The sequence below is a fragment of the Ralstonia sp. VS2407 genome, assembly GCF_052950655.1.
The window spans coordinates 1-55128 of the sequence record NZ_JBRFVG010000014.1; the positions used below are offsets into that span (position 1 = coordinate 1).

Sequence of the window (55128 nt, forward strand, 5' to 3'; positions counted from 1 at the left end):
GTGGCCCAGTCGGTGCACATCTACAACTATGAGCGGCCTCACCAGGCCCTGAAATACAAAACGCCCGATGCAGTGCATCGGGCGTCTAGTAGCTGAACTGAGTGTCAACCTTTATCAGGACTTGACAGCGAGCGCTGAGGTCAAAGGCTCAGCAATTGCCCTTCTTCGCCTGTCCAGGCGGGCAGAAGCCATTGCCCGGGCCACCTTGCGGGCGTGCGACCGGACCATCGACCGGCACGTAGACGCAACCGCCCAGCAGCGACGCACCCAAAGACAGGATGAGGATGATGTTCTTCATTGTGTTGTGAGGGGCGGGCTCCGCCCCTTTTTTCCCTGGTTAGAAACTGAAGTTGACCCCGGTCTGGCTGCCGGCCGAAACATTGACCGGATTGCTCAGCGTGGCGCCCGTTGCACTGGTGGCCTGCACCGAATACTGGCCGGCAGATGCCGACACCGCCGACAGCGCGATCGGCAGCGTCGCGCTGTACGTGCCGACCAACGGCGCGGCTGCGGGCAATGCCAGCGAGTACGCGCCGGTATCGAGGTTGGCATTGGTCGAGGTGATCTCGTACGACACCGAGTTCACCGTTTGCAGCGCGCGCAATGTGGCCTGCGCCGATGCGGTGGCCGTGCCCGATGCGGTATTGGTGGTCGAGGCCGGCAGCGTAATCGGCGCGCCCGTGGTGGAGACCGTGGTCGTGGTGCTGGCCGTCACGGGCACGGTGCGGATGATGCCCGTGGCGTGGCCGGTCGGCAGCGTGTTGTCGACGATCACCACGTCATACGCACCATTGGTGCTGCTCTGCACCAGCGGCGACAGCACGAACTTGCCCGTGGCGTCTGCCACCGTGCCGCGGATGACCTGGCCGTTCTGTTCGGCATACACCGTGGCGCCGGCCTGTGCGGTGGGCACGTAGCCCGTGATCGAGCCGCTCACCACCGTGGGCGTTGCTGTGACGACCGGCTTGAGGCTGTAGCCGCCATTGCCCTGCTGCACGATCGATTTGCAGGCATTGAAATCCAGCACCAGATCGACCAGCGTGTTGGGCTGCACCGTGAAGGGATGGATGATCTTGTATCCGCTCTGCGTGCCGCTTGGAGTGGCCAACGCCTGCTCGGTCGACGAGCCCGTCACCACCACGGAATTGGCCAGCGTGTTGCCCTGATTGGGAGACAGCACCAGGCGCAACTGCTGATATTGCCCGGCGGGCAGCGGGGCCGTACCGAGGTCAGTCAGCACGCCGTTGGTGAGCGATAGCAGATCGACCTTCTGAGGCGTGGCCAGCGCGATGTCAGTCCAGCCAGCGTCGGCGTCGGCCGCAGACGCGCTGGCGTTCACGCGCACCTTGTTGACGGTGACGTAGACGTGATCAAAACCGCAGGACGGTGCGTCCGTCATCGAGACATGGAGGGTGCCCGTGCCGGCATCCGTACCGCCATCCCCGCCGCCGCATGCAGCGATGAGGAATGGCAGGGGCAATGCAAGGAGGATGTTCCGATAAGTTGTTTTCATGGTTGTCTCCTCGGTTTGGGGGTGCCCGAAGCATAGTCCCGGCCATGGCACGCACTTTGGTCGAATTGAAACCAATCGTAACGCCGCTTGGGCGGGTGTGGTCTCACCCATTTGGGTTGCAAACGCTTGCGGCCCGCCGAAGATATTGCGGCGCGCGACAGGGGGCGCCGATCGTGTATCAGCGATGCAGCAGCGGATACAGCGCCACGCCCAGCAAGGCTGCCCCCGCCACAATCACCGGTTCGGGAAGCTTCTTGAACTTCACCAGCAGCAACACGGTGGCCACGGCCAAGAGTGCCGTCGGCGCATCGACGATGGAGCGCTTGGCCAGCACGATCACCGCGCCGGCAATGGCGCCCACGGCCGCTGCCGTTACGCCATCGACAAAGGCCAGGATGGCGGGCAGCTTGCCGTATTTCTTGAAGTACGGCGCCGGCAGGATGGTGAACAGGTAGCACGGCAGAAACGTGCCCAGCGCGGCCACGCACGCGCCGGGCAGCCCCGCCACCAGATAGCCGATAAAGCCAACGGTGATGACCACCGGGCCGGGCGTGATCATCGCCACGGCCACCGCGTCGACGAATTGCTTATCGTTGAGCCAGTGGTGCTCCGTGACCACGCCGCCGTAAAGGAACGGCACGATGGCGAGCCCCGAGCCGAATACGAACGCACCGGCCTTGGCGAAGAACGCGCCAAGCTGCGCAAGCAGAGGTGAATCGACTGCGCTCAACAAACCACTGGCGGCCGCGACGGGTGCGACGGCAACCGCGTTCATGCGGCCCTGGCGCAGCCACTTGGGCGGCGCACGCCAGAACCACACCAGAACGCCAGCCGCCAGAAACAGCCACGCCACTTCGGATTCAGTCAACACGGTCACTGCCGCCAGCAACAGGTAGACGGCCCACAGCAGCTTGTCTTTGCCAATGCTCTTGGTGGTGAGTTTGTGTGCGCTCATCGCGATGATGCCGATCACCGCGGCGCCCACGCCGTAGAACACCGATTGCATCCACGTGAGCCCGCCGAAGTGCACATAGGCCCAGCCCAGCGCCACCACCATCAGGAATGAAGGCAGCACGAACGCAATGCCGACCAGCGTGGCGCCGACGATGCGGAAGTGCACGTAGCCGAGGTAGATGGCCAGTTGCGCGGCCAGCGGCCCCGGCGCGAGCTGGGCGAGCGCGAGGCCTTCCTTGTAGTCCGCCTCGGTGATCCACTGGCGCGTTTCCACCAGGTCGCGGCGCATGTAGCCGGCCAGTGCAACCGGGCCACCAAAGCCGAGTGCGCCAAGCCGCAGGAAATACAAGATGAGCTGCCGCAGCGAATACGCGGGACGATCAGGCGCAATGTTCATGGGGTACCTGCACGAGGCATGGCGGCGGTTACAACAGCAGCATAGGCGGATGCCCTGTGCGCAGCAATGTACTGCGCCGACACACCCGCCGCCGCACGCACTACGGACCCGACAGACCCATCGCCTTGATCAGGAACGGCTCGACGTCGGCCTCAGCTCGCTGGGCTTGCTCCAGGTTGGCGCCAGTGGAGACGCTTCGGACAGAGAAAGAGCCGCATCAAGCGGCTCTTCTTAGGTCGGCGGCAACGCGCATTTACGCCGCATTATCCCCACCTTCCTGCGCCTCACGCTCTTCGCGTTCCTCGCGCTCTTCACGGGGCAGGGTCAGCATGCCGGTGTTGTACACGTATTCATACACCTCGCCGTAGCGGCCCCATTCGATGCCGATCTTGAGCACGCGCTCGGCTTCTTCGGGCTTGAGGTACGCCTCCAGCTCGCGCAGCACGTGCTCTTCGCGGATCTCGCCGTCCTCATTGGCGTCCAGCTCGGCGCGGATGTGCGCGGCCAGGGCCACGCGCTCCAGCAGCTTCTGGCCGAACAGCACCTTGCGCTCGGGCGGTTCGGTTTCCATGTAGGTCTTGCCGAACGGCGTGACGATGATGTCGCCGCGCTCGATGGTGGCCAGTTGCAGCAGGGCAAGCGCTTCGCACGCGGGCAGCAGATCGTCGTCGGTCACACCGGCTTCTTCTGCCAGGTGCGGGAGGTCGGCACGGCCGTTGAACGGCGCCTCGACCAGCAGGTCGAGAATGGCCTCCATCTGGCCGATCTCGGCATCGGGCAGGCGGTAGGCAAGCTGCTCGGCCGCGGGCTCCACGCCCACATGCACGCCCACACGCTCCGGCGAGGTCATGAGGCCGTACACCTCGTCGATGAGGTTGCGCACGGCGGCGGAATCCCGGTTGCGCGGGCGCGGGAACGGCACGCGCACCTCGGCGCGGATACGCCCCGGATCGCTCGAGAGGATGACGATGCGGTCCGCCATCATCACCGCCTCTTCAATGTTGTGCGAGACGATGAGGATGCTCTTGATGTTGGTGCGGCGGTCTTCCCACAGGTCGAGCATTTCGTCGCGCAGGTTCTCGCCGGTCAGCACGTCGAGCGCGGAGAACGCTTCGTCCATCAGCAGCAGGTCAGGCTCGGTCACCAGCGCGCGCGCAATGCCCACACGCTGGCGCATGCCGCCCGAGAGTTCGCGCGGCAGGGCGCTGTTGAAGCCCGACAAGCCGATCAGGTCGATGGCCTGTTCGGCGCGTTCTTCCCGCTCGGCCTTGGCCACGCCTTGCGCTTCCAGGCCCAGCTCGACGTTCTGCTGCACCGTCAGCCACGGAAACAGCGCAAACGACTGGAACACCATCGCAATGCCCTGCACGGGGCCGGAGTATTCACGCCCTCGAAACAGCACCTGCCCGCGATCGGCGCGCACCAGGCCTGCCATGATGCGCAGCAACGTCGATTTGCCCGAGCCCGACTTGCCCAGCATGGCGACGATCTCGCCCTGGCGCAGGTTGAGGTCCACGCCTTCGAGCACGGCACGGTCTGTGTGGTCTGCGGTGCGGAAGATCTTCGAGACGCCGCGCAGCTCCATGACGCTTTCAGCGCTCTGGCTATGGGTGCTGGTGGTAACCATGTGTGTTCTCAGCTAAATAGGTCGTCTTGGAACGTGCCCAGGATCCGTAGCGCGCGCCCCGAGGTTGGCCCGAGACGCGCAGCCATACATGCGTACGGCGAGCATCGCAGGGTCAAGATCGGGGTGCGCAGCAGGATCATGAGCATGCTCTTACAGGCGGGTGCGCTCTTGCGCGATGTCGTACAGGCGGTTCCACAGCAGCCGGTTGAAGCCGACCACGAACAGGCTCATCACGGCAATCCCGAGTGCAATGCGCGGGAAGTCGCCCTTCGATGTCATCTCGGCGATGTAGCTGCCCAGGCCCGTGGCCACCAGCGTGCGGTCACCCCAGGACACGTATTCGGACACGATGCTGGCGTTCCATGACCCGCCAGCGGCTGTCACCAGACCCGTGAGCAGGTTGGGGAACACGGCGGGGATGAGGAAGCGCTTCCACAGCAGCCAGCCGCGCAGGCCGAAGTTGCGTGCGGCCAGCTTCAGTTCGGTCGGGATGGCCGACGCGCCGGCAATCACGTTGAAGAGGATGTACCACTGCGTGCCGAAAATCATCAGCGGGCTCAGCCAGATTTCCGGATTGAGCGCGAAGCGCGCGATGAGCATCACCGCCAGCGGGAACATCAGGTTGGCCGGGAACGCCGCCAGGAACTGCGCCACCGGCTGCGCGATGCGCGCCACGTTCGGGTTCAGGCCGATGCGGATGCCGATCGGCACCCACACCAGCGCGGCCAGCGCGATCAGCAGGATCACGCGCACCATGGTCAGGAAGCCGAGCCAGAAGACGTGGCCGACCTCGGCCCAGCCCACCTCGGAGCGCACGAACTGCAGCACGTGCGCCACCGCCACCAGTGCGGCCAGGATGATGACGACATCGGCAATCCGGTGCGACCACGGGAAGCGCGGCAGAAAGCCATTGCCGCCAGCGGCCGTGGGCCGCGTGCGTTCGGCACCCCAGGACAGCGTGCGCTCGGCCATCGCGGCGGTACGCTCAAGCAGGGCCTTGACCCATTCAGAGCGGCGCAGCAGGTCAAGCAGCCACGATTGCGGCTCGCGCTCTGACGACATCGTGTCGAAGCGGAAGCGGTCTGCCCAGGCAATCAGCGGGCGGAACAGCAGCTGGTCGTACAGGATGATGCCGATCAGCATGGCCAGGATGGCCCAGCCGATGGCCGGCAGGTTCTGCTGCTGGATCGCCAGCGAGATGTACGAGCCGATGCCCGGCAGCTTGATGTCGTGGCCCGACACCGAGATGGCTTCCGACGCCACCACGAAGAACCAGCCGCCCGACATCGACATCATCATGTTCCACAGCAGGCCCGGCATGGCGAACGGCACTTCCAGGCGCCAGAAGCGCTGCCACTTGGACAGGCGGAACACCGTGGCGGCTTCTTCCAGGTCGGTCGGGATGGTGCGAAACGATTGGTACAACGAGAACGCCATGTTCCACGCCTGCGACGTGAAGATGGCGAAGATGGCCGCGCATTCCACGCCGACGAGGTTGCCCGGAAACAGCGCGATGAACCCCGTGACCGTGATCGACAGAAAACCCAGCACCGGAATCGATTGCAGGATGTCCAGCGCCGGCACCATCACCTTCTCAGCCGTGCGGTTTTTGGAAGCGATGGCGGCAAATGCAAACGAGAACGCCAGCGACGCGCCCAGCGCCAGCAGCATCCGGATGCTGGTGCGCAGCAGGTAATAGGGCAGCTCAATGATGTCCAGACTCACGTCCAGGTGCTCGCCGGGCGTGTAGGGCACGTTCATCTGCTTGGCGGCATAGGCCACGAGCACGATGGCGGCCAGGATGATTGGCAGCAGCGCCAGGTCAAACCGGTTGGGCGGCGCCGTCAGCAAGTGGCCGAAGTTGACGCCAAAGTTGGTACCGAAGGTGGTACCCAAACGGCCCCGGATGGTGGTTTCGTTGTCGTTCTGCTGCATCTTGGATAACCGGGACGGAAACCGCGGACGAAATTCGGGCGCCTCAAGGCCAAAGGCCCAGGCGCAATACATGGCATGGCGTACTACGGGGCTGGGCGCAGTGCTTTTGCGCAAGCGCTGCTTGGCACCCGGCGGCAAGCCGCCTAGTTTACCTTGCGTAACGTCAGAGCCCGCCGCGCGGTTGTCAGTCTGACGACGTCACATTCCAGAAATGTGACAGAGATGCGACAGCGTCGGTTTGTCATGTTTTACCCAACACATCTCCTGCCGTGTTGCACCGGAGGCCCGCCATGTCCGTTATTGCGCAAGTGATCGTTACCGTACAGGGCCGCGTGCAGGGTGTCGGCTACCGCGCAGCCTGTGCGGACCGCGCGCGCCTGCTGGGGTTGCGCGGCTGGGTACGCAACCGCCGCGACGGCGCCGTCGAGGCATTCCTCGCCGGACCCGAGGCCCATGTGCTGAGCATGCGGGAATGGATGTGGGAGGGACCGGACAGTGCGCTGGTCACGCAGCTGGAGGTGGTCACGGGCGAGCATGAAGCGCCGGTCCCCGGTTTCGAGATCCGCCCGACGGTGTAGTTTTCGCCCCGCCGGATCAGTACACGTTCGGCACGATCATCTCTTCCGGCACCGGGTGGCGGATGTACTCGGCGTGGTGCACGCGCTCGGGCAGCAATACCGGCGGATGCGGCACCGGGTGATAAGGCACTTGGCCCAGCAGATGGTGGATGCAGTTCAGGCGCGCGCGCTTCTTGTCGTCGGCCAGCACCACCCACCACGGCGATTCGGGGATGTGCGAGCGCTCGAGCATCGCCTCCTTGGCCTGCGTATAGGCTTCCCAGCGGCGGCGGCTCTCCAGATCCATCGGGCTCAGCTTCCACTGCTTGAGCGGATCATCGATGCGGCTCTGGAACCGCACTTCCTGCTCTTCGTCCGTCACCGAGAACCAGTACTTGACGATCTGGATGCCCGAGCGCACGAGCATCTTTTCGAACTCGGGCACCGAGCGGAAGAACTCGTCGTATTCCTCGTCGGTGCAGAAACCCATCACACGCTCGACGCCGGCGCGGTTGTACCAGCTGCGATCGAACAGGACGATCTCGCCGGCGGCGGGCAGGTGCGCCACATAGCGCTGGAAGTACCACTGCGTACGTTCGCGGTTGGTGGGAGCGGGCAGTGCAGCCACGCGGCACACGCGCGGGTTCAGCCGTTGCGTGATGCGCTTGATGGCGCCGCCCTTGCCAGCGGCATCGCGCCCTTCGAAGATCACCACCAGCCGGTGGCCAGTCTCGATCACCCAGTCCTGCAGCTTGACCAGCTCGCCCTGCAGGCGGAACAGCTCGCGAAAGTACATGCGCCGCGTTTCGCGCGCTTCTTCGCTGATGCCTTCGCCGCCACCGAGCAGGTGGTCGTCGATTTCCATCTCCAGCTCTTCGTCAAGCGTGTCGAGGAGGTCTTCCTGCAGGCGCGCCTGGCGGGCTGCGTCGCGTTCGCTCATGGTGTGTTGCTCCTGCCGATCTTGCGGATATTGCCGATGTTGCCGAGGGGGGCGCTGCGCACGGACAACGCAGTGCAAGTCTAAGCCCGACTAGGTAGCACGGGCATGTGGCAGGGGAGTGACATGGCAGCTTCGCCCATCGCGCCAGGTTTTCGGCTCCCGCCGCTATTGCCCGGCAGCACGCCCGTAATCTGCCTGCGCCGCCGCGTATCCGGCGGACCACAGGAGCTGGAGCTGCCCATGCCGTCCCCATTGCGATCGATCCTAAGCTGCCTCCGTCCGACGCCGCCGGCCGAAGAACACGCCTCCACATCAACCAGCCGCCCGGCCGATCCGGCCGCCCACGCGCCACGCCGTGCGCCAGTGACGTTGCAGGGCTTGGCCAGCTTTGCTGCCCAACGCATGCGTGAGCGGCAGGTCGAGATCAAGGCCTTGGAGCCCGATACGCGCAGGGCGCTGTCCGATGGCGAATGCCAACTGGGCGGTTATGTACACGCCCGGCAGACCGACGGCCGCCCGGTTGAAGGCCGACAACTGGACCGGCTCGTGCGCGCGAACGAAACCGTCATGGAGACCCGCCAAGCCCTGTCGCATGGCCGCGGCAATGTCGTCGACGATATCCATGACAGCAACGGCCAGAGCACGATCCGGGCGGTGGCCGGCCGTGTCGTGAGGACACAGCTTCCATCCAACTACGGTCCAGGGGTCAGCATCGCGGCGAGCGCCATGGCGGCGCAGGCCGGCAACTGCGGCGAACATGCCAACGTGGCGGCGTTTCTGCATGCCGCCAAGCTGGGCAGCGGCGAATACGCGTATGCCGTGGGCAGCACGACAATCGACCACCGCTGGGCGCAGTGGCACGCCGCCAGGGGGCGCGACCCCGACCACGACCTCGTCATGGACCCGTGGGGCAAAGGCCCCGCCATTTTCGCGGTGGATGGTGAGTTTGCTGGCGGCGAGCGCGACGTCGGGATCGAGCGCGAATACGACCAGAGTACGGGTGCCAAGGCCCATGCGGACATGAGCGAACTGCAGCGCGATCACCACCAGCAGATGCAAACGAATCTGCATGTGGCGATGGAGCATCTGGGCCCTGATTTCCGGCTTCGGGACGGTGCAGTCTTTGCCGTCACGCCGGTCATCTCCAGCGAATTCGCAGCACGCGTCAGCCAGAAGATGTCTGCAGCACCGGACGCTGCCAAGTTGGCACCGAAGAACCGACGCCTCGTGCGGCAGGCGAAGGAACGGATACGCACCGGTGAACCCCGGATGGCACCGTTGCGTCAGGAAATCCATGCCACGCAAACGGCGCGGACCTTGGGCGCAAGCGGCGTACGGGAAGTCACGCAGGCGGCTGCTCGCATCGCCCAGGTTGCGGCGGATCTGGAGAACTATCCGCTGGCATCGCATCCAGCGCAGACCGCGCCCGAGAATCTCTAGGCGTACGGCCCGGCCGAGGCGGCCGCGTCAGCTCGACTCGCCTTCCAGCATGAACTTGGCGCCGTCGTCCTGGCCGAGCAGGCGCACCAGCGTGGGCATGGCTTCCTGCAATTGCGCCTTCAGCGTCCACGGCGGGTTGACGATGAACATGCCGCTGCCGTGCAAGCCCAGGCCACCCTCGACCGGGTGCCTGACGGTGAGGGTGACGTGCAGCCAATCCTTGGGGCGCAACTGCTTCAGGCGCGAGGGAAACTGCGCGGCTTCGCGCCGCTGCACAAGCGGATACCAGACCGCATACATGCCGGTGGCAAAACGCTGCAGGCTGTCCTGCAGCGCGTGCACGGTGCGGGCGTAATCCTGCTTGTCTTCAAACGAAGGATCGATCAGCACCAGCGCGCGGCGCGGCGGCGGCGGCAGGATCGCCTTGATGCCGGCAAAGCCGTCGCCGTCGTACAGCATGACCTTGCGGCCTGCACCACGGAAGTTGTTGGACAGCACTTTGATTTCTGAGCTGTGCAGCTCGAACAGGCGCAGGCGATCGGCGTCGCGCAGCATCTGCCACGCCAGCCACGGCGAGCCGGGGTAGTGCCTGAGTTCGCCGTTGGGATTCAGCTCGCGCACCTGGTCGAGGTACGCGTCGAGCAGGGGCGGCAGCGTTTCGCCGGCTTCTGCGGCGCGCCACAGCGGCCCAATGCCGGTATCGAATTCGGCCTTCTTCTGCGCCCATTCGTGGTCCAGCGCGTAGAGGCCGGCACCGGCGTGCGTGTCGATGTACCAGAACGGCTTGTCCTTCTGCGTGAGGTAATCGAGCATCTGCACAAGCACGGCGTGCTTGAGGACATCGGCGTGATTGCCGGCGTGGAAGGCGTGACGGTAACTGAGCATCGGCGGGCCATGTGCGCCCGGAGTATCAGGCGCGGGCAGAGAAAACGGTAGGCGCGAATCCTACCACCGCGCGGGATGCGTCCCCAGGGGCACGCTCGGCAGCGTCCAGTGCGGCGGCGTGTCGGAGAGCTGCCCCGCGTGGCGCAGCGCCGTGAGCGCGCCAAAACCAGACGGCGACGTTTCCAGATACGCGCCGATATCTTCATAGCGCGGGTCGGCCGCATCGAACCCGTTGGCCATGCGGCCGAAGCTGCGCAGCCAGTGCGCCGTCTGGGCGAGCGACACACGCACGTGCCAGCTGCCGCCTTCTGTCATGCGGCGTGCGAGCGCGGTCATTGCGCCGGCGGCCATCAGGTAGCCGGCGCCGTGATCCAGCGCCTGCGCGGGCAGCGGGCGCGGCTTGGCATCGCTGGCCGCTTGCGCTTCGGCCCAGTTGAAACCGCTGGCGGTCTGCACGAGCGAATCGAAGCCTCGGCGATTGGCCCAGGGGCCGTCATAGCCGTATGCGCACAGGCTAACGTAGACGATGCCGGGGCGCAGCGCGGCAACCTGCTCCGGACCAAACTCCAACGCAGCCAGGCCACCGGGCCGATAGCCCTGCACGAAGATATCGGCGTCGCGCAGCAGCGTGCGGAGTTGGTCGGCACCGGCCGCATCGCGCAAGTCGAGCTGCGCAGAGCGCTTGCCACGGCCGGTGTCGATCACCAGCGGTGGGATGGCCGGCAGATGCGGCGCCGTAACGAGCAGCACATCCGCCCCATGCGCTGCGAGCGTCCGGCCGCAGACGGGCCCCGCAATCACGCGCGTGAGATCCAGCACGCGCACGCCCGAGAGCGGACGCCCGTCGGCATGCGCAGGAAGCTGCCGCGATGGCGCATCGCCAATGCGTTCGATCGTCATCAGCGGCTGGCTTGCGACGGCAATGCCTTGCGGGTGCGCGTCCCACTCTTCAAACGTGCGCGCAGCGGTGACGACCATCCCCGCCTGCGCGGCCGCCTCTTCAAACGCTTCGGCCTGCCATTGGTTCAACGCGGCGGCTACAGCGGCCCGGTCATACGCGCGGCCGAGCAGCTTCAGCACACCGTCACGGTGATGCGCAAAGTTGGTGTGCAGGCGCACCCAGCGGCCATCGCCGCAGCGATAGAGCCCAGCGATCTTGTCCCACGGTTCGGGCGGTAACTGCCCGTCGACACGGAAGTAGCGCTCGGAGCGAAATTCCAGCGCGGCGTGGTGCATGTCGACCGATACGATTTGCTGCCGCCCGCTGCGCAACGTGTCGACCTGTGCGGCCGCCAGTGCAGCGGCGGCAATGGTGCTCTGCGCCAGTGTGCCCACGGCAAACGACGACGGCAGCGCCGGCTCGGCGCCCGTGAGCGTGGCGCGCGACAGCACATCGGCCGGCTGACCGAGCACGGTCCATAACTGGCCGAGTGCGCTTGTGGCGCTGACAGTCTGCATGGAAGGATCAACCACATCAGCAACGGGTGACGGCATGGCGGGGCTCCGCGAGCGAGGTGCGCCCATTACAGTCCTGTGCGGCCGATAGCGTCAACATTGACTAGACTGATCAACCTCGATTGCCGCCCACCGCATCCGGCCTGATGACCACTTACCTCAATGCCGCCGAAGCCGCCGAGCGCCTGCGCGTCTCGCGTCCAACGCTGTACGCCTATGTAAGCCGCGGGCTGCTCGCGGCCTACCCGTCGCCCGACGGACGCGGCAGCCGCTACCGCGAAGCCGATGTGGCACGGCTCGCAGATCAGCGTTCCGGCGGACGGCGCCCGCGCCAGGTGGTGCGCCATGCGCTGGACTGGGGCCTGCCCGTGATGGAGTCGGCCATCACGCTCATCGATCACGGGCAGTTGTTCTACCGCGGCATGCCGGCTCTGGAACTGGCCAAACACGCCACGCTGGAAACCGTGGCGGCGCGGCTGTGGCAGTGCGAAGAGGCGGCCGCCTTCAACACGTCTGCCCCGTTGTTGCCGAAAAGTTGGTACGCGGCGCTCACGTCGCTGGCAGACGCGGACATCCGCCAACGCTGCATGGCGCTGTGCGCGCTTGCCCTGCCGGCGCTGGACGAAGCCGCGTGGCGGCAGGACGCTGCACGCACGGCGCGCGATGCCGGTGCGCTGCTGCGCGTCGTGTTTGCCGCCATGCTGGGCCGCAAGCCGGATGCCACGCCCGTACACCTGCAATGCCAGCAGGCATGGAATGTTGACGCGCACGCCGCCGAGGCCATCCGCGTCGCCTTGGTGCTGTGTGCCGATCACGAACTCAATGCCTCGAGCTTTGCGGCGCGCGTGGTGGCATCGACCGGCGCCAGCCTGGGCGCCGTGGTCAGCGCCGGGCTGGCCGCGCTCTCCGGTGGCCGGCATGGCGGCACCACGGCGCGCGTGGAGGCGTTACTGGACGAGCTGGAAGGGGAGCGCTCCGTGACAACGGCATTGCGCCGACGGCTGGATCGCGGCGATACGCTGCCGGGCTTTGGCCACCCGCTGTATCGCAAGGCCGACCCGCGCGCGGATGCGATCCTGGCGCAGTTGCCGAAGACGGGCGCGGTGCGCAAGCGGCTGCAAACCGTGATGGACGCCGTGGCCGGGCTAACGGGCGATGGGCCATCGGTGGATTTCGCACTGGTGGCCACCCGGCGTGTGCTGGCGCTGCCGGAAGGTGCCGGCTTTGGCCTGTTTGCAGCGGGGCGTACGGCAGGGTGGATTGCACACGCGCTTGAGCAGCGCGCGGCAGGGCAGTTGATCCGCCCGAGAGCCGCCTATGTGGGGCCGATGCCAGCCGCGCCGGACGCACCGGCGGGCCGCATCATTCGCGTGAGGTGACGACGCAGGCCGAGGGTCAGGCCTGCGGAATCTCGATCTTCACCTCCAGCACTTCCAGGTTGTCCTGGCGCTCGAGGTTGACCTTGATGTCGTCGTTGCCGATCTTCACGTATTTGGAGATCACCGCCACCAGCTCGCGTTGCAATGCGGGCAGGTAGTCGGCCGGAGCACCGCCGCCGGTGCGTTCATGGGCGAGGATGATCTGCAGGCGTTCCTTGGCAACGCTTGCAGTCTTCTTCTTCTCGCCCAGCAGGAAAGACAGAATCGACATTGAGGCGTCTCCTTACTTGCCGCCGCCGAACAGGCGCTGCAGAAAACCGGGCTTGTTGTATTCGACGTAACGGAGTTCCTTCTCCTTGCCCAGGAAACGGTCGATCACGTCGTGGTAGGCGTTGGCCACGTCCGAGCCCTCCAGGTGGATGGCGGGCAGGCCCTGGTTGGATGCCTGCAGCACGGCTTCCGATTCCGGAATCACGCCGATCAGCTTGATGCGCAGGATTTCCTGGATGTCGCTCAGCGACAGCATCTCGCCTTCGGACACGCGCTTCGGGTTGTAGCGGGTGAGCAGCAGGTGTTCCTTGATCGGCTCCTTGCCTTCCACCGCGCGGCGCGACTTGGACGACAGGATGCCCAGGATGCGATCGGAGTCACGCACCGAAGACACTTCCGGGTTCGTCACCACGATGGCCTCGTCGGCAAAGTACATCGCCATCAGCGCGCCCGATTCGATACCGGCCGGCGAATCGCAGACGATGTATTCGAAGCCCATTTCCTTCAGGCCTTCGATCACCTTCTCGACGCCTTCACGCGTGAGCGCATCTTTGTCGCGCGTTTGCGAGGCGGGGAGGATGAAGAGGTTTTCGCACTTCTTGTCCTTGATGAGGGCCTGGTTCAGGTTGGCCTCACCGTGGATCACGTTGATCAGGTCATACACGACGCGGCGCTCGCAGCCCATGATGAGGTCGAGGTTGCGCAGGCCGACGTCGAAGTCGATGACGGCGGTCTTGTGGCCGCGCAGCGCAAGGCCGGCAGAGAACGCCGCACTGGTGGTCGTCTTGCCGACGCCGCCCTTGCCGGAGGTGACTACGATGATCTTGGTCATGGCTCGTATATCGAAAAGTTAAATCGCTCGGCGCACGGGGTGCGTCACTTCATCCGCAACGGTTCGAAAACCAGCGTGTTGTCCGCGAGCCGGACCTGCGCAGGCTTGCTGGCGTAGGCGTCGGGCCACGGGGTTTCGCCGGTGCGGTAGATGCCGGCGATGGAAATCAGTTGAGGCTCCAGGCACGTGCAGAAGATGCGCGCGTCCAGGTTGCCCTTCACGCCCGCCAGCGCGCGGCCGCGCAGCGAGGCATACACATAGATGTTGCCCTCGGCGATCACCTCGGCGCCGTCGCTCACCAGGTCGAGCACGACGAGGTCGCCGCGCGCATAGATGCGCTGGCCGGAACGCAGGGGGCGATCGACGATCATCGTGCCGGGCTGCATGGCTACGGCGTCGACGGCGGGAACGGCGGGGGTAGGGGCAGGTGCTTCTGCGGCTTGGGCGTGCTCGGGCGCATCCTGTGCGTCCTTGCCGTCCTTCTCACCGCGCGGGCGGCGGCCGTGGCTGTCTAGCAGTGGCAGACCAAAGGCCTGGGCCCACTCGGCCTGCTCGGGGCTGGCCACCACGCCGATCGCATGGGCACGCAGCGCGGTCAGGGTCTCCACCAAACGGTCGATGGGCAGGCGCTCGTCTTCAGCCAGGCGGCGCACATCGATGGCGATCACGTCGTTGGAGAAAAACTCCGGCGTGTCGGCAAAGCGTCGCGTGAGTTCGGCGGCCAAGGCGTCCATGTCGGCGGTGCGCGGCGACAGCAGCAGGGCATCGACGGTGCCGCTGCGGATCTCGAACAGCGGCGCTTTCTTCTGGGACATAGAACGGCTACGCGGAAAAATGGGCTCATTCTAACGTTGTTGACGAAACGCCTTGGATTTTTTGGCCCCGCCGCTCCGCCATCCGGCTGAGACCCGCAACCGGCGCTGTTCTCCACGCTGCCGAGGCCACGCGTAAATGTCATGCGACGGTCACAGCATCGTCATGCACGCTTTTGATACTTCTCCGCTTCTGTGCCCCCCGGCCCAGTCTGTTGTCCTCTCGCGTTGCGCAAACGGTTCCCCCGATTCTGCGTGCGCGTCTGCGTGTCATTCGCTTCATCAGCAATTCGCATTCAGCAGTTCGTAGTTCGCAGACCAAAAAATAAACTTCAGGGAGAAGTTCATGCGAGTCCGACCGTTGTGTTCGGCGGCGTTGCCGCTTGCTGTTGTGTTGTCGATGTCGTTGGCTGCCTGCGGCGGCAGCGGCGATAGCCCATCCACCGGCAGCGCCACGCCTGCCGCCAGCGCCGCCCCTGCAGGCACCAAGGCCACGCTGGCCGTGCTGGAAACGACCGACCTGCACACCAACGTGCTGTCGTACGACTACTTCAAGCTCGCGGCCGACAACTCGCTCGGCTTCGAGCGCGTAGCGACGCTCATCAACCAAGCGCGCGCGCAGTTCCCGAACACGCTGCTGCTGGATAACGGCGACACCATCCAGGGCACCGCGCTGTCGGACTACCAGGCCATGGTCAGCCCCATCACGTGCGACCAGACGCTGGCGATCTACAAGGTGATGAACGCCGCCAAGTACGACGGTGGCGGCATCGGCAACCACGAGTTCAACTACGGCCTGCCGTATCTGTCGCAAGTTACGGGCAATACGTTCAACGTTGATGGCCTGCCCGATCCGGCCACGCAGAAGAAATGCGCGGGCCCGAACTTCCCGCAGGTGCTGGCCAACGTAATCAGCGCCAAGACGAATGCGCCGCTGTTCCAGCCGTACACGATTATCACCAAGACGGTGACGGCCACGGCGCCGGACGGCAGCACGATCAGCGCGCCGGTCAAGGTCGGCATCATCAGCTTTACGCCGCCCACCATCACGAGCTGGGACAAGCGCTGGCTCGACGGCAAGGTCTATACCGTCGGCATCAAGGAGACCGCCGCCAAGTACATCCCGGAAATGCGCGCGAAAGGTGCCGACCTGGTGGTGGCGATTTCGCACGGCGGGCTGGATAACTCGACGTATTCGCCGACGATGGAAAACGGCAGCTGGTGGCTGTCCACCGTGCCGGGCATCGATGCCATGTTGATCGGCCACTCGCACCAGCTCTTCCCGGATGCGAAGAGCACCGTGAGCCAGTTCAACCTGCCGGGGGTGGATAAGGTGGCCGGCACCGTGAATGGCGTGCCGACCGTGATGGCGAACTACTGGGGCAAGCATCTGGGCGTCATCAAGCTCGGCCTGACGTTCAACGGTACGAACTGGGCTGTCGACAAGACGCAGACCACGGTGGAAGCGCGCTCGATCCAGAACGCTGACAAGACCTACGTAGCCGCTGATCCGACGGTCTCGGCCGCCATCGCCACCGAACACCAGGCGACGATCAACTACGTGAAGACGCCGGTGGGCAGCACCGACTTCAACATGAGCACGTACTTCGCCGACGTGGGCGACCCCGGCGCGATCGAAATCGTCAACCAGGCGCAGGCCGATTACGTATCGGCGTACATCCAGGCGAACCTGCCGCAGTACGCATCGCTGCCGGTGCTGTCGGTGAGCGCACCGTTCAAGAGCGGTTTTGGTGGCGGGACCGATTTCACCGACGTGGCGGCGGGCCCGCTGGCAATCAACAACGCGGCCGACCTGTACCTGTATCCGAACACGGTCTACGCGGTGAAGGTGGCAGGCTCCGACATCAAGAACTGGCTGGAAACGGCGGCCAAGCGCTTCAACACCATCGACCCGACGCAAGCGACGGTGCAGAAGCTGGTGAGCACGTTCCCGGGCTACAACTTCGACATGTTCACCACGCCGGACCTGACGTATGAGATTGACGTCACGCAGCCGGTCGGCAGCCGCATCAAGAACCTGATGTACAAGGGCGTGGCGCTCGACCCGGCAGGCCAGTTCATCGTGGCGACCAACAACTACCGTGCAAGCGGCGGCGGCAACTTCCCCGGCCTGGACGGCAGCAAGACGATCTATGCATCGCCGGACGCCAACCGCGACGTGCTGATCAGCTACATCAAGAAGATCGGCAGCGTGAAGCGTGCCACCACCGGATCGCAGCGCAGCTGGCGCTTCACGAAGCTGGCCAGCTCGGTGGCGCAGGTGCAGTTCACGTCGGCGCCCAACAAGCTGGCCAGTGCCACGGCCGCCGGCATCACCAACGTCACGCAGGTCGCCGCGGATGACGGTTCGGGCAAGGGCCTGGCTGTGTACCAGATCGACCTGACGCAGTAAGAGGACCACGCCATGCCTTCTCTTCGTTCCGCATGGGTGGGTGCACCGGCGATGGAGTCTGCGCGCCAGTCGGTGCCGATGCTGACCGTGGCTGCGGCGCTGGCGATTGTCGTGATGGCAGGCGGTTGGCTCTCGCATGCGCGCCAGACGCCCGCCGTGGACGCCACGCAGCTGGAATCGTGGCGCGCCATGGTCGTGCAAGCGATGGAGCCGGAAGCGCTGCAGCGGTTGCGTCAGCTCGCGCGCAGCGGTTCAGTGCCGGCGCAATCCGCGTTAGGCGAAGCCTTGCTCGGTGCGCACGACCGCGCTTTGCGTAGCGAGGGGATGCGCTGGCTGGAAACCGCTGCACCGAGCGACGCGGGTGCGCAGTTGTCGCTGGGCAAGGCGCTGCTGCTGGGTACCGGTGGTGTAGAGCGCGACTACCCGCGTGCACTGCGCTTGCTACGTCAATCTGCCGACAAGGGCGACGCTGCAGCTGCGTACTACTTGGGTGTGATGTATCGCAGCGGCTACGGAACAGCCATCGACACGACGCAGGCCGCGCACTGGTTTGATCGTGCCGCGCGCCATGAGATTCCGGCCGCGATGTTCATGCTGGCCAATGCGTATCGTGACGGTGATGGCGTGCCGCGCGATGAAGCCCGCGCGCTGGCGCTGTACCAGGACGCCGCCGAACACGAATTGCCCGAAGCCGTGCAGGCCTTGGCGATGGCGTATCAGAACGGCGAACTCGGCCTCAAACGCGACGATGCGGCGTACCACCAGCAGTGGATCGAAACGGCGCATGCGCTGAAGCATCCTGCGCTCGCGCCGTAAGCATCAGCCTCACTTCTTCTCGGCTGTTCTGATCAACGCGATCCTCGCTGCCATGGCGATGGATCGCGTGGGTCTTTCTAACCAGCAGACCGCTTCACCTTGCCCTGCCGCCGTTGATATGCGCACGCCATGTCTGCAACAGCTGAGTTTGCAGAATGGGACAAATCCTATCCACAGACATTGGACCATGTGTTTTTATGTTGCCCGACGATAACGAACCGGAGCAACACATGCGCGTATGGTGCGCAAGGCTGGCAGCGGGCCTCATGCTAACCGCTGCAAAGGGCGCTTTTGCCTACACCTGCACCACGGTCACGACGAGCACGGCAATCCAACCGCAAAAGCTCTCGGTGCAGCGCGACCTTCCGGTCGGCGGCCTCATTGCGCAGGTGGTTTCCGATGTGGTGACTTCCTTCAAGTGCACCAACGAAGCGCCTGGGTTGACGTACCAGGAAGTCGGCATCAAGGGATATGGCACCTACGTTGGCGACTTCGACGGCAAGCGCGTGTGGAAAACCAACATTGACGGTATTGGCTATGCCATTGGCGTTGGGATTGTGAATGGATGCGGTGTCGGCCTGGAACGATGGGTGAATGGAACCAACCCCGACAACCCGAATCACCGCCTCTATTGTGCGGTCAATGGGATATTCAGCACCCAACCCATGCAGCACAAGGCGTTGATCAATTTTTACAAGACAGAATCGAGCACGGGAACGGGCACGGTATCGGGCAAAGTGATCGGCGCCTTCATCTTGAGGAACAACCAGAGCACCTGGCAGACGGAATCCCAGTTCAGCATTGGCTCCGTTGCAGTGGAAAAGCTGTCGTGCACGCTGGGCAGTGCGGCAATCAATGTTCCGATGGGAGGTGTTCCTGTCAGCGCGTTCAAGGGACCGGGCACGTCGCCGCCAGATGGCCGCACGAAGAGCTTCGGTATTCCGTTGACGTGCCCGAAAGGCGCCAGCATCAACCTGCAACTTGACGGCACGGCACATGACGCCACGCAAGGCATGCTGAAGTTGGACAACGACGCCTCAAGCGCCACGGGCGTGGCCATCCAGATGCTCTATGACGATAAGCCCGTGGAGCTTGCCAAGCGCTTCAAGTGGCAGACAACCGACGCCGAAGGTACGTATTCGATCCCCCTCAAGGCGCGTTACGTACAAACGGAAAACAGCGTCGTCCCCGGTATTGCCAACGGCAGCGCGACCTTTACGCTGACGTATCAATAAGTCGGCGCGGCAGGCTCACTCAAGTTGCGATTAGCGTGCGTACGCCACGCACGCTGATTTCCCTCCTACCCAGGTTTTGATACTGCGCTGATCTGCGCCTCGCGTTAACGCCAAAACAAGAAGGTTCCTACATACACGCCAGGGCTCACGTGCTTCCATTCACTGTTCTCAATCATGACGGGAGTAGGACGTGCGCATTGGATACCGGAGCTTTTTGACTGCGTTGATGTGCCTCGCTGCGGGCAGTGCCCTTGCGTACACCTGCGAAACCGTTACGAGCAGCACCACGATTCAGCCGAAGGACCTTGCGATCCAGAGAGACATTCCCGTGGGGAGCGTCATTGCAGAGGTGGCATCGGACATCGTGAGCACCTTCAAGTGTTCCAACACCGAGCCAAAGCTTCCTTGGCAGGAGGTCGGGATTAAGGCGTATGGGACATACGTTGCCGACTTCGACGGCAAACGCGTCTACAAGACAAATGTTGATGGAATTGGCTATGCGGTCGGCATAACGGCAGGCTCCGCGGATACATGGGAGGCATGCGCTAATCAGACGCGCTGGGTCACCGGGTCGAACACTGATAACCCAGATCACTACGTCTACTGCGCTGTGAACGGGATGTTCAGCGCGCTGCCAAGGCAAGGCAAAGCGTTGGTCCGCTTCTACAAGACGGCGCAAAGCATCAGCGCAGGGTCGGTTTCAGGAAAGCAGGTCGGCTCTTTCATCCTGCGAAACAACAAAACCTCTTGGCACACGCCTGAGTCCACCATCAATATCGGCACGTTCAAGGTCGATGTCATGTCGTGCACGGTAAGCCGCAAGTTGATTCCGGTGAAACTTGGCGACGTGCCCGTGAGTGCGTTCAAAGGGTTGGGCACTTCGCCGCCTTCCAGGACACAGGCCTTCAGCATTCCGTTGAACTGCGCAAAAGGTACAAGCATCAACGTGCAACTCGACGGGGAGGCACATGACGCCGCGCAGGGCATGCTGAAATTGGACGCAGGCGCCACCAGCGCCACGGGCGTAGCGATCCAGCTTCTCTACGATGACAAGCCGTTGGAACTCGCCAAGCTATTCAAATGGCAAGTGGCAGATGCGGATGGGGACTACGCGATTCCCCTCAAGGCGCGCTACGTGCAAACCGACAACAGCATCGTGCCCGGTGTTGCTAACGGCAGCGCCACCTTTACGCTCACGTATCAGTAACCCGGCCCGGTGGTTCAATAAAGCCCGCGGGTCTGGGCGTGCAGACGCACCAGACCCAGCAGCGCATCAATCTGCGGGGTCGACACACCTACGTGCTGGCCGATTTCCCGTACCGACGCCACCAGCGCATCGATCTCCAGCGGCCCGCGACCGGCTTCCGCATCCTGCAACATCGACGTCTTGAACGCGCCAAGTTGCCGCGTGACGGCACTGCGTTCTTCACCGCTCTGTTCGATCGGGCAGCCGATGCGCGCACCGATCGCCTTCGCTTCTTCCATGATGGCCAGGCAGAATGCACTCACCTGCGGGTCGTCGAGCATGCGGTCACATGTTGCTCCGGTCAGCACCGACACCGGGTTCATGGTCATGTTGCCCCATAGCTTGAACCAGATGTCGCGCTGAATGGCCTCGCTGCGTTCGATCTGCAGACCGGCGCGTTCAAAGAGTGAGCCAACTGCATCGAGGCGCGGTGAAGTGCCACCCGCAGGTTCGCCGAGAATCAATCGCTTGCCGAACCCGTGGCGCACGTGCGCGGGTGCAGCCGTCGAGCACGTCAGATGCACCACGCAACCGAGCACGTTCCTGGTTGGTATGGCCTGCGCGATACGGCCGTGCGGATCGACCGATTGCAGGCGCAGACCTTCCAGCGGGCCATGTCGATCAAAGAACCACCATGGGACGCCGTTCATCGCTACCACCACGCAGGTTTCAGGGCCGATGAGCGGGGCGATGGTTTGCGCCACGCTTTCCATGGCGGGCGCCTTGACAGCAACGACCACGACATCCTGCTCACCGAGCGCACGCGCATCGTCACTCGCGTGCACCGGCACGGTTCGCGTATTGCCGTCTTCGGTCAAGCGCAGCCCCTCGGCTTGCAGCGCTTGAAGCGTCGCGCCGCGGGCCAGCACGTTGATAGGTTGATCGGACAGCGCGAGCTTCGCGCCAAGATAACCGCCGACCGCGCCGGCGCCGACAATGCAAATACGCGTCATGTGATCAGGTTCGGTAGGAAGGATCGATGCGGTCGATGGTGCGGGTGAGCGCCGCGAACACATCTTCGCCCGCGCCAAAGTTCGGGTTGAACTGCAGTGAATCGCGCGTGCAGTTGCGCGCTACCGCCTCGGGTATCTCCAGCACCGGTCCCATTGATGTGGAAGCGAGCTGGATCTCGCACGCGCGGTTAAGCAGCCACAGCACTGCCAACGCCCGCGCAATCGAATCGCCCCAGGCCAGCAGTCCGTGGTTGCGCAGGATCACGGCGGGCTTGTCCCCGATGTTCTTCACCAGGCGTGGCCCCTCGTCTGCATGCACGGTGATGCCTTCGAAGTCGTGATACGCCACCTTGCCGTGCAGTTGCGCCGCGTAAAAGTTGCTCATCGACAGACCATCGCGCGCGCAGGCCACGGCCATGCCGGCAGTCGTGTGCGTGTGCATAACACAATGCGCACCGGCAATGCCCGCGTGAATGGCGGCATGCACGGTAAAGCCGGCCGGGTTGACGGGCCAGTCCGGCTGTCCCGCCGCGCGCAGCACATTGCCCTGCAGGTCGATCTTCACGAGGTTCGACGCGCAAACCTCGGCATAGGTCAGGCCAAACGGGTTGATGAGGAAATGCGGGCCGCCATCGTCGGCGCTGCCATCTTCGGCTGGGAGGCGCAGCGTGATGTGGTTGTAGACCAGTTCGGTCCAGCCGAGCTGCGCAAAGATGCGGTAGCACGCCGCCAGCTTTACGCGTGCGGCCCATTCGCGTGGGCCACACCAGGCTGGGCGATGCGCCTGGATGTCCGATCCGGCGTCGGGTGAAAGCGAAAGCACCTTCATGACCTGTCTCCTGATCGCAGGGGCCATGCGCCGGTCGGGTTGCCGGCGCTCAAGTGATTCACATGTTAATGAATTTGCGTCCGGCGTCAAACAACGTTACATCCGTTGGCTCGCTCTCTGCTAGGGCAACTGGTTACGCAAAATCACCAACCACTGCATGACCGAGTTCGTGTACGGATCGAGCTGGTTGGCGTCATTCAACTCGGTGATGCTCATCGACGCGGATTGCTGCACGTTGCCGCCAATCGATTTCACTTCATGGCGCACGGGGTCCACCTCAACGACGAGGTCGCAGTGCATCGGCGTTCTGCCGGCCTGGATCTCGGCCGGGTCCGTCATGAAGCGATCTGCGCCGCGTGCGGTGCAGATTAGGTCGCCGGGGCGCGGGACGGCTGGCGTGCGTTCGAGTACGAAGGCGGGATGCTTGAGCAGATGGTCGCGCGCGTCGGTCACGTATTCCGCATGCGTGGCGCCGGTCAGGAACTGATCGTTCTGCAAGCCGGCCTTGCGCATGATCCACGAGATGAACACCGCAGACCACGCCCAGCCACCGGTGGTCAACTGCTGGCAGGTCGGTGTCTTGCCGACGATGCCCCAGTAGCGCTTCGCCAGCATACAACCACGTGCGGTGGCTTCACCGCCTGTGCCATCCGGATAGCGCAGGCAAGGTGCTGGAGGCGGTACCGCTGGCGTGGCAACGGCATTGGGCAGCGGCATGTCGGTGCCGCTTTCTTCATCCGACGGGGCAGGCGTGGGGTCGTCGGCTGTCAGCCAACGGCCTTGCGGCTGGTCGGGAAAACCACCGCCGGCCACGCAATACGTATCGTCACGCCCGACGCGCACCACCTGGCGCCCCCACCGATCCCATTCGGTCATGGCAATCTCGATCATCTTTTCACGCGGCGTGGCACCGGGGCGCGTCTGCACGACTTCGTTGTCGGGCAGCGGTTCGGCTTGCGGGCGCGCAGGCGGCGTCGCGCAACCGGCAAACCATAGGACCGGTGCGATCAGGACGATCGGCAGGGCAATACGCAGAGCGAGCGAATTGCGCAGGAAAGGGCGGGACATGGAAGAGGGAGAAGGGATGGCCTGACGGGGAGACAGGCCTTCCGACGTGGTACGCCAATGCTGCGGTCGATTCACGCATGCAGCGGCATGCCACGTCGTTGGCGCTCACCAGACCGGCTGGCTGCGCCGAGGGCTGTCATTGCATCAGGCGTTGACAGCGTCCTTGAACTTCTGGCCGGCCTTGAACTTGACCGTCTTGGCCGCCTCGACCTTGATTTCTTCGCCGGTGCGCGGGTTGCGAGCCATACGCTCGGCACGCTCACCTTGGCTGAAGGTACCAAAGCCGATGAGGCTGACCGCATCGCCCTTGCCAACGGATTCCATGATGGCTTGCAGCGTCACGTTCAGTGCCTGCTCGGCCTTGGCCTTGGTCAGACCGTCTACGCCGCTGGCGATGGCGTCGATCAGTTCGGTTTTCGTCATTGCTTGACTCCCTTCAAGAGTAGATAAAACACACAACAGAGCGTCCGGGGGATGGCTCCAAGGGCGACATGATACCGGCATGCGAACAGCGCCGGCACGTGAGCTTTGTAACCGCGCCCGGCATCCGGGTTCCGCAAACCCGCATGGGGCCTACGTTGCGAGGCGATCCCATCACATCATTGTTGACACTTGATGTTTCGGTTTGCGATTGGCTTGGCTGCTCGCTGATAGGTTCGACGCAAGTCGATTGGTTGGTTTACCTTTTTTCTTATGTATACAGATAGTAGTAGTAGATAACGGTGGATAGTTTCTGTGGATAAGTAGAAAAAGGGCTTTAGGTTCAAGCACTTGTAGCGAGCAAAACAGGGGGTACCGCGTGTGCCTTCAGGTGGATAGCTTGCTGCTTTTTCCGATCGCCCGACTGGCAACCCGGTCACTTGTGCCCACACCGTCGACAGGGCAGCCACAGACAGCCAACAGCCTTTGCCGGTAGTTATCCACAGCTGCAGGCTAAGTTATCCACATTGGCCGGGTGGCATGGGGTTGCTGCACGTGTCGAGAAGCCATGCTTTTGGTGTAGGCTCACGGCTTCGTTGATCGACGTTTTTGTTTCGCTTTACTGCGCCATTTCCCATGACACGCACGTCTCCTGATGCCACGCCGGCTCTGGCTGAGTCCTCGCCCGCGCCGGAAGCTCCGGCCAAATTGCGCCGCCGCGACCGCATCGAGGTGCGCGAATCGGGCGTGCATGGTCGCGGCGTGTACGCCGTGGTCGCCATCGCACGCGGCAAGAAGATCATCGAATACAAGGGCGAGCACATCACGTGGAAGGAGGCGTTGCGCCGCCATCCTCATGACCCGACCGACCCGAATCACACGTTTTATTTCAGCCTGGAAGACGGCAGCGTGATCGACGCCAAGTACGGCGGCAACCGCGCGCGCTGGATCAACCATGCCTGCAAGCCGAACTGCGAGGCGCGGGAAGCGGATGGCCGCGTGTTCATTCACGCCCTGCGCGACATCGAAGCCGGCGAAGAACTGTTCTACGACTACGGCCTCGTCATCGAGGGCCGCCAGACCAAGGGACTGAAGGAACAGTTTGCGTGCCGTTGCGGCGCGAAGAAGTGCCGCGGGACGATGCTGGCGCCGCCTGAGAAGCGCAAGAAGAAGTAAGCCGAACGACCGTCGTTTAGACGGCGTCGCTTGCCAGCGGCAGGCGCAACACGAAGCGCATCACGCGGCTGCCATCACGCGCGGTCGCATCATCAATGGCGACGGTGCCGCCGTGCAGACGCACGATGTCGTGCACGATGGCCAGGCCCAGGCCGCTGCCTTGGGGCTGCCCCGGGCGGTGGTCCGCATCCCCACGGAAGAACCGCTGAAACACTTCACCGCGCCGCTCCGGCGGAATGCCGGGGCCGTTGTCTTCGACACTCACCACACCCCACCACTGGGACGCCGCGTCGGCCTCCATGCCGGCGCGCAAGGTCACGCGTCCTCCGGCCGGCACGTATTTGATGGCGTTGTCGAGTAGGTTGTTGATGGCCTCGCGCAGCAGCACCACGTTGGCCAGTACCGGCGCCTGCAGGGAACCCGGTGACGTTGCTTCCTGCGGCCAGGCCTCAAAGCCGAGATCCAGCCCCCGCGCAAGTGCGCGCGGAACCCACTCGGCGCCGGTATCGAACGCGAGCGAAACAAGATCGACGCGCATCGGCGGGCCCAGCTGATCGAGCGTCATGCCCGATTCGGCACGCGCCAGCGTCAGCAACTGGTTGGACAGACGCACCGCGCGGTTCGCACCCGATTGCAGTTCCAACAATGCGGGCAGGGCATCGTCCAACGTCTTGGCATTGACCGCGCGATCGGCGTGCAGCTTCAACGCGGTGAGCGGCGTGCGAAGTTGATGTGCAGCGTCTGCGATGAAGGTGCGCTGCGCTTCGAGTGCGTCGCGCAGCCGGGCCAGCAGCGCGTTCATCGCGTTGATGAGCGGTTGCAGTTCGGCGGGCACGTGTTCCGTTGATTCCGCGGGCAGCGGCGTCACCGATCGTGCGCTCTGCTTGTTGAGTGTGTCGGCCAGCGTCTGCAACGGCTGCAGTTCTTCCTTGAGCACGAGCGAGAGGATCAGCCCACCGATGGCCAGCAGCACGATCAACGGAATGGATACCGACAGCAGCACTTCCTTGGCGGCGGTATCGCGATGGTCCAGCAGCTCCGCCACTTCCACGACGATGCCGTCTTCGGCCTTCATGGTGTCGGGCGGATTGGAAGGATTGAGCGCCGGTGCTGTCTGCGCCTGCGTTGGCGCAAGCGCCGGGCGCGTGACGTCGTCTTCAGGTTCGGGCGGCACAGGCTGGCGCGGCGAGCGCGGCTTGGGCACCTCCGCGCTTACGCCCGGAACGAGCAGATGGACGGCGCGCACCTGTTTGCCGTCGATCCAGCTGTAGAACACGCGCGCATCGCCAATGCGCACCTGACCCGAGCCGTAGCCCAGCGGCGTGTCGCGCCCGACCAGCGTGCCCGTGGGGCCGGAAATACGCCAGTAGATGCGGTCGTCGCCGCTGTTCTGAACGAGCGTCTGGGCGGTGAGGGCGATGTCGTAGAGCTTGGCCGCCGGCACCTTCGGGCCAGCAATGCGCAACTGTTCGGCCAGCGTGTTGGCCACGCCCACCAAGGCGCGATCGAATACCTGGGCGGTGTAGTGCGCCGCCAGCCAATACGCCAGCGCACCGGTACCCACCACCAAACCAAACAACGGTGTCGCCAGCGCACGCAACAGATGCAGGCGCAGGCTGATTGCACCGTTGCCACCCTTGGCCGGAGCTGATGAAGCCGACGACGAGGCAGGGCGGTGGCGCTTGAACATGAACGAGAGCTACGCCGCGGCGCGTGCCTGCAACAGATAACCGAAGCCGCGCACCGTGACGATCTCCGCCTCGGAATGCTCGATCTTGCGGCGCACCCGGTGCACATAGACTTCGATGGCCGTGTCACCCACCACATCGTGGCTGGCTTCTCCGATGGCGTGGCCGAAGCTCGCGAGGTGATCCTGCAACTGCACCTTGCTGACCACCCGGCCCTGGCGCAGCATTAGCAACTCCAGTACGGCGAATTCGCGCGGCGACAGTTCCAGCGGCGCCGCATCGACAAAGATGCGCCGCTCCACGCCGCTCATGCGCAGCCGTCCGACAAGAATGTCAGGGCGCGCTGTGGGTTCGGCCGAATCATTGCGACGGCGCAGCAGTGCGCCCACGCGGGCCACGAGTTCGAGCATCTCGAACGGCTTGAGCAGGTAATCATCGGCGCCGGCGTTCAGCCCATTCACTTTGTCGAGCAGGCCGTCGCGGGCGGTCAGGATCAGCACGGGCGTCACGCGATCGCGCGCACGAAACTGCGACAGCAGCGTCATACCGTCGATACCGGGCAGCCCAAGATCGAGGATGACCAGATCGTGTGTCTGCCGCGTGAGTTGTTCAGTGGCGAAGACACCGTCGTGCACGACATGCACGCGATGCCCGGCTTGCGTGAGCCCGGCATGGATGCCGCTGGCGATGGCACGGTCGTCTTCAATCAGCAGGATGCGCATTGACTCGATCCAGATGCGGGGCGGAAAGGGCAAAAAGGGACAATCGGCGAGATTGGTCAGCGCTACAATGCGCGGATGACCGATGCCCTGCTCACCATCACCGATCTGGAGGCCGCCATCAATTTCTGGCGTGCCCGTTCGCCCGCCGAAGGCGAGGAACTGCGGCTGTGTGCCGAGGCGTCGGCGCTGGCCAAGCCGTATGCGCTGATGATTGTACAAGGCGCCACCCGCATCGCCCCTGAGGAGTTGGGCGACAAGGCGCGGGCAGCGTATGAGGCGTGGCGCGCAACCATACAGGGCTGAGCGCCAGCATTGCGGTGATTACTTGGCGCCAGTGGCGCCTGCGCCTTTCGCGGCCTGCTCGATAAAGCGCGCGAGATCGGCGTCACGGTGCGTGAGCCCGTTCGCATCATGCGTGGACAATGTAATGTCCACGCGATTCCACACGTTGAACCACTCCGGGTGGTGATTCATCTGCTCGGCCTTGATTGCCACGCGCGTCATGAAGCCGAACGCGGCGTTGAAGTCGGCAAAGGTAAACGTTTTCTGGATGGCGTCACGGTCGCTCTGCAGCGTCCAGCCGGGCACTTCGGCAAAGAGGGCTTTGCGTTGGTCTTCGTTCAGGGTGGGCATCATGATGGGGGCGAAGTTCTGTCTTGAATGCGCGCAGTATAGTCAGCGCTCAAATATCTGTGCTCAGATGTCCGCCGTGTCTGCCCAACCTTCGCGGTTACCCACGTTCAGCACAACATCGCCCTCCACCACATCGCCCGCACCGATGGTCGGCAGCGCGGCGAGCTCTTCATACAGCGGCGTGAAATCCGGACGCGTGGCGTCGAACAGTTGCTCGAAGCTGTCGATCGTGAAGTACGTCTTCTGGAACGTGTCGATGCGGTAGCGCGTACGCATGATGCGGCGCACGTCAAAGCCGATGCGGTTCGGGCTGGCTGAATCCAGCGCGTACACCGACTCACTCTTGCTCGACACGATCCCCGCGCCGTAAATGCGCAGACCGGCCGGCGTGCGGATCAGGCCGAATTCCACCGTGTACCAGTACAGGCGCGCGAGCATGTCGAGCTGGCCCAGGCGCGCGGCCTTCAGGCCACCCTTGCCGTAGGCTTGCATGTAGTCGGCAAAGACTGGGTTAATCAGCAGCGGCACGTGGCCGAAGATGTCGTGGAAGCAATCCGGCTCTTGCAGGTAATCGAGCTGATCGGGGCGACGCATCCACCAGCTTGCGGGGAAACGGCGATTGGCGAGGTGGTCGAAGAACACTTCGTCGGGCACCAGTCCCGGCACGGCAACGATCTGCCAGCCGGTGGCGCGCATCAGCGTTTCGTTAAGCTCGTCGAATGACGGCACGGCATCGCGGCTCATGCCCAGCGTCGACAGGCCTTGCAGGAATTCATCGCACACGCGGCCCGGCAACAGCGCTTCCTGGCGGTCGTATAGCGTGCGCCACGTTGCGTGATCAGCGGCGGTATAGCGGTGCACCGGCTGCTGCATGGTGAAATCAGCGCGCAGCGTCTGGCCGTCGAGGCCTTCTGCGAATTGCTCACGCAGCTTGTCGGTCAGGGTGCCGTTGAAGCCGTCCGGGGCGGCGTTTTGGGCTGCGTCGGGGGCGTTGGTTGCGATGGCCATTTGTAATGTCGATCTTGTGCAATCAGAGTCCGGCCAGTGTATGGGCGCGCTCACGCGGATTGGCCGCAAAACCGCTACCCATTGCGCAGGGTTTGCGGAATTCATGCAGAATTCAGCTTATCAACGCAGGAGATGTGCATGATTTCCCTCGATACCTTTGATCTGGCTCTGCTGGCGGCCCTTCAGCGCGATGGGCGTGCGACGCATCAGCAGCTCTCGGAGCAGGTTCACCTGTCGGCCAGCCAGGTCGGGCGGCGTCTGGCGCGGCTTGAATCGGAAGGCGTGATCGAGGGCTACCGGGTAGTGCTTTCGCCGACGGGGCTGGGCTTGGGCGTGACGGTGTTTGCCAGCGTCAAGCTCGCGCACCACGGCGACGCCATCGTCGAACGCTTTCATGAAGAGATCAGCTTGCTCGACGCGGTGCAGGAGTGCTATTCCGTGGCCGGCGACGCCGATTACATGCTGCGCGTGGTGGTGCCGGACCTGCCGGCGTTGTCGGAATTCGTCATGCGCAAGCTGATGCGCGTGCCGGGTGTGGATAACGTGCGTTCCAATATTGTTCTGACGGCCTTGAAGCGGGATGGCGCCTTGCCGCTATCCCACCTTGGTGGGTAGATTCGTGCCTTGCGCCAGGGTGCGCGGCGTGTCACGCTGCAAGCCGACATCACCTTGCTGATATGAAACGCCTGTCTTGGGCGGGAGACCACGATGGTTGAAGGACACACCACGCATCCGGTGCACGCGCCGGCGCATCTGTCAGGCGGCTACGGCATGCCGGCACGGGTTCGCGCCTGGTGGGTGGCCGCTGCAGTGGCAGGCGTCACCTACGGCGGCATGCTGACCATGGTCGCCGTCGAGGTGCCGCCCGGCACGCCGCTGGTGGGCCGCATCGTCGCGCAGCCGCTGTGGAAAATGCTGATGGCGTTGCTGCTGGCGCGCGCCGCCTCGCTGCATGAGATTCCGCGCGAGCGGCGCTGGCTGATCGGCGCGATGGTGTTCTCCGCACTCGGCGATCTATGGCTTGCGCTGCCGTGGCTGGCGTTCTCGTTCATGGCTGGGCTGGGCTGTTTCCTGCTGGCGCACTTGTGCTACCTGCGGGTGCTGGTGGGCCTGCGCGGGGCGTCGTCGGCCATCCGCATGATGGGCGTCGGGGTGATGATCGGCGTGGCCATCGGCATGTTGCTTTGGTATTGGCCCGGCCTGGGTGAGTTGAAGGGGCCGGTAATCGTCTACATGGTCGTGCTGTCGGCGATGGTCTGCGCGGCATTGCTCGCGCGGCTGCCGGGGCCGCTCACGGCGTGGGGCGCACTCGCCTTTGCGGCTTCCGACGCGATGATCGGCATCAGCGTGTTCGTCTTTCCGTTCACCGACCACGAACTGGCGATCTGGTGGAGCTACGCCGCTGCCCAGCTCCTGATCAGCGCCGGGTTGCTCACGCGCCGCATGCCGCCCGCGCGCCGCGCCGTGGCATAAGGTCCGTCCGACGTTTCTTCCCCTGCGGGAGTCCCATGCTGCAGACCCTCGACGCTGCCACCACGGCGGCCCGCTTGCCGTATGCCGCGTTGGCCGATGCCATCGCGCAGGTATTGCGCGATGCGCGTGCGGGCCGTGCCCAGGCGCCCGCGCGGCTTGTGATGCCGGTGGCTGATGGCGGCAGTTTGCTGCTGATGCCCGCGTCCAATGCCGACATTGCCATCACCAAGATGATCACCGTGCACCCGCACAACGCGGCGCAAGGTTTGCCGGCCATTCACGGCGAGGTGGTGGTGATGGACGCCCGCACCGGCGAGCGTCGGCTAATGCTCGATGGCCCGACCGTGACTGCTCACCGCACAGCGGCTGTGTCGTTGCTGGCGGCGCGTTTGCTGGCGCCTGAGCCGGCCGGTGACTTGCTGTTGATCGGCGCCGGCGCGCAGGCACGCGCCCACTTGGAAGCGTTCCGTTTCGGACTGGGCACACGACGCGTCACGATCATCGCGCGCACGGCTGCCAACGCCGATGGCCTGGCCGCCCACGCACGCGCGCTCGGCATGGACGCCACGGCGCTGGCCGGTGGCGATGCGGCCGGTGTGGCAGAAGCTGCCCGTGCCGTGCTGCCGCAGACGTCGCTGGTCATCACGGCGACGCCGTCATCGCAACCAGTGCTGCCCGATTTGGGTGATCCAAGCCACCCTGCGGGCTATGCCTGGGGCGCACATCACTTCGTCGCCGCCGTTGGGGCGTTCCGGCCCGACATGGCCGAGCTGCCGCCGCGTCTGTGCGTGCATGCCGCAGCGGTCGATCGGCTCTACGCCGATACCTTGGTCGACCTGGAAGCCGAAGCGGGCGATCTGCTGCGGGCAGGCGTGCCGTGGTCGCGTGTGCGACCGTTACAACAGTGCGTCGATACGCCGCCTGACACGCTGACCCAGCCCGCGCCGGTGTCGCCAGTGGTATTCAAAAGCGTTGGCAGTGCCCTATGGGATCTGGCCGCGTGCGTGCTCGCGCTGTCCAAGTCCAAGCCTGTTTAAAAACTGAGCATGTGCTGAAGACGCCCACCGCAGGCCAATCTAGCGCACAGCTTGTAACAGGAAACCTCTAGAAAAAGGGTTCTAGCCGAGGCAATCACACGGGATAATGGCCATCCCTTCCGCCTGGGAGGAGACTTAGAACGCACCGCAAACGGTTCAACCGTCTGCATCGGATGCGTCTGACACAGGAGCACATACAGAGATGGCCTATAAAAAAGCACTGGCGGCCGCCGCCGGGATGATCCTCGCCACCGCCGCGCACGCACAGGCTGCCGGCAGCAATATCGTTAGCCTCGGCTGGTTCCGCGTGATGCCGAACAGCTCGAGCGATCCGCTGCTGGTAAAGAGCATCGGCGGGATGCCGGTGAATCAATCGCAGTCCGGCACGGGTGCCAAGATTCAGGAAGCCGACACCGTTGGTCTCGCCTTCACGCACTTCTTTACCGACAACATTGCCGTTGAACTCGTGGGCGGCATTCCGCCGCGCCACAAGATCGAAGGTACTGGCGCGCTGTCGGGTTACGGCGAAATTGGCTCGGCCAAGCAATGGAGCCCGGCCGTGCTGGCGAAGTGGTACTTCTTCAACGCCGACACCAAGTTCCGCCCGTACGTTGGTCTGGGCCTGAACTACACGTGGTTCTCCGACGAGAAGATCACGAACAGCGCCTTCCAGACGAAGCTGGCCGGCCCGGGCAGCAAGAGCAACGTGTCGACCGACGGTTCGTTGAACCCGGTGCTGAACGTGGGTGCTACATACGCCATCACCAAGGACTGGTTCGTTGGTCTGTCGGTGTCGTACCTGCCGCTGAAGACCACGGCAACGATTGACAGCACCACGGCGACCGGCGTCCACGTTGTGAGCGAAGCGAAGATCAAGATCAACCCGGTCGTGACCTTCCTGAACGTCGGCTACCGTTTCTAAGCGGTTTCCGCACAATCAAAAAGGCGTGCCAAAGCGGCACGCCTTTTTTTGTTGCCCGCGCTAGGTTCAGGCGAAGGCTTTGACCGGGTAGCCGGCTTGCTCGATGGCGGCCTTGACCGCATCGGTGCTGGCGCCGCTGGTGACGGCCACGGTCTGCTTGTCCAGGTCTACTTTGACACTGGCACCGGCATCGACTTGCTGCACCGCACGTGTGACGGCCGACACACAGTGACCACAGCTCATGCCAGACACGGAAAAGGTCGTGGAAGACGTCGTCATGGTTTGCTCCTGAAAAGAGGAAGAGAGAATCACGTAAGCAGTATGAACCTTCCCATCGTGGGAGCCGCAAGTGTAAAATGCAACTTGACCTTGCCAAGATGGGAAGGTCTAGGCTGATGTCATCTTCTTCAGAACGGACGCTTCCATGACTGCCGCCAGCCTTGCCGACGTGACTTCCACCGATTTGGATATCAGCGGGATGACGTGCGCCGCGTGTGCGGGCCGCGTCGAACGTGCCTTGCGCGCAGTGCCAGGTGTGACCGAAGCGAGCGTAAATCTCGCGACCGAGCGCGCGCGGGTGCAGGGCGCCGCCGCCAGCGATGCATTGATCGCCGCCGTCACGGCCGCCGGCTATGGGGCGCGCGTCGCCTCTGACGAAACCGCTGCCCCAGCTGCTGCCGAACCCGACTTCTGGGAGGGTGCCGGCCCCGTGTGGATTGCCGCCGCACTCTCCGTGCCGCTCGTATTGCCGATGATTGCCGGCTGGTTAGGCGGTGACTGGATGTTGCCCGCCTGGGCGCAATGGCTGCTGGCGACGCCGGTGCAGTTTGTGATTGGCGCGCGCTTCTACAAGGCGGGCTGGAAGGCGGTGCGCGCGGGTGCCGGCAATATGGATCTGCTCGTCGCGCTTGGCACGTCGGCGGCGTATGGGCTATCGCTGTGGCTGTGGTGGCGCGCGGGAGCGGGCGGGATGCACCATGAGCCGCACTTGTACTTCGAAAGCGCCGCCGTGGTCATTACGCTGGTGCGGCTTGGCAAGTGGCTGGAAGTGCGTGCCAAGCGCCAGACCGCGCAGGCCATCCGCGCGCTGCAGGCACTGCGCCCCGATACCGCTCGCGTGCGCAGTGCCGATGGCACGCTGCGCGATACCCCCGTCGCCCAGGTGCGCGTGGGCGACGTGGTGTCCGTGCGCGCCGGTGAACGCATCCCCGTGGATGCCGTGGTGCTGGAAGGCGCAAGCCACGTCGATGAATCCATGCTGACCGGCGAAAGCCTGCCTGTGCCCAAGCACGAAGGCGATCACGTGACCGCCGGCGCGATCGCCACGGATGGCGTGCTGCTCGTGCGCACCACGGCGATCGGCGCCGACACCATGCTCTCGCGCATCATTCGCCTTGTGGAAGACGCGCAGGCCGCCAAGCCGCCGATCCAGCAACTGGTCGACCGGGTAAGCGCCATCTTCGTGCCGGCGGTGCTGGTGGCGGCGTTGCTCACGCTGGCCGGTTGGTTTATCGCTGGTGCCGGGTGGGAGACGGCCATCGTCAACGCGGTCGCGGTGCTTGTGATTGCCTGCCCGTGTGCGCTGGGTCTTGCCACGCCGTCCGCCATCATGGCCGGCACGGGTGCGGGTGCGCGGCGCGGCATCCTGATTGCAGATGCGCAGGCACTTGAACGCGCACAGCAGGTGGATTTCGTCGTTTTCGACAAGACGGGCACGCTTACCGTCGGCCAGCCGCGCGTGACGGCGGTCGAAGCCGCATCCGGTATCGAGACCAATGCACTGCTCGATCAGCTTGCCGCGCTGCAGGCTGAGAACACGCATCCGCTTGCGCAGGCCACGCGCGACTATGCCAAGGAGCGCGGTCGCGCAGCCGCGCCCGCGCAATCGCCGGAAGTGTTGGCTGGGCGCGGTACGCGCGGCATCGTGAATGGCGCATTGCTGCAACTCGGCAATGCGCGGTGGATGGATGAACTTGGGCTGGATCGCAGTCCATTGCAAGCGTGCGCCGATGCGCTGGAAGCACAAGGCAATACCGTCTCGTGGCTTGCGCAGGGTGATGGAGGCAGCGTGCAGTTGCGGGGCCTGATTGCATTTGGCGACGCACTTAAGCCCGGTGCGAAGGAGGCCGTGGCCGCGCTGCAGGCGCGTGGCGTGCGCACCGCGCTCGTGACGGGCGACAACGCAGGCGCCGCACGCAGCGTGGCGCAGGCACTGGGGATCGACGAAGTGGCCGCGCAAGTGCTGCCGCAAGACAAGGCCGCACGCGTGACGGCGTGGCAGCAGAGCGGCCATGTGGTGGCGATGGTGGGCGATGGCATCAACGATGCGCCTGCGCTGGCGGCGGCCGATGTCGGCATCGCCATGGCCACGGGCACCGACGTGGCGATGCAGGCCGCTGGCATCACGCTCATGCGCGGCGAGCCGCGGCTGGTGAGCGACGCGCTGGACCTGTCGCGCCGCACCGTCGCCAAGATCCGCCAGAACCTGTTCTGGGCTTTCATCTATAACGTGGTGGGCATTCCGCTGGCGGCATTCGGCTTGCTGAACCCCACCTTTGCCGGCGCGGCCATGGCGTTTTCCAGCGTGAGCGTGGTCACCAATGCACTGATGCTGCGTCGCTGGCGCACTACCGGAGACAACGCATGACCCGCACGGACATCAACGAGACCCAAGGCCCCGTCAACATTGGCGGGGCCGCAAAGGCCAGTGGCGTGTCGGCCAAGATGATCCGTTACTACGAAAGCATTGGCCTGCTGCCGCCCAGCCCGCGCACCGAAGGCAACTACCGCATGTATGACGCGCGGGCGGTGCACGTGCTTCGCTTTATCCACAGGTCGCGCTCGCTGGGCTTCTCGCTGGAAGAGATTCGCACGCTGCTTTCGCTATGGAACGACCGCGAACGCGCCAGCGCCGATGTGAAGGCCGTTACCCTGCGCCACGTGGCGGATCTCGACGCGCGCATCAGCGAACTGCAGAGCATGCGCGACACGCTCATGACGCTCGCCAATGCGTGCCACGGTGATGACCGCCCGGACTGCCCGATCCTCGAGAGCGTGGCCGGCGAGGGCGGTGAACCCGATAACTCTGACGCCTGCTGCCACTGACGGGCCGCTCGATTGACGCAGATTGCGACAGGCGGCGTCTATGCCACAATCTGGCAACCCAAGGAGGAGACGCCGATGACGCAAGCCCCCGCTCAGGCCACCGCCCATCCAGCACTGGAAACCCGCCAGCGCATGAAGGACGGCACTGAACTGCTGGTCCGCACCTGGTTGCCCGCGCCCGACACCGGCGAGCCGCGCGGTACCGTCATCCTCGTTCACGGCATGGCCGAACACAGCGGCCGCTATCCGCATGTGGCCAAGGTGCTCACCGACCTTGGCCTGCGCGTACGGGCCTTCGACTTGCGCGGCCATGGCAAAAGCGGCGGCCCGCGCATGGCGCTCGACGCGCAAGACAACTACCTCACCGATCTCGCAGAAATCGTCGATGCCGTCGTCGCCGAATGGCACGAGATGCCGTTCGTGCTCGGCCACAGCATGGGCGGGTTGATCGTCGCGCGCTTTACCACTGCGCGCATCCGGCCGGTGCGTGGCGTGCTGCTGTCATCGCCTGCGCTGCGGGTGAAGTTGCCGCCTGGAACGGGCATCGTGCGTGGCGTTCTTTCTGCGCTGGCGCCCAAGCTGGCGGTGCCCAATCCAGTGGACCCGGCCAAGCTGTCGCATGACCCGAGCATCGCGCCGGCCTATCGAGCAGACCCGCTGGTGCAGGGCACAATCAGCGCATCATTGCTGGAGTTCATGCTCAATGCGATCACGCAGGCGCAGCAAGACGCGCCGCGCCTGGAAGCGCCGATGCTGCTGATGGCCGGTGGCGCGGATTCGATTGTCGATCCTTCCGGCAGCCGCGATTTCTATGCGAACGCGCCGGAAGATCTGCGGACCTTGGCCTGGTTCGACACCGGCTATCACGAGATCTTCAACGAAGCCGAACCGCTGCGTAGTGAGGTGTTTGGGAAGATGACGGAGTGGTTGGCTTCGCGGATTTGATTTGAAGTGAGTTGGTTGCACCACAAAAACAAAAACCAATAACACCAAGGAAAAGAAGCACGGAGACATGGACACCTACGACTACATCATCATCGGCGCGGGCTCCGCAGGCTGCGTCCTCGCCAACCGCTTGACCCGCGACCCCGACGTCTCCGTGCTGCTGCTGGAAGCAGGCGGCAAGGACGATTACCACTGGATCCACATCCCCGTCGGTTATCTGTATTGCATCGGCAACCCGCGCACCGACTGGCTCTATCGCACCCGCGAAGAACCTGGCCTGAACGGCCGCTCGCTCGGGTATCCGCGTGGCCGCGTGCTGGGTGGTTGCTCGTCGATCAACGGGATGATCTACATGCGCGGCCAGCGCGAAGACTACGACGGCTGGGCTGCCATCACCGGTGACGATTCATGGAAGTGGGACGCCGTCCTGCCACTGTTCAAGGCCAGCGAGAACCATCACGGCGGCGCGAACGCATGGCACGGCGCGAACGGCGAATGGCGCGTCGAGCCGCAACGCCTGCACTGGCAGGTGCTGGAGACTTTCATCGAGGCGGCTGTGCAGGCGGGCATCCCGCGCACGAGCGACTTCAACCGCGGCGACAACTTCGGCGTCGGCTACTTCGAGGTCAACCAGAAGCGCGGCATCCGCTGGAACACGGCCAAGGGCTTTCTGCGCCCGGCGTCGCAGCGGCCGAACCTGACGATCGTGACGGGTGCGCAGGTGCGGGCGCTGACGTTTGACGGCAAGCGCTGCACCGGCGTGACGTATCGCGGCGCAGGGCAAGACTACACGGTGGCCGCGCGCGAAGAGGTGATTCTTTCGGCCGGCGCGATCAACTCGCCGCAGTTGCTCGAGCTGGCGGGCATCGGCCAGCCGGAACGTCTGCAGGCGCTCGGCATCCCGGTGCGCCAAGCATTGCCGGGTGTGGGAGAAAACCTGCAGGACCATCTGCAACTGCGCAGCGTGGTCAAGGTGAACGGCGTGCCGACGCTCAACACGCGCGCCTCCAAGTGGTGGGGCAAAGCGCTCATCGGCATGCAATACGCGTTCAACCAGAGCGGGCCGATGAGCATGGCGCCATCGCAGTTGGGCGTGTTCGCGCGCTCGAATCCGCACGTGGCGCGTCCCGATGTGGAGTACCACGTGCAGCCGCTTTCGCTCGACAAGTTTGGCGATCCGCTGCACGCGTTCAATGCGTTTACGGCGAGCGTGTGCAACCTGCGGCCGACCTCGCGCGGCACGGTGCACGTCACGTCTGCCGACCCGTTTGCTGCGCCGAGCATCGCGCCGAACTACTTGTCCACAGAGGAAGACCGCAAGGTCGCGGCGGATTCGTTGCGGCTTACGCGCCGCATCGTTGCGCAGCCGGCCTTGGCGCAATACCGGCCGGAGGAGTATCTGCCCGGCGCGGCGTTTCAAACCGATGAGGAACTCGCCCGCGCCGCCGGCGAGATCGGCACGACCATCTTCCACCCGGTCGGCACGTGCCGCATGGGGCGCGCTGACGATGCAAACGCGGTGGTCGACGCGCAATTGCGCGTGCGCGGTATCGAGGGGCTGCGGGTGGTCGACGCGTCCGTCATGCCGACGATTACGTCAGGCAATACCAACTCACCGACGATCATGATTGCGGAGAAGGCGAGCGAGATGATTCGTGCTGCGCGCAAGGCGCGTGCACGCGGTGAGGCCGTGCCAGCCTGACGCCGGTTCCGTTGCCGATGACACGGGCGTGACACACCGCCCGTGTCCACTGGATACGCAATCGGCATTGCCCCGATACGTAACTCTACGTAACCCACTCCTGCGGGCCGCAAAGTCAATACCGGCGCGGGTTTCCGAGGCGTAAGCGGTGTGTAATCGTCTCGGTAAAAACCCCGATGTTTTGCAACGCAACAGCCGTTGACAATCATCCGCACCATAAAAAGGGCGGGAGACAAGAGGGAATCATGGCGCAGGACATCATTCTCGAAACGCGCGGACTGACCAAGGGCTTCAAGGGCTTTACCGCCGTGTCCGACGTCAACTTGCGCGTGCAGCGTGGGTCCATCCATGCGCTCATCGGCCCGAACGGTGCCGGCAAGACGACCTGTTTCAACCTGCTGACCAAATTCCTGGTGCCCACGCGCGGCACGATTCTGTTCAACGGAGTCGATATCACATCGGAAAAGCCGGCACAGATTGCGCGCCGCGGCGTCATCCGCTCGTTTCAGATCTCCGCCGTGTTTCCGCATCTGACGGTGATGGAAAACGTTCGCGTTGGGCTGCAACGGCAACTCGGTACGGCGTACGCGTTCTGGCGCAGCGAGCAGTCGCTCAACAGGCTGAACGCGCGTGCGATGGAGCTGCTCGAGCAGGTGGGGCTGACGGAGTTCGCGCACACCGTGACGGTGGAGCTGCCCTACGGCCGCAAGCGCGCGCTGGAAATTGCCACCACGCTGGCGATGGAGCCCGAGCTGATGCTGCTCGACGAGCCCACGCAGGGCATGGGCCACGAAGACGTGGACCGTGTGACGGAGCTGATCAAGCGCGTCGCGCAGGGCCGCACGATCCTGATGGTCGAACACAACATGAACGTGGTCTCGTCCATCGCAGACAAGATCACGGTGCTGCAGCGCGGCCAGATCCTGGCCGAAGGCCCGTACGAAGACGTCTCGAAGAACCCGCAGGTGATGGAGGCCTATATGGGCACCGCCGATGCGGCGCTGGAAGGCCATTGAGGCTGTTGAGGCTACTTGATCGACGCCGATCGATCACGCGACGCGGCTGCGTGCCGCGTATCAAACGTAAGCGAACGCTAGACCCGAACACACGAGAACACTGAATGAGCACGCCCGCGCTCCAGATCAAGGACCTGCACGCCTGGTACGGCGAATCGCACATCCTGCATGGTGTCGACCTGACCGTGAATCGCGGCGAGGTTGTCACGCTGCTCGGCCGCAACGGTGCGGGCCGCACCACCACGCTGCGCGCCATCATGGGCCTGGTGGGCACGCGCAAGGGGTCCATCGTCGTACATGACGCAAGTGGCCAGGGCGTGGAAACGATCGACCTGCCCACGCACAAGGTCGCCCATTGCGGCATCGGCTACTGCCCAGAAGAACGCGGCATTTTCTCGAGTCTGTCGTGCGAAGAGAACCTGATGCTGCCGCCGGTGCTGAAGGGCCAAGTCGCCAAGACCGGCAATGCCGGCATGAGCATCGACGAGATCTACGAGATGTTCCCGAACCTGGCCGAGCGCCGCCAGAGCCAGGGCACGCGTCTATCGGGTGGCGAGCAGCAGATGCTGGCGGTTGGGCGCATCCTGCGCACCGGCGCGAACCTGCTGCTGCTCGATGAGATTTCCGAAGGGCTGGCCCCGGTGATCGTGCAGGCCCTGGCTCGCATGATCCTGATGCTCAAGAAGCGCGGCTACACGGTGGTGATGGTGGAGCAGAACTTCCGCTTTGCCGCGCCGCTGGCAGACCGCTTTTATGTGATGGAACACGGCCGCATCGTCGAGCGCTTCGAAGCGGCGCAATTGCAGGACAAGATGCCGGTGCTGCACGAGCTGCTCGGCGTTTAAGGTGTTTTCCCGATCGATTTGCAAGACCCTTGCGCCAGCGTGATCCGCGGCGCGTACGACACAGGAGACAAGACCATGACACTCAAGAAGCTGGCTGGTGCATTGATGGCGGTAGGGCTGGGCGCGGCAGCATTCGGCGCGCACGCACAGGTAAGCGGCGACAAGGTGAAGATCGGCTACATCACCGATCTCTCGGGTCTGTATGCCGACATCGACGGGCAGGGCGGTGTCGAAGCGGTCAAGATGGCGATCGAGGATGCGGGCGGCAAGGTGCTCGGCAAGCCGATCGAACTGGTGACGGCTGATCACCAGAACAAGGCCGACATTGCCGCTTCGAAGGCGCGCGAGTGGATGGATCAGCAAGGCCTGGACATGCTGCTGGGCGGCACGAACTCCGCCACGGGCCTGGCGATGAACAAGGTGGCTTCCGAGAAGAAGCGCGTGTTCATCGACATCGGTGCCGGCACGGCGCGCCTGACCAACGAAGAGTGCACGCCGTACACGATCCACTATGCATACGACACCGTGGCGCTGGCCAAGGGCACGGGCAGCGCGGTGGTCAAGCAGGGCGGCAAGTCGTGGTTCTTCCTGACCGCCGACTACGCCTTCGGCCATTCGCTGGAGAACGACACGACGGCCGTGGTCAAGGCCAACGGCGGCACGGTGGTGGGTTCGGTCAAGCACCCGTTGTCGGCGTCGGACTTCTCGTCGTACCTGCTGCAGGCACAGGCATCGAAGGCGCAGATCCTGGGTCTGGCCAACGCTGGCGGCGACACGATCAACTCGATCAAGGCGGCCAAGGAATTCGGCATCACCAAGACGATGAAGATCGCCGGCCTGCTGATGTTCATCAACGACGTGCACAGCCTGGGCCTGCAGACGGCCGAAGGCCTGCTGATGACCGACAGCTGGTACTGGGACATGAACGACGCCACGCGCAAGTTCGCCAATCGCTACTTCATGAAGATGAAGAAGATGCCGAGCAGCTTGCAGGCCGCGGACTATTCGGCGGTGTCGAACTACATCAAGGCCGTGGCGGCTGCCGGCACGGATGATCCGGACAAGGTCATCGCCCAGCTCAAGAAGACCAAGATCGACGACTTCTACACGAAGGGCTACATCCGCCAGGACGGCCGTGCCATCCACGACATGTACCTGCTGCAGGTGAAGACGCCGGCCGAATCGAAGAAGCCGTGGGATTACCTGAAGGTCGTGGCGACGATCCCGGGCGAACAGGCCTTCACCACGCCGGCCGAGTCGAAGTGCTCGCTGATGAAGAAGTAAAAGCGTAGGCAATCCGGCGCCGCCGTCCGTGTGGATGGCGGCGCCATCAACGTTGTTGGTGTGGTGTTCTCTTCCTGACCGCGATGGAAATCTTCGGCGTTCCGCTACCGGCCATGCTCAGCCAATTGTTGCTGGGTCTGGTCAACGGTTCCTTCTATGCGATGTTGAGCCTCGGCCTTGCGGTCATCTTCGGGCTGCTCAACGTCATCAATTTTGCGCACGGGGCGCTGTTCATGCTGGGCGCGGTGCTCACGTGGATGGGCTTCTCGTACCTGGGCGTGCCGTACTGGGCGATGCTGGTGCTCTCGCCGCTGGTGATCGGCCTGCTGGGCGTGGTGATCGAACGCACGCTGCTGCGCTTCATCTACAAGCTCGATCATCTCTATGGCCTGCTGCTCACGCTGGGCGTGACGCTTGTCATCGAAGGCGTGTTCCGCGCTATTTACGGCGTGTCGGGCCTGCCGTATGACACGCCCGAATTGCTGCAAGGTGCAACCGACCTCGGCTTCATGATGCTGCCGAACTATCGCGCCTGGGTGGTGGTGGCGTCGCTGGCGGTGTGCTTCGCCACGTGGTTCATGATCGAGAAGACCAAGCTGGGCGCCTACCTGCGTGCCGGCACCGAAAACCCGAAGCTGGTCGAAGCCTTTGGTGTGAACGTGCCGCTGATGGTCACGCTCACCTACGGTTTTGGCGTGGCGCTGGCCGCGTTTGCTGGCGTACTGGCCGCGCCCGTCATCCAGATTTCGCCGCTGATGGGGCAGAGCATGATAATCACCGTGTTTGCGGTGGTGGTGATTGGCGGCATGGGGTCGATTCTCGGTTCGATCATCACCGGGCTGGGCCTGGGCGTGATCGAGGGGCTGACCAAGGTGTTTTATCCACAGGCGTCGGCGACCGTGGTGTTCGTGATCATGGTGCTGGTGCTGCTGGTGCGTCCGGCGGGCCTGTTCGGTAAAGAGAAATGAGCGGCGCGGCCAACATGACCAACTCTTCTTCCCTCAAATACGTTTTGTACGGCCTGCTGCTGGTGGCGCTGATTGCCGCGCCGCTGGTCGGTGCGTATCCGGTGTTCGTCGCCAAGCTGCTGTGCTTCGCGCTGTTTGCCTCCGCATTCAACCTGCTGCTGGGCTACACGGGGCTGCTGTCGTTCGGGCACGCTGCCTTCTTTGGCGGCGCGGGCTACGTGGCCGGCTACATGATGCGCGACCTGCACGTGACGCCCGAGCTTGGCCTGCTGGCCGGCACTGCGGCGGGCGCGTTCATCGGTCTGGTCGTGGGCCTGCTGGCCATCCGCCGCCAGGGCATCTACTTTGCGATGATCACGCTGGCGCTGGCGCAAATGCTGTACTTCTTCTGCCTGCAGGTGCCGTTCACCGGTGGCGAAGACGGCCTGCAAGGCGTGCCGCGCGGCAAGCTGTTCGGCGTGCTGGACCTGTCGTCCGACCTGACGCTGTATTACGTCGTGCTCGCCATTGTGGTGCTGGCCTTCCTGCTGATCGTTCGCACGATCCACTCGCCGTTCGGGCAGATCCTCAAGGCCATCAAGGAGAACGAGCCGCGCGCCACGTCCCTCGGCTACGACACCGATCGCTTCAAGCTGCTGGCCTTCGTGCTGTCGGCGGCGCTCACGGGCCTGGCCGGCTCGCTCAAGACGCTGGTGCTTGGCTTCGAGACGCTCACCGATGTGCACTGGTCGATGTCGGGCTCGGTCATCCTGATGACGCTGGTGGGCGGCCTGGGTATCCTGTCGGGTCCGTTGCTGGGCGCGGCGCTGGTGATTGCGCTGGAAAACAAGCTCGGCGACGTCGGCAGCTTCCTGGCCGGCGCGACCGGCATCGACGGCTTCAATATCCTCGGCGAATCGGTCACCACGGTCACGGGCGCGATCTTCGTGATCTGCGTGCTGACCTTCCGCCGCGGCATCATGGGCGAAATCGCGGCGCGCGTGCCTTGGTTGCGACGTTGACGCCACAATGCCAGAAGATGCCAGCGAGTTTCACCCAAACGGCTGAACTTGGTGCCTGATGCACCGTAAGGGTTTGCTCTAGTTGCTGCATTGCGGTGCATCTTTTACAGTCGCGTTACGGTTTTCGCACGAGATAAATGAGGCGGGAGCGAGGAGACGACAGCACACACCGCACGTACGGTGGAGATGCAAAATAGATAAAGGCCCTGCCAGGCGATCCCCGGCAGGGCCTTTTAGTTTGTGCGCTCACTTTTTCGCATGAGCGCCAGCCAGCAGTGCCCGGCCCCGGGCGCTGACCGTTACCAGACGCAGTTCAGGCGCAGAGCCGGGCGCGCAGTCCACCAGCCCGTCGATGCACGCATCTTCCCAGATCGACAAACGCGGACACGACGTCCGCCACGTTTCCAGCACTTCGGCGTAGGGCCGCGGCCGCTCGGCCAGCGACTGCAGCAATTGCAGGGTGAGAGCGTGGGTCGGATCGGCCATGACGGGCTCCGGGGGAAGGGGGGCGTGTCCATTCTGGTTCGCGCGCATTCACAAGAGAAATGCATTCGGTGTCGACGCCTATGCGCACGCTGCATGACAATGGCGCCTTCGCCAGAGCCGCTCATGACCCTGTCCACTCGCCTTGCCACGCCCGAAGACCGGCCGCGCCTGCTGGCCGCCGTTACGTCTGCCGCCTCGCCGCTGCAGTTGGCGCATGCCGTCGATACGCTGCTCGCCCATCCGAGCGTGCATCCATGTTTCTTGATCGAAAGGGGCGAGGTGTTGGCCGGCGTGGCGCCGATCACGCTCGTGCCGCATCTGGTGCTGGGTGGCTTGGTGGCGTGGCTGCCGGCGGGCGTGATGGTGTTTTCCGGTGATACGGCCACGCGTGATGTGGCCTTGGCGGCTGTCAATGAGTACGCCAGGGCACATGGCATACTCCACGTCCTGCTGCCGCCCGCGGTGCTTTCGGCTGAAGACGCCGCAGCGCTCGGCTTTGCGCCCGACGCATCGGGCTGCTGGCGGCGCAGCGCGCGGCCGTCGCCCAAGTCGCTGGGCTAATCCTTCCTGCTTCGTTTCTCCTGATGGAATTTGCTTTGCTCGCCGTGGCCGGTTTTCTGGCCGGCCTGATCGATGCCGTGGCCGGTGGCGGTGGCCTGGTGCAGATCCCCGCGCTGTTCTCGGCGTATCCGAACATCGCGCCCGCCACGCTTATTGGCACCAACAAAGTTGCGTCGATGTCGGGCACCGCGACGGCGGCGGTGCGCTACGGCCGCACGGTGCGCATTTATTGGGGCGCGACGGCACCGGCCGTGGTCACGGCGTTTGCCTTTTCGCTGCTCGGCGCGTGGGCGCTCATGCATATCCCGGCCGAACCGCTGCGCCGTGCGCTCCCGTTTGTGCTGGTGGCGCTGCTCGTCTACACGGTGGCCAAGAAGAATCTGGGCGCAGATCATGCGCCAAGCCTCAAGGGCTGGCGCGAGCGGGCGGCGGCATTGCTGGCCGGCGCCGCGATCGGCTTCTACGACGGCGTGTTTGGCCCGGGCACCGGCAGCTTTCTGATGATCGTGTTCGTGCGCGTGTTCGGATACGACTTCCTGCACGCGTCGGCGTCCACCAAGATCGTCAACCTCGCGACCAACGTGGCGGCATTGCTGCTGTTAGCCGCCAAGGGCCACGTGTGGTGGCAGCTCGGCTTGGTGATGGCGGTTGCCAACGTCGCCGGCAATCAGGTCGGCAGCCACCTCGCGCTGCGGCACGGCAGCCGCTTCGTGCGCAAGGTGTTCATCGTGGTGGTGCTGGCGTTGATTCTGAAGACGGCCTACGACGCCTTCATCCGTTGAGTTGTTTCTCAAGCGCCACGCTGCGCTCGGTGATGACGTCGCCCGTGTGCTGCGTGGTCACCGTTTCGATCAGCATGATTCCGCATTCCTCGTCGGCAACGGGAAAGTGACGCACGCCGCGCGGGACGACGCAGAATTCACCGGGGCCGAGGTGCACATCGGCGCGGTCTTCGAAGGCGATTTTCAGGTGGCCGTAGACCACGAAGAACAGCTCGTCTTCATTCGGGTGGTCGTGCCAGACGAATTCGCCCTTGAGCTTGGCGACCTTGATGTATTGGTCGTTGACCTGGCCGACGACGCGCGGCGACCAATAGTCCGTGACCTGTTCCAGCGCCTGCGCGACCTGTACGGCGTGTCCTGAGAGCATGTTGCGCTCCGATGTGTGGGAAGGCACTGAAGATAAGGGCGGGCGCCGCGCATTCCCAACCAAACTTTCTAATCGCGCTGATCACGCGGGCTAATGCGCGGCGCATTGTCACCGTGTTGCCGCAGGGGTGGGCTACGCTGCAAGGTTCCGCATTCGCCCGCGCAGCATCATGGCCCTGAGTCTCGACGACATCCGCACGCTCTTTGACCGTCACGGCAACATTTCCTACAGCGGCGAGCCCGTCACCCAACTCGAACATGCCCTGCAGACGGCCGCGTTGGCGGAGGCCGCCGGCGCGTCGGACGCGCTGGTCACGGCGGCGCTGCTGCACGACCTCGGTCATTTGCTGAACCTGCAGGGCGAGACGCCAACCGCGCACGGCATCGACGATCAGCACCAGTACTTTGCGCTGCCGTTTCTGCGTGCGACGTTTCCCGATGCCGTGCTGGAGCCGATCCGCCTGCATGTGGATGCCAAGCGATGCCTGTGCGCGATGGACGCGCATTACTACGCGCGCCTGTCAGCCGATTCTGTACGGAGCCTGGCATTGCAGGGCGGTGTGTTTTCAGCGCACGAGGCCGAGGCCTTCATGCAGCGTCTGTACGCGGCCGATGCCCTGCAACTGCGCCGGTGGGATGACCTCGCCAAGGTGGCCGGGCAGCGCACGCCTGATCTTGCCCATTTTCTGGCGACGGCCGCGCGGGTTTCAGTGGCAGCCTAGGCTGCGCAGCGTCGTGCCCACGGCGTCGTCCCATGGGGTGTGCGGTTCAGCGCCGAGTGCTTGCACGAGCTTGGCGTTGTCCATGCGCACCGGGTGCTGCCACAGGTAGCGCATCTCGCGCATCTCGCGCAGCATCTCCGAGAACGGCGCCAGCGCGGGCATCAGCCACCACGGGAATGCGCGCGTCTTGACGGGGTGGCCCACTGCGCGGCCAATCGCGGCGGCCATTTGCGTGCCGTCGGCATCCCAGTGGCCGCGCATGTGATAGACGGCAAAGTCTGGCAGACGGTCGCCTTGCTCGACCAGGCGCAGCATCGTTTCGGCCACGTCCGGCAAGTACGCCCATTGATGGCCGATGCCGGCGGCACCCGGCTGCGTGACGGTGCGGACGGGCTTGCCCGGCTTGACCAGCGCGCCGGCAAACCACGTGTTGCTGGTTTGCGGTCCGAAGAAATCACCCGCGCGCACGATCAGGCTGCGCACGCCCTCGGCGCTGGCGGCCTGCATGCGGCGCTCCAGCTCTGCGCGGATCTTGCCCTTGCGGGTGAGCGGTGCCTGCATTGTCGTTTCGCGCAGCACGGGAAACGTGTCCGGCGCGAAGTTGTACACCGTGCCCGGCAGCACGATGCGTGCACCCGAGGCGCGGGCCGCGGCGATGGTGTTGTCGATCATCGGCAGCACCAGTCCGGCCCAGTTCTGGTAGCCCGGCGGGTTGACGGCGTGGATGATCAGTTCTGCCCCTTGCGCTGCGCCGACCACGTCTTCGCGCACCATCGCGTCGCCGCGAATCCATTCGAATGCGGTGTTGCGGTTCGTCAGCGCATCCGGATTGCGCTGCAGCGCCCGCACATGCCAGCCGCGTGCCACCAGCCGACGTGCCACTTCACCGCCGATGCCGCCAGTGGCGCCCAATACCAATGCGATACGTTGTGCCTGTTCCATGACCGTGCTCCTGATGTGAGAGAGAGCGTTGCGATGGAGGCATTCTGGGCGCGACTGTGCTTCAATGGAATTGTTGATGATGAGCGTGCAGTTATACAAATTTGTATGAACGGATCGGAGCCAGGCTGGGAGTTGTATCGGACCTTTCTTGCCGTGGTGCGAGAGGGATCGCTATCGGGCGCCGCCCGGGCGCTTGGGCTGACGCAGCCGACGGTGGGGCGGCATGTCGACGCGCTCGAACGGGCACTGGGCATGTCGCTCTTCGTCCGAACGCAGCAGGGGCTGAGCCCCACAGAAGCGGCGCTATCACTGCGGCCGTTTGCCGAATCGCTGGAAGCCACCAGCGCTGCCTTGCTGCGCGCTGCCTCCAGCCAGGGCGAGGGCGTACGGGGCACCGTGCGCATCACCGCCAGCGAGGTCGTGGCGGTCGAGGTGCTGCCGCCCATCCTCGCCGATCTGCACGCCGCCTATCCGGAGCTGACGCTCGAATTGGTGCCGTCGAACCGGATGGAAGACCTGCTGCGCCGTGAGGCGGACATCGCCGTGCGCATGCAGCCGCCGAGCCAGGGCGTGCTCGTCGCGCGGCACCTCGGCGAGATCGAATTGGGGTTGTTTGCGCACCGGCGCTATCTGGCACAGCGCGGCACGCCCAGCACGGTGGAAGAACTCGCTGGCCACACGTTGATCGGCTACGACAAGGAGGACGCATTCCTGCGCAGCGTGCGAGCGCAGTTCCCATGGATCCAGCGCAACCGCTTCGCGCTGCGTACCGACAGTGATCTGGCTGCGATTGCCGCACTGCGTGCGGGCTTTGGCGTCGGCTTCTGCCAGGTCGGCTTGGCACGGCACAACGTGGATCTGGTTCGTCTGTTCAGCGATCAGATCAGCATCACGCTCGACACCTGGCTCGCCATGCACGAAGACCTGCGTGACAGCCCGCGCTGTCGCGTCGTGTTTGATGCGCTGGCGACGGGGCTGTTGCGGTACATCAACGGCGATTGATCAATCGCGTTGTCAGCGGCCCTGGCGCAGTGGGTCGAGCAGGCCCTTCAGACCGTTGTGATCCAGCTCCTGCATCAGCGAGAGCAAGCGGCCGATCTGCCCCGGCGGAAAGCCCTCGCGCGCAAACCAGTTGAGGTAATGGCCCGGCAGGTCGGCAATCAGGCGGCCCTTGTACTTGCCGAAGGGCATTTGCGTGGTGACGAGGCGTTGGAGGTCTTCGGGGTTCATGGGCGCTATTGTGCCGCCGATGCGGGGACGAACGAGGGCACCCGCTCCAGCAAATGCCCAACAAAACCAGTGAGCTTCGGCAGCGGCCGCCGATCCTGCCGATACACGACGTGAATCGGCCGCGGCTCGGGTGCATACGCTTGCAGCACGCGCACCAGTCGGCCGCTTGCCAGGTCGTCGGCGACAAGCACTTCGGGCTGCAGCAGCAGGCCGGCACCGGCAACTGCCGCCGCGCGCAGGCCATGGCCGTCGTTGCAGGTGAAGGCCGGGTCGTCGCGCCACGGCGTGGCGCCGGTCCAGCCGGCGAGCTGCCACGCATTGCGGTTGTTCCACACCATGTGCGACAGGCAGCGATGCTGCGGCAGGTCGGCCGGCGTTTCCGGTCTGCCGTGCCGCTCAAGGTAATCCGGTGACGCGCAGATGACCATGCGATACACGCACAGCGGCTTGGCCACCAGATCGGCGTCACCCAACGGCCCGATGCGAATGGCGAGATCGAACCCTTCGTCGACGAGATCGACCATGCTGTTGCTCAGGTTCAACTCCACACGTACCTGCGGATGCGCCTGCTGGAACGTCGCCGCCAGTGGCGCGATCACGCACGCGCCGAACGTGGTGGGCGCGCTCACGCGCAGCGTGCCCGAAGGCGATGCGCGCAGCCGTTCGACAGACGTTTCCGCCCAGCGCACCTGTTCCAGCACGCGCTTGGCGTCTTCGTAGAACACGCGCCCCGCGTCGGTCAGGCTTTGGCGTCGTGTGCTGCGCTGGAGCAGGCGCGCGCCCAATTGCGTTTCCAACGCGCTCACGTATTTGCCGACCATCACTGCGGACATTTCCAGCCTTACCGCCGCCTCGGTGAAGTTGCCGCCCTCCACCACGGCGACGAAGGTTTCCATGCTCCGTAGCTTGTCCATATTCCGAACTATTGATTAGGAATACCCGAAGGTATCACGGCTTTATCACATAGCGAGTTCGGCCAAGAATGGGCGCCATTCCAACCGGATTTGTGAGGGGAGCAGAGCATGAAGATTGTCGTAATTGGCGCCAGCGGCACGCTTGGCCGCGCCGTGGTGGCGGAACTGGAGCAGGGCGGTGCGCACGAAATCATCCGCGTGGGACGTACGCAAGGCGAGCATCAGGTCGACATCACCAGCGCCGACAGCGTGGCCGCGCTGTTCGACAGGCTTGGCCGTGTGGACGCCATCGTCTCCACCGCCGGCAACCTGTTCTTCGGGCCGCTCACCAAGATGACCGCAGCGGATTTCAACGTCGGCCTGCAGGACAAGCTGCTTGGGCAGGTGCGCCTGGCGCTGGTCGGCCAGCACTATCTGAACGATGGCGGTTCGATCACGCTCACGACCGGCATCGTTGGGCAGGAGCCCATCGCCCAGGGCGCCAATGCGACGGCCGTGAACGCTGGTGTGGAAGGCTTCGTGCGGGCAGCCGCGTGCGAGTTGCCGCGCAGCCTCCGCATCAATGCCGTCAGCCCGACCGTGCTGACCGAATCCATGGGTGCCTATGGCCCGTTCTTTCCCGGCTTCGAACCGATTACGGCGGCGCGCGCGGCACTGGCCTACCGCCGCAGCGTGGAGGGCGTGCAGAGCGGGCGGGTGTATCGCGTGGGCTGAAGTTGCCCAGGTCGTGAACACGTTAAGGTTTGGGGTATCTCCCCCTTGCCCGCGTGGCGTGACTCCTTCTAGACTCGTTCATCCCCGACCCAGCGGTCGGCCAATCGCAGATTCAGGGCGGGCGCAGACCCGCTCGGCACATCTCAGGAGACGGCATGAAGGTTTCGCGCGCATCCCGCATTGCACTCGCCGCAATGGCGCTGTTGGCAGGTACGGCATTCGCCCAGGTGAAGGTCGGCATCACGGTATCTGCCACCGGTCCGGCCGCCTCGCTCGGCATTCCGGAAAAGAACACCGTGGCGCTGCTGCCCAAGGAAATCGCGGGCAAGAAGATCGAGTACATCGTGCTCGACGATGCGTCTGACACCACCACCGCCGTCAAGAACACACGCAAGCTCATCACCGAAGACAAGGTCGACCTGGTGATCGGCTCGACCGTCACGCCGAACTCGCTGGCGATGGTGGATGTGGTGGCCGAGAGCGAAACGCCGATGATCACCCTGGCCGCATCTGCGCGCATCATCGAGCCGATGGACGCCAAGCGGGCGTGGGTATTCAAGACGCCGCAAAACGATTCGCACATGGCGACCGCCATTGCCGAACACATGGTCAACCACGGCGTGAAGACCGTCGCGCTGATCGGCTTTGCCGATGCCTATGGCGATTCGTGGGCGCAGGAGTTCGACAAGGTGGCGGGGCTGCGCAAGCTGAAGGTTGTCGCCAATGAGCGCTTTGCACGGACCGATACGTCGGTGACGGGGCAGGTGCTGAAGATCATGTCGGCCAATCCGGATGCGGTGCTGATCGCAGGCTCGGGTACGCCGGCCGCGCTGCCGGAGCGGGCGCTCAAGGAGCGTGGCTACAAGGGCAAGCTGTATCAGACGCACGGCGTGGCGAACGCCGACTTCCTGCGCGTGTGCGGCAAGGACTGCGACGGTACGTTCCTGCCGGCAGGTCCGATCTTGGTTGCCGAGCAACTGCCCGACAGCAACCCGGTGAAGAAGCCGGCGCTGGCGTACAAGACGGCGTATGAGAAGGCCTACGGCGGACAGGTCTCCACGTTTGGCGGGCATATGTGGGATGCCGGTTTGTTGTTCACACATGCGATGCCCGAAGCGCTGAAGAAGGGGCAACCCGGCACGCCAGCGTTCCGCAAGGGGCTGCGCGATGCGATGGAGACGACGACCAATCTGGCGATCTCGCACGGCGTGATGAACATGAATGCGAAGGATCACCTCGGGCTGGATCAGCGGGCGCGAGTGATGGTGGAGATCAAGGACGGGAAGTGGAAGCTGCAGAACTGACGACCTAGCCAACGTCGTCTTCCCACGCAAAACGCACGGTTCGCGCCGTGCGTTTTGCTTTTTGCGGCGCAACCGTAGGCGAGGCTCTGCGGAATGGGCGATGCCGTGGTCTGGGGAAACGCGGCCTGGATTTCAGTGAGATCTGCGCGTCAGTCAGCTTGAGGCCGGCAGCGCCTCCGATGCATCGCTTTCCTCTCTATGTCCCGCCCACGCCGCAGATGGCTGGCACGCTCCGTGTCTTCGTCCACTTTCTGCGCGCCCATTCGGGCAGCGAAGGTAGGGCGCCAAGCCCGTTGATGTGTTTCACGTGAAACACAAACGCTGCCGACAAGCGGTGCATGTTTCACGTGAAACACGAAAAGCGGCCGAATTTTGTCGCGATTGCCGCATGGTCGAACTGCGGGGTAGCTGCGCGACTTATAATTCCGCTTCTTCAAATTTTCGATGCCTCCATGCGAGGAGGAAGCCATGCTGTATCCAATTGAATTCGATGTGATCGTGGTGGGCGGCGGACACGCCGGCACCGAGGCCGCCTTGGCGGCGGCGCGCATGGGTTGCCAGACCCTGCTGCTGACGCACAACATCGAGACACTGGGGCAGATGAGCTGCAACCCGTCCATCGGGGGCATTGGTAAGGGCCATCTGGTCAAGGAAGTCGATGCTCTGGGCGGGGCCATGGCCATCGCGACGGACGAGGGCGGTATCCAATTCCGCATCCTCAATTCCAGCAAAGGGCCGGCGGTGCGTGCGACTCGCGCCCAGGCGGACCGCGTGCTGTACAAGGCTGCCATCCGTCATCGCCTGGAAAACCAGCCCAACCTGATGCTGTTCCAGCAGGCCGTGGAAGACCTGCTGGTGGAAGGTGACCGCGTAGTCGGGGCCGTGACGCAGGTTGGCGTGCAATTCCGGGCGCGTGCCGTGGTGCTGACGGCGGGGACGTTCCTCGACGGCAAGATCCACGTCGGGCTGAACAACTACACGGGCGGCCGCGCGGGCGACCCGGCTGCGGTGTCGCTGTCGGCGCGGTTGAAGGAATTGAAGCTGCCGCAAGGGCGGCTCAAGACCGGAACGCCGCCGCGCATTGACGGCCGTTCCATCGATTTTTCTGTGCTGGAAGAGCAGCCGGGTGATCTCGATCCGGTGCCGGTGTTTTCGTTCATGGGCCGAGCGGACATGCACCCGCGCCAAGTCCCGTGCTGGGTGACGCACACCAACGAGCGCACGCACGACATCATCCGCGCCGGGTTGGATCGCTCCCCGATGTACACGGGCGTGATCGAAGGGGTGGGGCCGCGCTATTGCCCGAGCATCGAAGACAAGATCCATCGCTTTGCCAGCAAGGACAGCCACCAGATCTTCCTGGAGCCGGAGGGCTTGGCGACCAACGAGTTTTACCCGAACGGCGTGTCGACCAGCCTGCCGTTTGATGTGCAGCTCGACCTGATCCATTCGATGCGCGGGCTGGAGAACGCTCACATCCTGCGCCCCGGTTACGCGATCGAGTACGACTACTTCGACCCGCGGGGGCTGCGGGCATCGCTGGAATCGAAGGCAATTTCCGGGCTGTTCTTCGCGGGCCAGATCAACGGCACGACCGGTTACGAAGAGGCGGCGGCGCAAGGTCTGCTGGCCGGTATCAACGCCGGCTTGCAAGTGCGGGGCAAGGACGCCTGGACGCCGCGCCGCGATCAGGCCTATCTGGGCGTGCTCGTTGACGACCTCATCACCCGGGGCGTGACCGAGCCGTATCGCATGTTCACCAGCCGTGCGGAGTTCCGCCTGAGCCTGCGCGAAGATAACGCTGACATGCGCCTGACTGAAGTCGGTCGCACGCTGGGCGTGGTCGACGACGCCCGCTGGGATGCGTTCAACCGCAAGCGCGACGCTGTTTCACGTGAAACAGAGCGCCTCAAATCCACTTGGGTGAACCCGGCCACGCTTCCCCTGGAAGATGCCGAGCCAGTTCTGGGGAAGGGGATCGAGCGCGAGTACGCCTTGGCCGACTTGCTGCGCCGCCCGAACGTGACCTACGAAACGCTCATGGGCATGCAGGGCGGCAAGTACGCGCTTGAAGCGCCCTTGGCGGAAGATCCGCTGCTGGCCGAGCAGATCCGTGAGCAGGTCGAAATCGGCATCAAATACCACGGCTACATCGCCCGGCAAGCCGATGAAGTGGAGCGTTTGGGTGCAAACGAAAACACCCGTCTGCCAGCGGATTTCGACTATTCGCAAGTGCGCGGACTGTCGATCGAGGTGCAACAGAAGCTGGCCAAGCACAAGCCCGAGACCATCGGACAGGCTTCCCGTATCTCCGGCGTCACGCCGGCCGCTGTGTCGCTGCTGCTCGTGCATTTGAAGAAGGGCGTGTTGCGCGGCCAAGTAGGCCCGCGCGCTGATTCCCAAGGCGAGGCGGCTTGATGGCGGATGCATTGACCGACGCCCGAGCAGAGCTGGAAGCCGGCGCTCGCGCGCTTGGCTTGTCCGTGGACGGCGCGCAGCTGGATCGCCTGCTCGCTTACCAAGGGCTGCTCGCCAAATGGAACCGCGTCTATAACCTGACCGCCATTCGTGACGCCGGCGACATGCTGACGCATCACTTGCTGGATTCGCTCTCGGCCGTGTCGCGCATTGCTGAGTTGGCTCGGCGTGCTCAACCTGGCGCACCGCGCGTGCTGGACGTCGGTTCCGGCGGCGGTCTGCCCGGTATTCCCCTGGCCATCGCTTTTCCAGATGTGAGCGTCACGATGGTCGACATCGTGCAAAAAAAGACGGCATTCCTGACGCAGTGCCGTGCAGAGCTTGGCCTGGCCAATGCCCAATCGCATTGGGGCCACGTGGAAAAGCTGGCCGATGCCACCGGCTACGGCGTCATCACCTCGCGCGCGTTTGCCGAGCTGGTGGATTTCGTGAATCTGGCCGGCCATCTGCTGGCGCCGGGCGGCCGCATGGTCGCCATGAAGGGCGTACGCCCGGATGCCGAAATCGAGCGCCTGCCCGCCGGCTGGACCGTCGAAGCCATCGAACGCCTGACCGTGCCGGGGCTGCCGGCCGAGCGTCACCTGGTCATCCTTGCGCCGTCGGCGTGAGCGAACGTTGTAGCGAGCCATTCACCGCAGAGGAGTCATGTCGAATATTTTCGTGATCGCCAACCAGAAGGGTGGGGTCGGCAAGACCACCACCACGGTGAATCTCGCGGCCGGGCTGGCCGCCCAAGGGCAGCGCGTGCTGCTGGTCGACCTCGACCCGCAGGGCAACGCCTCGATGGGCTCGGGCATCGATAAGCACACGCTCGAATTCAGCGTCTACCAGGTCCTGGTCGGGCTGGCGACGATTCCGCAGGCGCGCCAGCGCTCGGAGGCTGGGCGCTACGACGTGCTGCCCGCCAACCGCGACCTGGCCGGCGCCGAAGTCGAACTGGTCGATCTCGAGCATCGCGAAAACCGCCTCAAGCTTGCGCTCGCCGAGGTAGAAGCCGACTACGATTTCGTCCTCATCGATTGCCCGCCGTCGCTCTCGCTGCTCACGCTCAACGGCCTGTGTGCCGCACACGGCGTGGTCGTGCCGATGCAGTGCGAGTACTTCGCGCTCGAAGGCCTGTCGGATCTG

Annotated in this window: 56 protein-coding genes and 1 pseudogene (1 of these 57 only partly in view); 32 read left to right on the plus strand and 25 right to left on the minus strand. The window is 64.3% G+C overall.

The features are described from left to right. Positions 1–84: pseudogene (locus tag ACU8YE_RS19975) on the plus strand (integrase core domain-containing protein); the annotation flags it as partial. Between the two features lie 64 nt (positions 85–148). On the opposite strand, the gene ACU8YE_RS19980 reads toward ACU8YE_RS19975, so the two are convergent. The 5 genes from ACU8YE_RS19980 to ACU8YE_RS20000 form a co-directional block, all read right to left on the minus strand. After that, positions 149–298 carry a hypothetical protein gene (locus ACU8YE_RS19980; protein ID WP_186829252.1) on the minus strand — a complete coding sequence of 50 codons (150 nt, stop codon included), beginning with the start codon at positions 296–298 and terminating at the stop codon, positions 149–151. Positions 299–337: 39 nt separating this feature from the next. After that, positions 338–1513, minus strand: coding sequence for a DUF4382 domain-containing protein (locus tag ACU8YE_RS19985; RefSeq protein WP_446929422.1), 1176 nt, complete (start codon positions 1511–1513; stop codon positions 338–340). A 178-nt stretch (positions 1514–1691) separates the two neighbouring features. Further along, positions 1692–2864, minus strand: a complete 1173-nt coding sequence (locus ACU8YE_RS19990; RefSeq protein ID WP_440076429.1) for a chromate transporter — start codon at positions 2862–2864, stop codon at positions 1692–1694. 253 nt (positions 2865–3117) lie between these two features. Continuing rightward, complete coding sequence (locus tag ACU8YE_RS19995; RefSeq protein WP_446929423.1) at positions 3118–4491, minus strand: ABC transporter ATP-binding protein; 1374 nt, start codon at positions 4489–4491, stop codon at positions 3118–3120. Between the two features lie 150 nt (positions 4492–4641). Next, positions 4642–6426 (minus strand): ABC transporter permease, encoded by a 1785-nt coding sequence (locus ACU8YE_RS20000; protein ID WP_232041440.1) that lies wholly within the window; start codon positions 6424–6426, stop codon positions 4642–4644. A 290-nt stretch (positions 6427–6716) separates the two neighbouring features. On the opposite strand from ACU8YE_RS20000, the gene ACU8YE_RS20005 reads away from it, so the two are divergent. Beyond that, positions 6717–7004, plus strand: a complete 288-nt coding sequence (locus ACU8YE_RS20005) for an acylphosphatase (RefSeq protein WP_232041439.1) — start codon at positions 6717–6719, stop codon at positions 7002–7004. A gap of 16 nt (positions 7005–7020) precedes the next feature. On the opposite strand, the gene ppk2 is transcribed toward ACU8YE_RS20005, so the two are convergent. After that, positions 7021–7923 carry a polyphosphate kinase 2 gene (ppk2, locus tag ACU8YE_RS20010; RefSeq protein WP_260803614.1) on the minus strand — a complete coding sequence of 301 codons (903 nt, stop codon included), beginning with the start codon at positions 7921–7923 and terminating at the stop codon, positions 7021–7023. A gap of 240 nt (positions 7924–8163) precedes the next feature. Between ppk2 and ACU8YE_RS20015 the strand changes: the two genes are divergently transcribed. After that, positions 8164–9363 carry an AVRPPHE avirulence protein gene (locus ACU8YE_RS20015; RefSeq protein WP_446929424.1) on the plus strand — a complete coding sequence of 400 codons (1200 nt, stop codon included), beginning with the start codon at positions 8164–8166 and terminating at the stop codon, positions 9361–9363. A 27-nt stretch (positions 9364–9390) separates the two neighbouring features. Here the strand turns inward: ACU8YE_RS20015 and ACU8YE_RS20020 are convergent, their stop codons facing one another. Next, complete coding sequence (locus ACU8YE_RS20020) at positions 9391–10248, minus strand: 23S rRNA (adenine(2030)-N(6))-methyltransferase RlmJ (protein WP_232041436.1); 858 nt, start codon at positions 10246–10248, stop codon at positions 9391–9393. 60 nt (positions 10249–10308) lie between these two features. Beyond that, a complete protein-coding gene (locus ACU8YE_RS20025; protein WP_446929425.1) occupies positions 10309–11742 on the minus strand; it encodes a CoA transferase in 1434 nt (477 codons plus the stop codon). A gap of 107 nt (positions 11743–11849) precedes the next feature. Between ACU8YE_RS20025 and ACU8YE_RS20030 the strand changes: the two genes are divergently transcribed. Next, the gene (locus tag ACU8YE_RS20030; protein WP_446929426.1) at positions 11850–13082 is read left to right on the plus strand and encodes a citrate synthase family protein; all 1233 of its coding nucleotides are present in this window, start codon (positions 11850–11852) and stop codon (positions 13080–13082) included. A gap of 16 nt (positions 13083–13098) precedes the next feature. Here ACU8YE_RS20030 and minE read toward each other — a convergent pair whose 3' ends face one another. Genes minE through minC form a run of 3 tightly spaced genes read right to left on the minus strand, consistent with a single transcriptional unit; the run spans position 13099 to position 14999 of the window. Then, complete coding sequence (gene minE / locus ACU8YE_RS20035; protein ID WP_147214336.1) at positions 13099–13353, minus strand: cell division topological specificity factor MinE; 255 nt, start codon at positions 13351–13353, stop codon at positions 13099–13101. 12 nt (positions 13354–13365) lie between these two features. After that, entirely contained in the window at positions 13366–14184 is an 819-nt protein-coding gene (gene minD, locus ACU8YE_RS20040; RefSeq protein ID WP_232041433.1) for a septum site-determining protein MinD, read from the minus strand. A gap of 44 nt (positions 14185–14228) precedes the next feature. Further along, positions 14229–14999, minus strand: coding sequence for a septum site-determining protein MinC (minC, locus tag ACU8YE_RS20045; RefSeq protein ID WP_232041432.1), 771 nt, complete (start codon positions 14997–14999; stop codon positions 14229–14231). 343 nt (positions 15000–15342) lie between these two features. On the opposite strand from minC, the gene ACU8YE_RS20050 reads away from it, so the two are divergent. The 4 genes from ACU8YE_RS20050 (at position 15343) to ACU8YE_RS20065 (ending at position 20667) form a co-directional block, all read left to right on the plus strand. Further along, entirely contained in the window at positions 15343–17409 is a 2067-nt protein-coding gene (locus ACU8YE_RS20050; protein WP_446929427.1) for a bifunctional 2',3'-cyclic-nucleotide 2'-phosphodiesterase/3'-nucleotidase, read from the plus strand. A gap of 12 nt (positions 17410–17421) precedes the next feature. Continuing rightward, positions 17422–18225: a tetratricopeptide repeat protein gene (locus tag ACU8YE_RS20055; RefSeq protein WP_446929428.1), complete on the plus strand. Its 804-nt coding sequence runs from the start codon at positions 17422–17424 to the stop codon at positions 18223–18225. 155 nt (positions 18226–18380) lie between these two features. Then, positions 18381–19460 (plus strand): fimbrial protein, encoded by a 1080-nt coding sequence (locus ACU8YE_RS20060; RefSeq protein WP_446929429.1) that lies wholly within the window; start codon positions 18381–18383, stop codon positions 19458–19460. 190 nt (positions 19461–19650) lie between these two features. After that, a complete protein-coding gene (locus tag ACU8YE_RS20065) occupies positions 19651–20667 on the plus strand; it encodes a fimbrial protein (protein WP_446929430.1) in 1017 nt (338 codons plus the stop codon). A gap of 14 nt (positions 20668–20681) precedes the next feature. Here the strand turns inward: ACU8YE_RS20065 and ACU8YE_RS20070 are convergent, their stop codons facing one another. The 4 genes from ACU8YE_RS20070 to ACU8YE_RS20085 form a co-directional block, all read right to left on the minus strand. Continuing rightward, the gene (locus ACU8YE_RS20070) at positions 20682–21659 is read right to left on the minus strand and encodes a 2-dehydropantoate 2-reductase (RefSeq protein ID WP_446929431.1); all 978 of its coding nucleotides are present in this window, start codon (positions 21657–21659) and stop codon (positions 20682–20684) included. A 4-nt stretch (positions 21660–21663) separates the two neighbouring features. Next, a complete protein-coding gene (locus tag ACU8YE_RS20075) occupies positions 21664–22488 on the minus strand; it encodes a class II aldolase/adducin family protein (protein WP_446929432.1) in 825 nt (274 codons plus the stop codon). Between the two features lie 120 nt (positions 22489–22608). Beyond that, entirely contained in the window at positions 22609–23556 is a 948-nt protein-coding gene (locus ACU8YE_RS20080) for a DUF2272 domain-containing protein (protein WP_446929433.1), read from the minus strand. 144 nt (positions 23557–23700) lie between these two features. Then, positions 23701–23979 (minus strand): HU family DNA-binding protein, encoded by a 279-nt coding sequence (locus ACU8YE_RS20085; RefSeq protein ID WP_004628548.1) that lies wholly within the window; start codon positions 23977–23979, stop codon positions 23701–23703. Between the two features lie 633 nt (positions 23980–24612). Here ACU8YE_RS20085 and ACU8YE_RS20090 point away from each other — a divergent pair. Then, positions 24613–25152 carry an SET domain-containing protein gene (locus ACU8YE_RS20090; protein ID WP_446929434.1) on the plus strand — a complete coding sequence of 180 codons (540 nt, stop codon included), beginning with the start codon at positions 24613–24615 and terminating at the stop codon, positions 25150–25152. Between the two features lie 16 nt (positions 25153–25168). On the opposite strand, the gene ACU8YE_RS20095 is transcribed toward ACU8YE_RS20090, so the two are convergent. Together ACU8YE_RS20095 and ACU8YE_RS20100 are read right to left on the minus strand one after the other, a co-directional pair. Continuing rightward, positions 25169–26842 carry a sensor histidine kinase gene (locus tag ACU8YE_RS20095; protein ID WP_316870499.1) on the minus strand — a complete coding sequence of 558 codons (1674 nt, stop codon included), beginning with the start codon at positions 26840–26842 and terminating at the stop codon, positions 25169–25171. 9 nt (positions 26843–26851) lie between these two features. Next, the gene (locus ACU8YE_RS20100) at positions 26852–27562 is read right to left on the minus strand and encodes a response regulator transcription factor (RefSeq protein WP_316870500.1); all 711 of its coding nucleotides are present in this window, start codon (positions 27560–27562) and stop codon (positions 26852–26854) included. Between the two features lie 75 nt (positions 27563–27637). Between ACU8YE_RS20100 and ACU8YE_RS20105 the strand changes: the two genes are divergently transcribed. Next, entirely contained in the window at positions 27638–27865 is a 228-nt protein-coding gene (locus ACU8YE_RS20105) for a DUF3717 domain-containing protein (protein WP_232041421.1), read from the plus strand. A gap of 18 nt (positions 27866–27883) precedes the next feature. On the opposite strand, the gene ACU8YE_RS20110 is transcribed toward ACU8YE_RS20105, so the two are convergent. Both ACU8YE_RS20110 and phhA read right to left on the minus strand, forming a co-directional pair. Continuing rightward, on the minus strand, positions 27884–28198 hold the full coding sequence (locus ACU8YE_RS20110; RefSeq protein ID WP_260803599.1) for a 4a-hydroxytetrahydrobiopterin dehydratase: 315 nt from the start codon (positions 28196–28198) through the stop codon (positions 27884–27886). A gap of 60 nt (positions 28199–28258) precedes the next feature. Beyond that, complete coding sequence (phhA, locus tag ACU8YE_RS20115) at positions 28259–29203, minus strand: phenylalanine 4-monooxygenase (RefSeq protein ID WP_232041419.1); 945 nt, start codon at positions 29201–29203, stop codon at positions 28259–28261. Positions 29204–29341: 138 nt separating this feature from the next. Here phhA and ACU8YE_RS20120 point away from each other — a divergent pair, with 138 nt between their 5' ends. The 4 genes from ACU8YE_RS20120 (at position 29342) to ACU8YE_RS20135 (ending at position 32635) form a co-directional block, all read left to right on the plus strand. Continuing rightward, positions 29342–29818: an Lrp/AsnC family transcriptional regulator gene (locus tag ACU8YE_RS20120; RefSeq protein WP_004628561.1), complete on the plus strand. Its 477-nt coding sequence runs from the start codon at positions 29342–29344 to the stop codon at positions 29816–29818. A gap of 93 nt (positions 29819–29911) precedes the next feature. Then, complete coding sequence (locus ACU8YE_RS20125) at positions 29912–30676, plus strand: lysoplasmalogenase (protein WP_232041418.1); 765 nt, start codon at positions 29912–29914, stop codon at positions 30674–30676. A gap of 35 nt (positions 30677–30711) precedes the next feature. Further along, positions 30712–31713 carry a delta(1)-pyrroline-2-carboxylate reductase family protein gene (locus ACU8YE_RS20130; protein ID WP_322016945.1) on the plus strand — a complete coding sequence of 334 codons (1002 nt, stop codon included), beginning with the start codon at positions 30712–30714 and terminating at the stop codon, positions 31711–31713. A gap of 202 nt (positions 31714–31915) precedes the next feature. Continuing rightward, positions 31916–32635: an OmpW/AlkL family protein gene (locus tag ACU8YE_RS20135; protein WP_024977203.1), complete on the plus strand. Its 720-nt coding sequence runs from the start codon at positions 31916–31918 to the stop codon at positions 32633–32635. Between the two features lie 66 nt (positions 32636–32701). On the opposite strand, the gene ACU8YE_RS20140 is transcribed toward ACU8YE_RS20135, so the two are convergent. Then, on the minus strand, positions 32702–32914 hold the full coding sequence (locus ACU8YE_RS20140) for a cation transporter (RefSeq protein ID WP_316870504.1): 213 nt from the start codon (positions 32912–32914) through the stop codon (positions 32702–32704). A gap of 145 nt (positions 32915–33059) precedes the next feature. On the opposite strand from ACU8YE_RS20140, the gene ACU8YE_RS20145 reads away from it, so the two are divergent. From ACU8YE_RS20145 to ACU8YE_RS20185, 9 genes are all read left to right on the plus strand, one after another. After that, positions 33060–35282: a heavy metal translocating P-type ATPase gene (locus tag ACU8YE_RS20145; RefSeq protein ID WP_446929435.1), complete on the plus strand. Its 2223-nt coding sequence runs from the start codon at positions 33060–33062 to the stop codon at positions 35280–35282. Beyond that, positions 35279–35740: a Cu(I)-responsive transcriptional regulator gene (gene cueR, locus ACU8YE_RS20150; protein ID WP_232041414.1), complete on the plus strand. Its 462-nt coding sequence runs from the start codon at positions 35279–35281 to the stop codon at positions 35738–35740. The genes ACU8YE_RS20145 and cueR overlap by 4 nt, the downstream gene beginning before the upstream one ends. 75 nt (positions 35741–35815) lie before the next feature. Beyond that, positions 35816–36685 (plus strand): alpha/beta hydrolase, encoded by an 870-nt coding sequence (locus tag ACU8YE_RS20155; RefSeq protein WP_446929436.1) that lies wholly within the window; start codon positions 35816–35818, stop codon positions 36683–36685. Between the two features lie 67 nt (positions 36686–36752). Further along, complete coding sequence (locus ACU8YE_RS20160) at positions 36753–38387, plus strand: GMC family oxidoreductase (RefSeq protein WP_232041412.1); 1635 nt, start codon at positions 36753–36755, stop codon at positions 38385–38387. 245 nt (positions 38388–38632) lie between these two features. Continuing rightward, complete coding sequence (locus ACU8YE_RS20165) at positions 38633–39403, plus strand: ABC transporter ATP-binding protein (protein WP_092976200.1); 771 nt, start codon at positions 38633–38635, stop codon at positions 39401–39403. Between the two features lie 104 nt (positions 39404–39507). Beyond that, a complete protein-coding gene (locus ACU8YE_RS20170) occupies positions 39508–40248 on the plus strand; it encodes an ABC transporter ATP-binding protein (protein WP_232041411.1) in 741 nt (246 codons plus the stop codon). A gap of 75 nt (positions 40249–40323) precedes the next feature. Beyond that, positions 40324–41532, plus strand: a complete 1209-nt coding sequence (locus tag ACU8YE_RS20175) for an ABC transporter substrate-binding protein (protein ID WP_253535762.1) — start codon at positions 40324–40326, stop codon at positions 41530–41532. A gap of 83 nt (positions 41533–41615) precedes the next feature. Then, positions 41616–42500, plus strand: coding sequence for a branched-chain amino acid ABC transporter permease (locus tag ACU8YE_RS20180; RefSeq protein ID WP_260803590.1), 885 nt, complete (start codon positions 41616–41618; stop codon positions 42498–42500). 14 nt (positions 42501–42514) lie between these two features. Beyond that, on the plus strand, positions 42515–43501 hold the full coding sequence (locus ACU8YE_RS20185; protein ID WP_232041408.1) for a branched-chain amino acid ABC transporter permease: 987 nt from the start codon (positions 42515–42517) through the stop codon (positions 43499–43501). A gap of 246 nt (positions 43502–43747) precedes the next feature. On the opposite strand, the gene ACU8YE_RS20190 is transcribed toward ACU8YE_RS20185, so the two are convergent. Continuing rightward, positions 43748–43987: a hypothetical protein gene (locus tag ACU8YE_RS20190; RefSeq protein WP_322016941.1), complete on the minus strand. Its 240-nt coding sequence runs from the start codon at positions 43985–43987 to the stop codon at positions 43748–43750. A 123-nt stretch (positions 43988–44110) separates the two neighbouring features. On the opposite strand from ACU8YE_RS20190, the gene ACU8YE_RS20195 reads away from it, so the two are divergent. Continuing rightward, positions 44111–44548, plus strand: coding sequence for a hypothetical protein (locus tag ACU8YE_RS20195; protein ID WP_446929437.1), 438 nt, complete (start codon positions 44111–44113; stop codon positions 44546–44548). Positions 44549–44571: 23 nt separating this feature from the next. After that, complete coding sequence (locus tag ACU8YE_RS20200; RefSeq protein WP_316880649.1) at positions 44572–45330, plus strand: sulfite exporter TauE/SafE family protein; 759 nt, start codon at positions 44572–44574, stop codon at positions 45328–45330. Here the strand turns inward: ACU8YE_RS20200 and ACU8YE_RS20205 are convergent. Beyond that, entirely contained in the window at positions 45320–45697 is a 378-nt protein-coding gene (locus ACU8YE_RS20205; protein WP_446929438.1) for a cupin domain-containing protein, read from the minus strand. The two genes, ACU8YE_RS20200 and ACU8YE_RS20205, sit on opposite strands and share 11 nt — an antisense overlap. 169 nt (positions 45698–45866) lie before the next feature. Here ACU8YE_RS20205 and ACU8YE_RS20210 point away from each other — a divergent pair, with 169 nt between their 5' ends. Further along, positions 45867–46418, plus strand: a complete 552-nt coding sequence (locus tag ACU8YE_RS20210; protein ID WP_446929439.1) for a phosphonate degradation HD-domain oxygenase — start codon at positions 45867–45869, stop codon at positions 46416–46418. Here ACU8YE_RS20210 and ACU8YE_RS20215 read toward each other — a convergent pair. After that, positions 46404–47360: an SDR family oxidoreductase gene (locus ACU8YE_RS20215; protein WP_440840165.1), complete on the minus strand. Its 957-nt coding sequence runs from the start codon at positions 47358–47360 to the stop codon at positions 46404–46406. The genes ACU8YE_RS20210 and ACU8YE_RS20215 overlap by 15 nt on opposite strands. A gap of 105 nt (positions 47361–47465) precedes the next feature. Here ACU8YE_RS20215 and ACU8YE_RS20220 point away from each other — a divergent pair, with 105 nt between their 5' ends. Further along, positions 47466–48362 (plus strand): LysR family transcriptional regulator, encoded by an 897-nt coding sequence (locus ACU8YE_RS20220; RefSeq protein ID WP_446929440.1) that lies wholly within the window; start codon positions 47466–47468, stop codon positions 48360–48362. A 12-nt stretch (positions 48363–48374) separates the two neighbouring features. On the opposite strand, the gene ACU8YE_RS20225 is transcribed toward ACU8YE_RS20220, so the two are convergent. Together ACU8YE_RS20225 and crgA are read right to left on the minus strand one after the other, a co-directional pair. Continuing rightward, entirely contained in the window at positions 48375–48590 is a 216-nt protein-coding gene (locus ACU8YE_RS20225; protein WP_322016939.1) for a DUF3820 family protein, read from the minus strand. A 5-nt stretch (positions 48591–48595) separates the two neighbouring features. After that, the gene (gene crgA / locus ACU8YE_RS20230; protein WP_260803581.1) at positions 48596–49504 is read right to left on the minus strand and encodes a LysR family transcriptional regulator CrgA; all 909 of its coding nucleotides are present in this window, start codon (positions 49502–49504) and stop codon (positions 48596–48598) included. Between the two features lie 108 nt (positions 49505–49612). On the opposite strand from crgA, the gene ACU8YE_RS20235 reads away from it, so the two are divergent. From ACU8YE_RS20235 to ACU8YE_RS20255, 5 genes are all read left to right on the plus strand, one after another. Next, positions 49613–50218, plus strand: coding sequence for a short chain dehydrogenase (locus ACU8YE_RS20235; protein WP_316870514.1), 606 nt, complete (start codon positions 49613–49615; stop codon positions 50216–50218). Positions 50219–50373: 155 nt separating this feature from the next. Continuing rightward, positions 50374–51522, plus strand: coding sequence for an ABC transporter substrate-binding protein (locus ACU8YE_RS20240; RefSeq protein ID WP_253535753.1), 1149 nt, complete (start codon positions 50374–50376; stop codon positions 51520–51522). Between the two features lie 468 nt (positions 51523–51990). Then, entirely contained in the window at positions 51991–53940 is a 1950-nt protein-coding gene (mnmG, locus tag ACU8YE_RS20245; protein WP_446929441.1) for a tRNA uridine-5-carboxymethylaminomethyl(34) synthesis enzyme MnmG, read from the plus strand. After that, on the plus strand, positions 53940–54608 hold the full coding sequence (gene rsmG, locus ACU8YE_RS20250) for a 16S rRNA (guanine(527)-N(7))-methyltransferase RsmG (RefSeq protein ID WP_446929442.1): 669 nt from the start codon (positions 53940–53942) through the stop codon (positions 54606–54608). Before mnmG ends, rsmG begins: the two co-directional genes overlap by 1 nt. 37 nt (positions 54609–54645) lie before the next feature. Continuing rightward, positions 54646–55128, plus strand: partial view of a ParA family protein gene (locus ACU8YE_RS20255; RefSeq protein WP_004628617.1) — the 5' portion only. Its footprint extends 303 nt past the window's final position; the window shows 483 of its 786 coding nt (coding positions 1–483); it begins with the start codon at positions 54646–54648; its stop codon lies beyond the right edge, outside the window.

Bases quoted from the DNA above. Each gene is read 5' to 3' on its own strand.
- ACU8YE_RS19980 (WP_186829252.1), bottom strand. From the start codon at position 298: ATGAAGAACATCATCCTCATCCTGTCTTTGGGTGCGTCGCTGCTGGGC.
- ACU8YE_RS19985 (WP_446929422.1), bottom strand. From the start codon at position 1,513: ATGAAAACAACTTATCGGAACATCCTCCTTGCATTGCCCCTGCCATTC.
- ACU8YE_RS19990 (WP_440076429.1), bottom strand. From the start codon at position 2,864: ATGAACATTGCGCCTGATCGTCCCGCGTATTCGCTGCGGCAGCTCATC.
- ACU8YE_RS19995 (WP_446929423.1), bottom strand. From the start codon at position 4,491: ATGGTTACCACCAGCACCCATAGCCAGAGCGCTGAAAGCGTCATGGAG.
- ACU8YE_RS20000 (WP_232041440.1), bottom strand. From the start codon at position 6,426: ATGCAGCAGAACGACAACGAAACCACCATCCGGGGCCGTTTGGGTACC.
- ACU8YE_RS20005 (WP_232041439.1), top strand. From the start codon at position 6,717: ATGTCCGTTATTGCGCAAGTGATCGTTACCGTACAGGGCCGCGTGCAG.
- ppk2 (WP_260803614.1), bottom strand. From the start codon at position 7,923: ATGAGCGAACGCGACGCAGCCCGCCAGGCGCGCCTGCAGGAAGACCTC.
- ACU8YE_RS20015 (WP_446929424.1), top strand. From the start codon at position 8,164: ATGCCGTCCCCATTGCGATCGATCCTAAGCTGCCTCCGTCCGACGCCG.
- ACU8YE_RS20020 (WP_232041436.1), bottom strand. From the start codon at position 10,248: ATGCTCAGTTACCGTCACGCCTTCCACGCCGGCAATCACGCCGATGTC.
- ACU8YE_RS20025 (WP_446929425.1), bottom strand. From the start codon at position 11,742: ATGCCGTCACCCGTTGCTGATGTGGTTGATCCTTCCATGCAGACTGTC.
- ACU8YE_RS20030 (WP_446929426.1), top strand. From the start codon at position 11,850: ATGACCACTTACCTCAATGCCGCCGAAGCCGCCGAGCGCCTGCGCGTC.
- minE (WP_147214336.1), bottom strand. From the start codon at position 13,353: ATGTCGATTCTGTCTTTCCTGCTGGGCGAGAAGAAGAAGACTGCAAGC.
- minD (WP_232041433.1), bottom strand. From the start codon at position 14,184: ATGACCAAGATCATCGTAGTCACCTCCGGCAAGGGCGGCGTCGGCAAG.
- minC (WP_232041432.1), bottom strand. From the start codon at position 14,999: ATGTCCCAGAAGAAAGCGCCGCTGTTCGAGATCCGCAGCGGCACCGTC.
- ACU8YE_RS20050 (WP_446929427.1), top strand. From the start codon at position 15,343: ATGCGAGTCCGACCGTTGTGTTCGGCGGCGTTGCCGCTTGCTGTTGTG.
- ACU8YE_RS20055 (WP_446929428.1), top strand. From the start codon at position 17,422: ATGCCTTCTCTTCGTTCCGCATGGGTGGGTGCACCGGCGATGGAGTCT.
- ACU8YE_RS20060 (WP_446929429.1), top strand. From the start codon at position 18,381: ATGGGACAAATCCTATCCACAGACATTGGACCATGTGTTTTTATGTTG.
- ACU8YE_RS20070 (WP_446929431.1), bottom strand. From the start codon at position 21,659: ATGACGCGTATTTGCATTGTCGGCGCCGGCGCGGTCGGCGGTTATCTT.
- ACU8YE_RS20075 (WP_446929432.1), bottom strand. From the start codon at position 22,488: ATGAAGGTGCTTTCGCTTTCACCCGACGCCGGATCGGACATCCAGGCG.
- ACU8YE_RS20080 (WP_446929433.1), bottom strand. From the start codon at position 23,556: ATGTCCCGCCCTTTCCTGCGCAATTCGCTCGCTCTGCGTATTGCCCTG.
- ACU8YE_RS20085 (WP_004628548.1), bottom strand. From the start codon at position 23,979: ATGACGAAAACCGAACTGATCGACGCCATCGCCAGCGGCGTAGACGGT.
- ACU8YE_RS20090 (WP_446929434.1), top strand. From the start codon at position 24,613: ATGACACGCACGTCTCCTGATGCCACGCCGGCTCTGGCTGAGTCCTCG.
- ACU8YE_RS20095 (WP_316870499.1), bottom strand. From the start codon at position 26,842: ATGTTCAAGCGCCACCGCCCTGCCTCGTCGTCGGCTTCATCAGCTCCG.
- ACU8YE_RS20100 (WP_316870500.1), bottom strand. From the start codon at position 27,562: ATGCGCATCCTGCTGATTGAAGACGACCGTGCCATCGCCAGCGGCATC.
- ACU8YE_RS20105 (WP_232041421.1), top strand. From the start codon at position 27,638: ATGACCGATGCCCTGCTCACCATCACCGATCTGGAGGCCGCCATCAAT.
- ACU8YE_RS20110 (WP_260803599.1), bottom strand. From the start codon at position 28,198: ATGATGCCCACCCTGAACGAAGACCAACGCAAAGCCCTCTTTGCCGAA.
- phhA (WP_232041419.1), bottom strand. From the start codon at position 29,203: ATGGCCATCGCAACCAACGCCCCCGACGCAGCCCAAAACGCCGCCCCG.
- ACU8YE_RS20120 (WP_004628561.1), top strand. From the start codon at position 29,342: ATGATTTCCCTCGATACCTTTGATCTGGCTCTGCTGGCGGCCCTTCAG.
- ACU8YE_RS20125 (WP_232041418.1), top strand. From the start codon at position 29,912: ATGGTTGAAGGACACACCACGCATCCGGTGCACGCGCCGGCGCATCTG.
- ACU8YE_RS20130 (WP_322016945.1), top strand. From the start codon at position 30,712: ATGCTGCAGACCCTCGACGCTGCCACCACGGCGGCCCGCTTGCCGTAT.
- ACU8YE_RS20135 (WP_024977203.1), top strand. From the start codon at position 31,916: ATGGCCTATAAAAAAGCACTGGCGGCCGCCGCCGGGATGATCCTCGCC.
- ACU8YE_RS20140 (WP_316870504.1), bottom strand. From the start codon at position 32,914: ATGACGACGTCTTCCACGACCTTTTCCGTGTCTGGCATGAGCTGTGGT.
- ACU8YE_RS20145 (WP_446929435.1), top strand. From the start codon at position 33,060: ATGACTGCCGCCAGCCTTGCCGACGTGACTTCCACCGATTTGGATATC.
- cueR (WP_232041414.1), top strand. From the start codon at position 35,279: ATGACCCGCACGGACATCAACGAGACCCAAGGCCCCGTCAACATTGGC.
- ACU8YE_RS20155 (WP_446929436.1), top strand. From the start codon at position 35,816: ATGACGCAAGCCCCCGCTCAGGCCACCGCCCATCCAGCACTGGAAACC.
- ACU8YE_RS20160 (WP_232041412.1), top strand. From the start codon at position 36,753: ATGGACACCTACGACTACATCATCATCGGCGCGGGCTCCGCAGGCTGC.
- ACU8YE_RS20165 (WP_092976200.1), top strand. From the start codon at position 38,633: ATGGCGCAGGACATCATTCTCGAAACGCGCGGACTGACCAAGGGCTTC.
- ACU8YE_RS20170 (WP_232041411.1), top strand. From the start codon at position 39,508: ATGAGCACGCCCGCGCTCCAGATCAAGGACCTGCACGCCTGGTACGGC.
- ACU8YE_RS20175 (WP_253535762.1), top strand. From the start codon at position 40,324: ATGACACTCAAGAAGCTGGCTGGTGCATTGATGGCGGTAGGGCTGGGC.
- ACU8YE_RS20180 (WP_260803590.1), top strand. From the start codon at position 41,616: ATGGAAATCTTCGGCGTTCCGCTACCGGCCATGCTCAGCCAATTGTTG.
- ACU8YE_RS20185 (WP_232041408.1), top strand. From the start codon at position 42,515: ATGACCAACTCTTCTTCCCTCAAATACGTTTTGTACGGCCTGCTGCTG.
- ACU8YE_RS20190 (WP_322016941.1), bottom strand. From the start codon at position 43,987: ATGGCCGATCCGACCCACGCTCTCACCCTGCAATTGCTGCAGTCGCTG.
- ACU8YE_RS20195 (WP_446929437.1), top strand. From the start codon at position 44,111: ATGACCCTGTCCACTCGCCTTGCCACGCCCGAAGACCGGCCGCGCCTG.
- ACU8YE_RS20200 (WP_316880649.1), top strand. From the start codon at position 44,572: ATGGAATTTGCTTTGCTCGCCGTGGCCGGTTTTCTGGCCGGCCTGATC.
- ACU8YE_RS20205 (WP_446929438.1), bottom strand. From the start codon at position 45,697: ATGCTCTCAGGACACGCCGTACAGGTCGCGCAGGCGCTGGAACAGGTC.
- ACU8YE_RS20210 (WP_446929439.1), top strand. From the start codon at position 45,867: ATGGCCCTGAGTCTCGACGACATCCGCACGCTCTTTGACCGTCACGGC.
- ACU8YE_RS20215 (WP_440840165.1), bottom strand. From the start codon at position 47,360: ATGGAACAGGCACAACGTATCGCATTGGTATTGGGCGCCACTGGCGGC.
- ACU8YE_RS20220 (WP_446929440.1), top strand. From the start codon at position 47,466: ATGAACGGATCGGAGCCAGGCTGGGAGTTGTATCGGACCTTTCTTGCC.
- ACU8YE_RS20225 (WP_322016939.1), bottom strand. From the start codon at position 48,590: ATGAACCCCGAAGACCTCCAACGCCTCGTCACCACGCAAATGCCCTTC.
- crgA (WP_260803581.1), bottom strand. From the start codon at position 49,504: ATGGACAAGCTACGGAGCATGGAAACCTTCGTCGCCGTGGTGGAGGGC.
- ACU8YE_RS20235 (WP_316870514.1), top strand. From the start codon at position 49,613: ATGAAGATTGTCGTAATTGGCGCCAGCGGCACGCTTGGCCGCGCCGTG.
- ACU8YE_RS20240 (WP_253535753.1), top strand. From the start codon at position 50,374: ATGAAGGTTTCGCGCGCATCCCGCATTGCACTCGCCGCAATGGCGCTG.
- mnmG (WP_446929441.1), top strand. From the start codon at position 51,991: ATGCTGTATCCAATTGAATTCGATGTGATCGTGGTGGGCGGCGGACAC.
- rsmG (WP_446929442.1), top strand. From the start codon at position 53,940: ATGGCGGATGCATTGACCGACGCCCGAGCAGAGCTGGAAGCCGGCGCT.